At 62.7% G+C, this 54,223-nt stretch carries 63 protein-coding genes (2 of these 63 only partly in view); 39 read left to right on the forward strand and 24 right to left on the reverse strand.

From position 1 onward, the window contains the following. The 5 genes from pyrF to ACU5AY_RS15390 form a co-directional block, all read left to right on the forward strand. Positions 1-329, forward strand: partial view of an orotidine-5'-phosphate decarboxylase gene (pyrF, locus tag ACU5AY_RS15370; protein ID WP_446829030.1) — the end only. Its footprint begins 379 nt before the window's first position; 329 of the gene's 708 nt are visible here — the last part of the coding sequence; its start codon lies off the left edge, out of view; the stop codon is at positions 327-329. Positions 330-364: 35 nt separating this feature from the next. After that, on the forward strand, positions 365-652 hold the full coding sequence (locus ACU5AY_RS15375) for a DUF1330 domain-containing protein (protein ID WP_446825560.1): 288 nt from the start codon (positions 365-367) through the stop codon (positions 650-652). 144 nt (positions 653-796) lie between these two features. Beyond that, positions 797-1,777: a complex I NDUFA9 subunit family protein gene (locus tag ACU5AY_RS15380; RefSeq protein ID WP_446825561.1), complete on the forward strand. Its 981-nt coding sequence runs from the start codon at positions 797-799 to the stop codon at positions 1,775-1,777. Positions 1,778-1,781: 4 nt separating this feature from the next. After that, positions 1,782-2,543 carry a sulfite exporter TauE/SafE family protein gene (locus ACU5AY_RS15385; RefSeq protein WP_446826851.1) on the forward strand — a complete coding sequence of 254 codons (762 nt, stop codon included), beginning with the start codon at positions 1,782-1,784 and terminating at the stop codon, positions 2,541-2,543. A 245-nt stretch (positions 2,544-2,788) separates the two neighbouring features. Beyond that, entirely contained in the window at positions 2,789-2,953 is a 165-nt protein-coding gene (locus ACU5AY_RS15390; protein ID WP_446825563.1) for a hypothetical protein, read from the forward strand. Positions 2,954-3,022: 69 nt separating this feature from the next. On the opposite strand, the gene ACU5AY_RS15395 is transcribed toward ACU5AY_RS15390, so the two are convergent. Continuing rightward, the gene (locus ACU5AY_RS15395; RefSeq protein ID WP_446826852.1) at positions 3,023-3,820 is read right to left on the reverse strand and encodes an undecaprenyl-diphosphate phosphatase; all 798 of its coding nucleotides are present in this window, start codon (positions 3,818-3,820) and stop codon (positions 3,023-3,025) included. A 344-nt stretch (positions 3,821-4,164) separates the two neighbouring features. Between ACU5AY_RS15395 and ACU5AY_RS15400 the strand changes: the two genes are divergently transcribed. The 13 genes from ACU5AY_RS15400 to guaA all read left to right on the forward strand — a co-directional run bounded on the left by ACU5AY_RS15400 (position 4,165) and on the right by guaA (position 17,764). Continuing rightward, positions 4,165-4,857, forward strand: a complete 693-nt coding sequence (locus tag ACU5AY_RS15400; protein WP_446826853.1) for a glutathione S-transferase family protein — start codon at positions 4,165-4,167, stop codon at positions 4,855-4,857. A gap of 14 nt (positions 4,858-4,871) precedes the next feature. After that, on the forward strand, positions 4,872-6,014 hold the full coding sequence (gene queG / locus ACU5AY_RS15405) for a tRNA epoxyqueuosine(34) reductase QueG (protein ID WP_446829031.1): 1,143 nt from the start codon (positions 4,872-4,874) through the stop codon (positions 6,012-6,014). Next, complete coding sequence (locus ACU5AY_RS15410) at positions 6,014-6,895, forward strand: SDR family oxidoreductase (RefSeq protein ID WP_446829032.1); 882 nt, start codon at positions 6,014-6,016, stop codon at positions 6,893-6,895. Before queG ends, ACU5AY_RS15410 begins: the two co-directional genes overlap by 1 nt. Before the next feature lie 271 nt (positions 6,896-7,166). Continuing rightward, complete coding sequence (locus tag ACU5AY_RS15415; RefSeq protein ID WP_446825566.1) at positions 7,167-7,529, forward strand: septal ring lytic transglycosylase RlpA family protein; 363 nt, start codon at positions 7,167-7,169, stop codon at positions 7,527-7,529. 166 nt (positions 7,530-7,695) lie between these two features. Then, complete coding sequence (locus tag ACU5AY_RS15420) at positions 7,696-8,985, forward strand: RsmB/NOP family class I SAM-dependent RNA methyltransferase (protein ID WP_446826854.1); 1,290 nt, start codon at positions 7,696-7,698, stop codon at positions 8,983-8,985. 222 nt (positions 8,986-9,207) lie between these two features. Then, on the forward strand, positions 9,208-10,545 hold the full coding sequence (locus ACU5AY_RS15425; RefSeq protein ID WP_446829033.1) for an imelysin family protein: 1,338 nt from the start codon (positions 9,208-9,210) through the stop codon (positions 10,543-10,545). Between the two features lie 52 nt (positions 10,546-10,597). Further along, the gene (locus ACU5AY_RS15430; RefSeq protein ID WP_446826855.1) at positions 10,598-12,139 is read left to right on the forward strand and encodes a di-heme oxidoreductase family protein; all 1,542 of its coding nucleotides are present in this window, start codon (positions 10,598-10,600) and stop codon (positions 12,137-12,139) included. Then, on the forward strand, positions 12,139-13,248 hold the full coding sequence (locus tag ACU5AY_RS15435) for an imelysin family protein (RefSeq protein WP_446826856.1): 1,110 nt from the start codon (positions 12,139-12,141) through the stop codon (positions 13,246-13,248). Before ACU5AY_RS15430 ends, ACU5AY_RS15435 begins: the two co-directional genes overlap by 1 nt. Before the next feature lie 4 nt (positions 13,249-13,252). Continuing rightward, entirely contained in the window at positions 13,253-14,350 is a 1,098-nt protein-coding gene (locus ACU5AY_RS15440) for a DUF1513 domain-containing protein (RefSeq protein WP_446826857.1), read from the forward strand. Positions 14,351-14,379: 29 nt separating this feature from the next. Beyond that, positions 14,380-14,832 (forward strand): TspO/MBR family protein, encoded by a 453-nt coding sequence (locus tag ACU5AY_RS15445; protein ID WP_446826858.1) that lies wholly within the window; start codon positions 14,380-14,382, stop codon positions 14,830-14,832. Between the two features lie 73 nt (positions 14,833-14,905). Beyond that, positions 14,906-15,346 carry a PaaI family thioesterase gene (locus ACU5AY_RS15450; RefSeq protein WP_446825573.1) on the forward strand — a complete coding sequence of 147 codons (441 nt, stop codon included), beginning with the start codon at positions 14,906-14,908 and terminating at the stop codon, positions 15,344-15,346. Then, on the forward strand, positions 15,343-15,990 hold the full coding sequence (locus ACU5AY_RS15455) for a 5'-methylthioadenosine/S-adenosylhomocysteine nucleosidase (RefSeq protein ID WP_446826859.1): 648 nt from the start codon (positions 15,343-15,345) through the stop codon (positions 15,988-15,990). Before ACU5AY_RS15450 ends, ACU5AY_RS15455 begins: the two co-directional genes overlap by 4 nt. 190 nt (positions 15,991-16,180) lie before the next feature. Beyond that, positions 16,181-17,764: a glutamine-hydrolyzing GMP synthase gene (gene guaA / locus ACU5AY_RS15460; RefSeq protein WP_446826860.1), complete on the forward strand. Its 1,584-nt coding sequence runs from the start codon at positions 16,181-16,183 to the stop codon at positions 17,762-17,764. Positions 17,765-17,911: 147 nt separating this feature from the next. Here guaA and ACU5AY_RS15465 read toward each other — a convergent pair whose 3' ends face one another. Beyond that, a complete protein-coding gene (locus ACU5AY_RS15465; protein ID WP_446826861.1) occupies positions 17,912-18,832 on the reverse strand; it encodes a LysR family transcriptional regulator in 921 nt (306 codons plus the stop codon). Between the two features lie 287 nt (positions 18,833-19,119). Here ACU5AY_RS15465 and ACU5AY_RS15470 point away from each other — a divergent pair, with 287 nt between their 5' ends. The 5 genes from ACU5AY_RS15470 to ybaK all read left to right on the forward strand — a co-directional run bounded on the left by ACU5AY_RS15470 (position 19,120) and on the right by ybaK (position 23,153). Continuing rightward, entirely contained in the window at positions 19,120-20,196 is a 1,077-nt protein-coding gene (locus ACU5AY_RS15470) for an MFS transporter (RefSeq protein ID WP_446826862.1), read from the forward strand. Between the two features lie 40 nt (positions 20,197-20,236). Further along, positions 20,237-21,013: an SDR family NAD(P)-dependent oxidoreductase gene (locus tag ACU5AY_RS15475; protein ID WP_446826863.1), complete on the forward strand. Its 777-nt coding sequence runs from the start codon at positions 20,237-20,239 to the stop codon at positions 21,011-21,013. 176 nt (positions 21,014-21,189) lie between these two features. Next, positions 21,190-22,239, forward strand: a complete 1,050-nt coding sequence (locus ACU5AY_RS15480; protein WP_446826864.1) for an NAD-dependent epimerase/dehydratase family protein — start codon at positions 21,190-21,192, stop codon at positions 22,237-22,239. 80 nt (positions 22,240-22,319) lie between these two features. After that, positions 22,320-22,670 (forward strand): arsenate reductase, encoded by a 351-nt coding sequence (locus ACU5AY_RS15485; RefSeq protein WP_446826865.1) that lies wholly within the window; start codon positions 22,320-22,322, stop codon positions 22,668-22,670. A gap of 9 nt (positions 22,671-22,679) precedes the next feature. Beyond that, positions 22,680-23,153 (forward strand): Cys-tRNA(Pro) deacylase, encoded by a 474-nt coding sequence (gene ybaK, locus ACU5AY_RS15490; RefSeq protein WP_446826866.1) that lies wholly within the window; start codon positions 22,680-22,682, stop codon positions 23,151-23,153. Between the two features lie 4 nt (positions 23,154-23,157). Here the strand turns inward: ybaK and ACU5AY_RS15495 are convergent, their stop codons facing one another. Further along, entirely contained in the window at positions 23,158-23,343 is a 186-nt protein-coding gene (locus ACU5AY_RS15495; RefSeq protein WP_446826867.1) for a PLDc N-terminal domain-containing protein, read from the reverse strand. A gap of 157 nt (positions 23,344-23,500) precedes the next feature. Between ACU5AY_RS15495 and ACU5AY_RS15500 the strand changes: the two genes are divergently transcribed. Further along, positions 23,501-24,754, forward strand: a complete 1,254-nt coding sequence (locus tag ACU5AY_RS15500) for an aminopeptidase (protein ID WP_446826868.1) — start codon at positions 23,501-23,503, stop codon at positions 24,752-24,754. Further along, positions 24,745-24,897: a hypothetical protein gene (locus tag ACU5AY_RS15505; RefSeq protein WP_446826869.1), complete on the forward strand. Its 153-nt coding sequence runs from the start codon at positions 24,745-24,747 to the stop codon at positions 24,895-24,897. Before ACU5AY_RS15500 ends, ACU5AY_RS15505 begins: the two co-directional genes overlap by 10 nt. 24 nt (positions 24,898-24,921) lie before the next feature. On the opposite strand, the gene xseA is transcribed toward ACU5AY_RS15505, so the two are convergent. Continuing rightward, complete coding sequence (gene xseA, locus ACU5AY_RS15510) at positions 24,922-26,394, reverse strand: exodeoxyribonuclease VII large subunit (RefSeq protein ID WP_446826870.1); 1,473 nt, start codon at positions 26,392-26,394, stop codon at positions 24,922-24,924. Positions 26,395-26,463: 69 nt separating this feature from the next. After that, positions 26,464-28,290 carry a hypothetical protein gene (locus tag ACU5AY_RS15515; RefSeq protein WP_446826871.1) on the reverse strand — a complete coding sequence of 609 codons (1,827 nt, stop codon included), beginning with the start codon at positions 28,288-28,290 and terminating at the stop codon, positions 26,464-26,466. 153 nt (positions 28,291-28,443) lie between these two features. On the opposite strand from ACU5AY_RS15515, the gene ACU5AY_RS15520 reads away from it, so the two are divergent. Together ACU5AY_RS15520 and ACU5AY_RS15525 are read left to right on the forward strand one after the other, a co-directional pair. Then, positions 28,444-29,490, forward strand: a complete 1,047-nt coding sequence (locus tag ACU5AY_RS15520) for a glycosyltransferase (RefSeq protein WP_446826872.1) — start codon at positions 28,444-28,446, stop codon at positions 29,488-29,490. Then, positions 29,487-29,861: a GtrA family protein gene (locus tag ACU5AY_RS15525; protein ID WP_446826873.1), complete on the forward strand. Its 375-nt coding sequence runs from the start codon at positions 29,487-29,489 to the stop codon at positions 29,859-29,861. The genes ACU5AY_RS15520 and ACU5AY_RS15525 overlap by 4 nt, the downstream gene beginning before the upstream one ends. A 3-nt stretch (positions 29,862-29,864) precedes the next feature. On the opposite strand, the gene ACU5AY_RS15530 is transcribed toward ACU5AY_RS15525, so the two are convergent. Both ACU5AY_RS15530 and ACU5AY_RS15535 read right to left on the reverse strand, forming a co-directional pair. Continuing rightward, positions 29,865-30,467, reverse strand: coding sequence for a nucleotidyltransferase family protein (locus tag ACU5AY_RS15530; protein ID WP_446826874.1), 603 nt, complete (start codon positions 30,465-30,467; stop codon positions 29,865-29,867). Between the two features lie 50 nt (positions 30,468-30,517). Further along, on the reverse strand, positions 30,518-31,504 hold the full coding sequence (locus ACU5AY_RS15535) for a Gfo/Idh/MocA family protein (protein WP_446826875.1): 987 nt from the start codon (positions 31,502-31,504) through the stop codon (positions 30,518-30,520). A 130-nt stretch (positions 31,505-31,634) separates the two neighbouring features. On the opposite strand from ACU5AY_RS15535, the gene ACU5AY_RS15540 reads away from it, so the two are divergent. The 3 genes from ACU5AY_RS15540 to ACU5AY_RS15550 all read left to right on the forward strand — a co-directional run bounded on the left by ACU5AY_RS15540 (position 31,635) and on the right by ACU5AY_RS15550 (position 33,705). After that, positions 31,635-32,078, forward strand: coding sequence for an N-acetyltransferase family protein (locus ACU5AY_RS15540; RefSeq protein ID WP_446826876.1), 444 nt, complete (start codon positions 31,635-31,637; stop codon positions 32,076-32,078). A gap of 127 nt (positions 32,079-32,205) precedes the next feature. Continuing rightward, positions 32,206-32,694, forward strand: a complete 489-nt coding sequence (locus tag ACU5AY_RS15545; protein ID WP_446826877.1) for a thermonuclease family protein — start codon at positions 32,206-32,208, stop codon at positions 32,692-32,694. A 63-nt stretch (positions 32,695-32,757) separates the two neighbouring features. Next, positions 32,758-33,705: an aldo/keto reductase gene (locus ACU5AY_RS15550; protein ID WP_446826878.1), complete on the forward strand. Its 948-nt coding sequence runs from the start codon at positions 32,758-32,760 to the stop codon at positions 33,703-33,705. Here ACU5AY_RS15550 and ACU5AY_RS15555 read toward each other — a convergent pair. Next, on the reverse strand, positions 33,702-34,700 hold the full coding sequence (locus tag ACU5AY_RS15555) for a transporter (protein ID WP_446826879.1): 999 nt from the start codon (positions 34,698-34,700) through the stop codon (positions 33,702-33,704). The genes ACU5AY_RS15550 and ACU5AY_RS15555 overlap by 4 nt on opposite strands. A gap of 107 nt (positions 34,701-34,807) precedes the next feature. Further along, the gene (locus tag ACU5AY_RS15560) at positions 34,808-35,698 is read right to left on the reverse strand and encodes a LysR family transcriptional regulator (RefSeq protein ID WP_446826880.1); all 891 of its coding nucleotides are present in this window, start codon (positions 35,696-35,698) and stop codon (positions 34,808-34,810) included. A 109-nt stretch (positions 35,699-35,807) separates the two neighbouring features. Between ACU5AY_RS15560 and ACU5AY_RS15565 the strand changes: the two genes are divergently transcribed. Together ACU5AY_RS15565 and ACU5AY_RS15570 are read left to right on the forward strand one after the other, a co-directional pair. Beyond that, entirely contained in the window at positions 35,808-36,806 is a 999-nt protein-coding gene (locus ACU5AY_RS15565; protein ID WP_446826881.1) for an aldo/keto reductase, read from the forward strand. Positions 36,807-36,889: 83 nt separating this feature from the next. Next, positions 36,890-37,249 (forward strand): nuclear transport factor 2 family protein, encoded by a 360-nt coding sequence (locus ACU5AY_RS15570; RefSeq protein WP_446826882.1) that lies wholly within the window; start codon positions 36,890-36,892, stop codon positions 37,247-37,249. 52 nt (positions 37,250-37,301) lie between these two features. Here ACU5AY_RS15570 and pheT read toward each other — a convergent pair whose 3' ends face one another. From pheT to infC, 9 genes are all read right to left on the reverse strand, one after another. Next, positions 37,302-39,731, reverse strand: a complete 2,430-nt coding sequence (gene pheT, locus ACU5AY_RS15575; protein ID WP_446826883.1) for a phenylalanine--tRNA ligase subunit beta — start codon at positions 39,729-39,731, stop codon at positions 37,302-37,304. Positions 39,732-39,803: 72 nt separating this feature from the next. After that, a complete protein-coding gene (locus tag ACU5AY_RS15580; RefSeq protein ID WP_446826884.1) occupies positions 39,804-40,436 on the reverse strand; it encodes a 3'-5' exoribonuclease domain-containing protein in 633 nt (210 codons plus the stop codon). Between the two features lie 61 nt (positions 40,437-40,497). After that, a complete protein-coding gene (locus ACU5AY_RS15585; protein WP_446826885.1) occupies positions 40,498-40,773 on the reverse strand; it encodes a DUF2442 domain-containing protein in 276 nt (91 codons plus the stop codon). Continuing rightward, positions 40,748-40,990 (reverse strand): DUF4160 domain-containing protein, encoded by a 243-nt coding sequence (locus ACU5AY_RS15590; RefSeq protein WP_446826886.1) that lies wholly within the window; start codon positions 40,988-40,990, stop codon positions 40,748-40,750. The genes ACU5AY_RS15585 and ACU5AY_RS15590 overlap by 26 nt, the downstream gene beginning before the upstream one ends. Before the next feature lie 4 nt (positions 40,991-40,994). Then, a complete protein-coding gene (locus ACU5AY_RS15595) occupies positions 40,995-41,315 on the reverse strand; it encodes a DUF2442 domain-containing protein (RefSeq protein WP_446826887.1) in 321 nt (106 codons plus the stop codon). Further along, positions 41,312-42,394, reverse strand: a complete 1,083-nt coding sequence (pheS, locus tag ACU5AY_RS15600) for a phenylalanine--tRNA ligase subunit alpha (protein ID WP_446826888.1) — start codon at positions 42,392-42,394, stop codon at positions 41,312-41,314. Before pheS ends, ACU5AY_RS15595 begins: the two co-directional genes overlap by 4 nt. Before the next feature lie 140 nt (positions 42,395-42,534). After that, entirely contained in the window at positions 42,535-42,939 is a 405-nt protein-coding gene (gene rplT / locus ACU5AY_RS15605) for a 50S ribosomal protein L20 (RefSeq protein ID WP_446825601.1), read from the reverse strand. Positions 42,940-42,976: 37 nt separating this feature from the next. After that, the gene (gene rpmI / locus ACU5AY_RS15610; RefSeq protein ID WP_446825602.1) at positions 42,977-43,180 is read right to left on the reverse strand and encodes a 50S ribosomal protein L35; all 204 of its coding nucleotides are present in this window, start codon (positions 43,178-43,180) and stop codon (positions 42,977-42,979) included. Between the two features lie 217 nt (positions 43,181-43,397). Next, on the reverse strand, positions 43,398-43,934 hold the full coding sequence (gene infC, locus ACU5AY_RS15615; RefSeq protein ID WP_261932012.1) for a translation initiation factor IF-3: 537 nt from the start codon (positions 43,932-43,934) through the stop codon (positions 43,398-43,400). Positions 43,935-44,145: 211 nt separating this feature from the next. Between infC and ACU5AY_RS15620 the strand changes: the two genes are divergently transcribed. After that, positions 44,146-44,922, forward strand: a complete 777-nt coding sequence (locus ACU5AY_RS15620) for an alpha/beta hydrolase (protein ID WP_446826889.1) — start codon at positions 44,146-44,148, stop codon at positions 44,920-44,922. A 112-nt stretch (positions 44,923-45,034) separates the two neighbouring features. Continuing rightward, on the forward strand, positions 45,035-45,646 hold the full coding sequence (locus ACU5AY_RS15625) for a transglutaminase-like cysteine peptidase (RefSeq protein ID WP_446826890.1): 612 nt from the start codon (positions 45,035-45,037) through the stop codon (positions 45,644-45,646). Between the two features lie 85 nt (positions 45,647-45,731). On the opposite strand, the gene mbfA is transcribed toward ACU5AY_RS15625, so the two are convergent. Further along, positions 45,732-46,715: an iron exporter MbfA gene (gene mbfA, locus ACU5AY_RS15630; RefSeq protein WP_446825605.1), complete on the reverse strand. Its 984-nt coding sequence runs from the start codon at positions 46,713-46,715 to the stop codon at positions 45,732-45,734. Between the two features lie 201 nt (positions 46,716-46,916). On the opposite strand from mbfA, the gene ACU5AY_RS15635 reads away from it, so the two are divergent. The 4 genes from ACU5AY_RS15635 to ACU5AY_RS15650 all read left to right on the forward strand — a co-directional run bounded on the left by ACU5AY_RS15635 (position 46,917) and on the right by ACU5AY_RS15650 (position 49,982). Continuing rightward, positions 46,917-47,330 carry a DUF3830 family protein gene (locus ACU5AY_RS15635; protein WP_446826891.1) on the forward strand — a complete coding sequence of 138 codons (414 nt, stop codon included), beginning with the start codon at positions 46,917-46,919 and terminating at the stop codon, positions 47,328-47,330. A 157-nt stretch (positions 47,331-47,487) separates the two neighbouring features. After that, the gene (locus ACU5AY_RS15640; protein WP_446825607.1) at positions 47,488-48,594 is read left to right on the forward strand and encodes a TRAP transporter substrate-binding protein; all 1,107 of its coding nucleotides are present in this window, start codon (positions 47,488-47,490) and stop codon (positions 48,592-48,594) included. A 77-nt stretch (positions 48,595-48,671) separates the two neighbouring features. After that, on the forward strand, positions 48,672-49,139 hold the full coding sequence (locus ACU5AY_RS15645) for a group III truncated hemoglobin (protein ID WP_446826892.1): 468 nt from the start codon (positions 48,672-48,674) through the stop codon (positions 49,137-49,139). Between the two features lie 87 nt (positions 49,140-49,226). Next, positions 49,227-49,982: an SDR family oxidoreductase gene (locus tag ACU5AY_RS15650; RefSeq protein WP_446826893.1), complete on the forward strand. Its 756-nt coding sequence runs from the start codon at positions 49,227-49,229 to the stop codon at positions 49,980-49,982. A gap of 15 nt (positions 49,983-49,997) precedes the next feature. Here the strand turns inward: ACU5AY_RS15650 and ACU5AY_RS15655 are convergent, their stop codons facing one another. From ACU5AY_RS15655 to ACU5AY_RS15675, 5 genes are all read right to left on the reverse strand, one after another. After that, positions 49,998-51,023, reverse strand: a complete 1,026-nt coding sequence (locus ACU5AY_RS15655) for a histone deacetylase family protein (protein WP_446826894.1) — start codon at positions 51,021-51,023, stop codon at positions 49,998-50,000. 73 nt (positions 51,024-51,096) lie between these two features. Beyond that, complete coding sequence (locus ACU5AY_RS15660) at positions 51,097-51,483, reverse strand: hypothetical protein (RefSeq protein ID WP_446826895.1); 387 nt, start codon at positions 51,481-51,483, stop codon at positions 51,097-51,099. Positions 51,484-51,560: 77 nt separating this feature from the next. Beyond that, positions 51,561-52,091: an N-acetyltransferase family protein gene (locus ACU5AY_RS15665; RefSeq protein ID WP_446826896.1), complete on the reverse strand. Its 531-nt coding sequence runs from the start codon at positions 52,089-52,091 to the stop codon at positions 51,561-51,563. Continuing rightward, the gene (locus ACU5AY_RS15670; protein WP_446826897.1) at positions 52,088-52,666 is read right to left on the reverse strand and encodes a helix-turn-helix domain-containing protein; all 579 of its coding nucleotides are present in this window, start codon (positions 52,664-52,666) and stop codon (positions 52,088-52,090) included. The genes ACU5AY_RS15665 and ACU5AY_RS15670 overlap by 4 nt, the downstream gene beginning before the upstream one ends. Before the next feature lie 53 nt (positions 52,667-52,719). Continuing rightward, a complete protein-coding gene (locus tag ACU5AY_RS15675; protein ID WP_446826898.1) occupies positions 52,720-53,097 on the reverse strand; it encodes a hypothetical protein in 378 nt (125 codons plus the stop codon). 209 nt (positions 53,098-53,306) lie between these two features. Here ACU5AY_RS15675 and lepA point away from each other — a divergent pair, with 209 nt between their 5' ends. Then, positions 53,307-54,223 carry the 5' portion of a translation elongation factor 4 gene (lepA, locus tag ACU5AY_RS15680; protein ID WP_446825614.1) on the forward strand. The gene runs 910 nt beyond the window's last position, so only the first 917 of its 1,827 coding nucleotides appear in the window; the start codon lies at positions 53,307-53,309; the stop codon falls past the right edge of the window.

Below are 54,223 nucleotides of genomic sequence, written 5' to 3' on the forward strand. Positions count from 1 at the left end.
GCTATGCGACGGACGCGAAGAGCCTCGTCGCCAGACGGGCGGAACAGGCGCGCGCGGCCGGCATGGGCGGCATCGTCTGCTCGGCCGGAGAAGCGACCGCCGTCCGCGGCATCCTCGGCCCCGACATGGCCGTGGTCACGCCGGGCATTCGCCCCGCCGGCGCCGACAAGGGCGACCAGAAGCGGGTGATGACGCCGGGCGAAGCCATTCACGCCGGCTCGAGCCACCTGGTCGTCGCGCGGCCAATCGTGAAGTCGGACGACCCGAAGGCCGCGGCGCGGGCGATCCTCGACGAGATGCATGCCGCGCTCTGGCCGGCGAACAACTGACATCGACAGCAACAAAACCAGACAGGGAGAGAACGATGGCCAAGGGATACTGGATCGCTCACATGGATGTGCGGGACCCCGAAAACTACAAGCAGTATGTAGCTGCCGCGAAGCCGGCGTTCGAGCGCTTCGGCGCGAATTTCCTGGCCCGTGGCGGAGAAGTGATCGAGTGCGAAGGCAAGCCGCGCGCCCGCAACGTCATCATCGAGTTTCCGTCGCTGCAGGCGGCGCGTGACTGCTACAACTCGCCCGAATACCAGGAAGCCATCAAGATCCGCCAGAAATACGCGGATGGAGAACTGATGCTGGTCGAGGGCGTCTGAGCAGCGAGCAGGCTTCGCAATTGCAACAAAAGACTGCAAAAGCGCTTTCCATGCGGCGAGTTGGCACTTCACCTCGAATGCCAATTCGGCTAGAGACGAAATGAGCTCACTGAAAGACGCCTATTCATTGCCGAGGAGCATGCCATGACTCTTGCCAACCTTCCTCCACTCGTCACCGTGTTCGGAGGGTCCGGTTTCGTGGGACGCCATGTGGTGCGCGCGCTTGCCAAGCGCGGCTACCGGATCCGCGTCGCGGTCCGCCGCCCGGATCTCGCCTGGTTCCTGCAGCCCGCCGGCAATGTCGGGCAGATTTCCTTCGTGCAGGCGAACCTGCGCTACCGCGCCTCGATCGATGCCGCCGTCGCGGGTGCGGACCATGTCGTCAACTGCGTCGGCATCCTGTTCGAAAGCGGCCGCCAGACTTTTGATGCCGTCCAGGAATTCGGCGCCAGGGCCGTGGCGGAAGCCGCTCGCAATGCCAATGCCAGCCTGACCCACATCTCGGCGATCGGCGCCGACGCATCAGCTGAATCCACCTATGCCAGCACCAAGGGCAAGGCGGAGGCTGCCGTTCTGTCGATCAAGCCGGACGCCGTCATCCTGCGCCCGTCGATCGTGTTCGGCCCGGAAGACGACTTCTTCAACAAGTTCGCCAACATGGCCCGCTTCATGCCCTTCCTGCCGCTGATCGGCGGCGGCAAGACGAAGTTCCAGCCGGTCTATGTGGAAGACGTGGCAGAAGCCGTCGCCCGCTCCGTCGACGGCAAGGTCGCCAAGGGCAAGATCTACGAGCTCGGCGGTCCGCAGGTACTGACCTTCAAGCAGTGTCTGGAAACCACGCTGGCGGTCATCTTCCGCAAGCGTCCGCTCGTTTCCATCCCCTTCGGCATTGCATCGATGATCGGCAGCATCGCCTCGATGATCCCGTTCATCGCACCGCCACTCACCCCCGACCAGGTGACGCTCCTGAAGAGCGACAATCTCGTTTCCCCGGAAGCCGAGGCGGAAGGCCGGACGCTGAAGGGCATCGGCATCACGCCCGTGATCCTGCAGTCGGTCCTGCCGTCCTACCTCGTGCGCTACCGTCAGCACGGACAGTATACTAACAGCGGCAAGGCTGCCTGATCCCATGCTTCAAACGCTCCTGCCGCCCGACCTTCATCCGGCGGCAGCAGCCGTTCTCGTCATCGTCAGTTTCTTCACCTCCGCGCTGACCGCCACGTTCGGCATCGGCGGCGGGGTGACCATGCTTGCGGTACTGAGCTTCTACATGCCGGTGGCGGCATTGATCCCCGTCCACGGCGCCGTGCAGCTCGGCTCCAATGCCGGGCGGGCCGTCATGCAGCGCGCGGACATCGCCTGGCCGCAGATCGGCGCCTTTCTGGTCGGTGGGCTCGTCGGCGCGGGTCTGGGTAGCCGCGTCGTCGTGGCGCTCCCCGAAGCCGTGCTCGAACTGGCGCTCGGGACGTTCATCATCCTCGTCACCTGGATCAAGTTTTCAAAAATGCGGGCGATGAACCTGCCGGGTTTCGCCGCGACCGGAGCCGTCACCACCTTCGCCAGCATGTTTTTCGGGGCAACCGGGCCGTTGAACGCGGCCGCCTTCGACAAGTCCTTCGACGATCGCAAGACGCTGGTGGCGTCGCTTGCCGCCGTCATGACGATCCAGCATCTCCTGAAGATCATCGCCTTCGGTTTCGCCGGCTTCGTATTCTCGGACTGGCTGCCGCTCGTCGCGGCCATGATCGTCACCGGGCTGGCCGGCACCAGGACGGGGCTGGCAATCCTCGGCAGGCTGCCTGAAGACATCTTCCGCATCGGCCTCAAATGGCTGTTAACCCTGATCGCGCTCGACATGCTCTGGCGCGGCGTCGATGGCCTTATTTGGTAGGTGCGAAGGGGAACAAACAGGTTCCCGCCGCGTTTTCGTCATGAAGATGCCGGCTTGCAGACACAGATCCGATACGGAACAAGTTGCACAAAAGCATCAGATGAAAATTACTGCCGTTAATCGAAGGTTCAACATGTTCCTGTTATTGTCTGACGGCAGTTTGCGGAATAGAAGGCCCGCCACAGAGCGCGCCGTATTTGACAAACTTCTATCAGCGCGTATCGCAAATTTCGGGGGCAAATTTCATGGGTAAAGCGATTGCAATCTTTTTCGCCGGTGCGGCTTTGATCGTGCTGGCCGGCTTTGCGCTCGCACCTTCTACCGTCGCAGCCATCAACAGCAAGTGCTCGCCCGCTTACGGCGTTGATCCCTGCAGCAGCGAACTGACGGCGTCGATCCCGACCAAGTGATCGAAAGCAGTTTCATCGTCATAGTGTGAAAAAGGCCGTCTCGAATGCGAGGCGGCCTTTTCCTTTTTCTCAGATGACCCAGCCGGCATAGACCATGCCGAGAAGCGCGATGCCAAATACGATCCGGTAGATCGCGAAGGCCGTGAAACGGTGGGTGCGGATATAGGACAGCAGCCACTTGACGGCGATGAAGGCCGTGATGGTGGAGACGACGAAGGCGATTGCCAGGGCCATCCAGTCCTCACCCGGCGCACCGCCGTCCTTGAATGTCTTCAACAGTTCGTAGGCGCTGGCCGCATACATGGTTGGAATGCCGACCAGGAAGGCGAATTCGGTTGCCGCCGCGCGGCTGCCGGTGCCGGCGATCATGGCGATGAAGATGGTTGCGGCCGACCGCGACGTTCCCGGAAAGACGCCGGCGACGACCTGGGCCAGGCCCACCAGCAGCGCCACGGTCCAGGTGATGCGCTTGCTTTGCGGCCTGGTGGCCGCGACCCGTTCCGCCGCGATCATCCAGATGCCGCCAATGATCAGCGCCCAGGCGATCGGCGTGACATTTTCCGGCAGTTCGAAGCCCATCTTCTTGACGATGAGGCCGAGAACGGCGGTGACGAGGAAAGCGGCTGCAAGCTTGAAGACGTAGTCGCGGATCTCGGGATCGCGCCAACCGGTCAGGAAAGACAGGATGCGCCGCCAGTAGATGAAGGTGACGGCGAGAATCGCGCCTGCCTGGATCACGATGTTGAACATGTCGGAGCGATGCCCGAGCCACTGTTCGGCGATGATCAGGTGGCCGGTCGAAGAGATCGGCAGAAACTCGGTTATGCCTTCGATGACGCCAAGGATGATTGCGTCGATGTAGCCCATCTCATTCTCCGTGTTCAGATGGTTTCAGAGCCCGGGCCGGGAGGCGATCCGGGGTATTCCCGAGGCCTTGGGCGAGAGCCGCCCCTCTTCGTCGTCACTGCTATGCAACTCGAAGCGGGAGCGCGGCTTACCAAACGGCGGGAAAAGCTCCCTCCCCGTCAATCATGGCCTTTTGCAGGCGATGCCATGAAATGTCCATTTTCCGATGTTTGATCGCCCGTGCAATAAGGCTGCGCCAGACGATCAGCGGCTCTTCCCTAATTCTTTCTTAATTTGCAGACGCTAAAAGACATTTTGCGCCTGTTTTACCAAACGCTCACTCCAACCGGCCAGAAAACTCAAGCATGCCAGTTCTCTACCACCATCCGATGTCCTCGGCGTCCCGCTTCGTTCGACTGATCCTTGCCGAGTACGGCTTTCAGGTGGAGCTTATGGAGGAAAGGCCCTGGGAAAAGCGCAAGGAATTCCTCTCGCTCAATCCGGCCGGCACCCTGCCCGTCTATGTCGACAACAGCATGCGCACCCTTTCGGGTGCCGGCGTCATCTCCGAATTCATGGACGAGACGCACGGCGCACTGAAGCGCGACCGCCGATTGCTGGCCGAAGATCCGTTCCAGCGCGCGGAAATCCGCAGGCTGATGGAGTGGTTCCTGCACAAACTGGAAACGGACGTGACCCGGCCGCTGGTGCGCGAGCGCGTCTACAAGCTGCAGATGCGCCCCGACGAGGGTGGCGGCGCGCCGGATTCCAAGGTGCTGCGCACCTCGCGGGCCAATATCCGCCAGCACATGAAATATCTCACCTGGCTTGCCGGTTCCCGGCCATGGCTTGCCGGCAGCCGCATCAGCTATGCGGACCTTGCGGCAGCGTCCGCGGTTTCCATTCTCGACTATATGGGCGAGATCGACTGGGCCGATGCGCCGGTCGCCAAGGAATGGTACCAGCGGCTGAAGTCGCGGCCATCCTTCCGGCCGCTTCTGACCGAGCGTGTACGCGGGCTGACACCTGTGTCACACTACGCCGATCTGGATTTCTAACCGAGGATCAGCCCATCAACCGGCAGGATGACAAGAGCCGGAAGCGTCGCGAAACGCTGACCGCCTTCGTGCGCGCGGAGGCGAAGGCGCAGGGCTTCGACCTGTGCCGGATCACGTCCGCCGCATTGCCGGACAAGGCGGCTGCGGACCTCGGCGCCTTCGTCGCCAACGGGCACCACGGCACCATGGAATGGATGGCCGAGACGCTGGACCGGCGCGGCGATCCGCGCACGCTCTGGCCCGAGGCGCAATCCGTCGTGGTCTTCGCCATGAATTACGGTCCAGACGAGGACCCACGCCTGCTGCAGGCCGCGCCGGAGACAGCGGCCATTTCCGTCTACGCCCGCAACCGCGACTATCACGACGTCATCAAGGGACGGCTGAAGGAGATCGCCACGCGCTTTGCGGCGCGCGCCGGCGAGGACGTGAAGGTCTTCGTCGATACCGCACCGGTGATGGAGAAGCCGCTCGCCGCCAAGGCCGGCATCGGCTGGCAGGGCAAGCACACCAATCTGGTGAGCCGTGAATTCGGTTCCTGGCTGTTCCTCGGCTCGATGTTCACGACGGCGGAGCTCGACTGCGACCCGCCGGAGGTCGATCATTGCGGCTCCTGCCGCGCCTGTCTCGACGCCTGCCCGACAGAAGCCTTTCCCGCGCCCTACCGGATCGATGCGCGCCGCTGCATTTCCTATCTCACCATAGAACACAGGGGCCCGATCGAGCGGAGCCTTCGCGAACGGATGGGCAATCGCATCTATGGCTGCGACGATTGCCTGGCCGCCTGTCCGTGGAACAAGTTCGCGCAGGCCGCGAGCGAAATGAAGCTCAAGGCCCGCGATGATTTATCCGCCCCGGACATCGCCCTGTTCCTGTCCTTCGACGACGCTCGCTTCCGTAGTTTCTTTTCAGGTTCTCCGGTCAAGCGCATTGGCCGCGACCGCTTCGTGCGCAACGTGCTGATCGCAGCCGGTAATTCCGGGGCTTCAGCACTTGTCGCACCCTGCAGGGCATTGCTCGATGACAGCGCACCGGACGTGCGGGCCATGGCGGTCTGGGCACTATCGCGGCTTTTGCCGCCGGATGAATTTCAGGCGTTGCGCTCCATCTCGACAAGCGAGACGGATCCGGACGTCCTCAGCGAATGGGAAGCCGCATGATGCATGTGATGATTTTCGGCGCCGGCTATTCCGGCAAGGCGATTGCCAACGCGATGCCGGAGGCGGCGCGTCTCTCCGGGACGACGCGCTCGGTGGAGAAGATGGCGGCGCTGACGGAACACCGCATCGAGCCGTTTCTCTTCGACGGCAACGCGATGAGCGACGCCCTGCTGTCGGAACTCAAAAGCGTGACGCATCTGGTTCAGTCGATCGCGCCGGACGCCCATGGCGATCCGCTCTTGAAGCTGATCTCCGACTGCGTGGGCAAGAGTGGACTGAAGACCCTGATGCCCAAGCTGGTGTGGACGGCCTATCTTTCCACCGTCGGGGTCTACGGCGATCACGACGGTGCCTGGGTGGACGAGACGAGCGAATGCCGCCCGGTGTCGGCCCGCTCGCGTCAACGCGTCATGGCGGAAGAGCAGTGGATGGCGGCCTGCACGGCGGCCGGGCTGCCGCTGGCGATCCTCCGGCTGTCCGGCATTTACGGGCCGGGCCGCAACACCTTCCGCAACATCGAAAAAGGCACGGCGAGACGGCTGGTCAAGAAGGACCAGGTGTTCAACCGGATCCGCTTGGAGGACATCGGGGCGGCCACCCGTTTTCTCGTCGACCGGATGGCCGACGGCATCTTCAACGTTACAGACGACGAGCCGGCGCCGCCGCAGGACGTGGTCATGGAGGCCTGCCGCATCGCCGGCGTCGAGCCGCCGCCGGAGCAGGATTTCGAGACCGCAGAGCTGACGCCGATGGCCCGCTCCTTCTACGGCGAAAACAAGCGCGTCTCCAATCGCAAGATCCGCGGCATGGGATTTTCGTTCCAGTTTCCCGACTACCGGACGTCGCTCGCCGACCTGTGGCGGGCCGAAAATCGGCGCTGACGAGCAGGGTTCCGGAATTTTTTTCTGACAGATTGTCGCACTTGCGACGGTAATTTCTTACCCGTCGAAATTCATCAAGCAACGTCTGATTTCATTAACGTTTTTAGGGAATATTTTACTCATGGCGCCACGATACTGCATATACCGACAATCGATCCCGTCAGTATATCCAGTATAACAATTCAGAGCGGCGGCACATTTTGGCCATTTTCTGCCTTTTGAGGTAGCCGCGAACGTACGGAACACGCCCCGTGTGAAAGGATTACCTGTTTTGATGAAACTGTCCCGCTCTATTGCCGCAGGCGCGGCGATGGCCGCTCTGGCCGTTGCGCTCTCCCCGGCAACATCGGCTGCAAGTCAATGTGGAAAAGCATCCTGGTATGCTCTGCATTCGAAAACCGCCTCCGGCGAACGCATGAATCCCTCAGCCTTCACCGCCGCTCATCGCAAGCTGAAGTTCGGGACCAAGCTCAAGGTCACCAACGCCAAGAACGGCAAGAGCGTGATCGTCCGCGTCAACGATCGCGGCCCGTTCATTCGCGGACGGGTGATCGACCTTTCCAAGGGCGCCGCCGTGAATATCGGCATGGTCAGCTCCGGCGTTGCCAAGATCTGTTACGACATCATCGAATAATGCGCCTGCAGGCGGCGAAGACTTGCTCTCGCCGTCATTCATGGCTACGAGGCTCAACCTGACGTCCGGGATCGCTCCAATGAGGAACGATCCCGGACGTCAGGTTTTTTGTTTGCCTTTTCCGCAATGTTGAAAACACTTGTCGGAAGCATCTTGGAGACATGCCATGCGCCTGGGCGGTAGGCTTGCCGGAGCCATCGAAATCCTCGAGGACATCGAGACGCGCAGGCGTCCCGTCGCCGATGCGCTGAAGGATTGGGGGCTCGCCCACCGGTTCGCCGGTTCGGGCGACCGCTCCGCGATCGGCAACATCGTCTACGACGCGCTGCGGATGAAGCTTTCGCATGCATGGCTGATGGACGACGACAGCGCGACGGCGCTCGGCTACGGCGTTCTCATCCGGCAATGGGGCATGAGCCCGGAAAGCCTGGCGGCGGAATTCGACGGCGACCGCTTTGCGCCGCCGCCATTCAGCGAGGCCATGGCATCAGCCCTTTCGAGCCGCAACCTCGGCGATGCGCCGGAGCACGTTCAGGGCGACATTCCCGAATGGGTGCTACCCGCCTTCCAGGCAAGCTTTGGCGACGACTGGCTCGTCGAGGCACAGGCGCTCAACAGCCGCCCGTCGCTGGATCTTCGCGTCAATAGCCTGAAGGCCGACCGCGCCAAGGTGCTGAAGGCGCTCGATCGCGCCGGCGCCGAGGCCTGCCGTATTGCCAGGCTGGGGCTGCGCATTCCGCCGGGCGAGGGCCAGTCGCGGCTGCCGAACGTCACTGCGGAACTTTCCTTCCAGAAGGGCTGGTTCGAGGTGCAGGACGAAGGGTCGCAGATCGTCGCAGATCTCGCCGGCGCGCATGAAGGCGAACAGGTGCTCGACTATTGCGCCGGCGGTGGCGGCAAGACGCTGGCAATGGCTGCATCCATGGGCAACAAGGGTCAGGTGCATGCCTTCGACGCGGACCGCAAACGGCTGGCGCCGATCATCGAGCGGCTGAAGCGGGCCGGCACGCGCAATGTGCAGGTTCACGACAACGAAAAGGCACTGGCGCAACTCGGCGACCGCTTTGACCGGGTCCTGGTCGACGCCCCCTGCACTGGCACCGGTACATGGCGCCGCCGCCCCGACACCAAGTGGCGGCTGTCAGACAAGAACCTTGAGGAACGGACCGGCCAGCAGGCTGCCGTGCTCGAAGCCGCGGCGAAATTCGTCCGGCCGGGCGGCAAGCTCGTCTACATCACCTGCTCGATCCTGCCGGAGGAGAACGAGAAGCAGATTGCCCGCTTCCTCGACAGCCATCCGCAATTTGCAGCCGTGCCCGCCATGCCGCTCTGGTCAGGCCTGTTTGGCGACGATACCCCCAAGCCGCATTCCGCCGAAGGAAACAGCCTGACGCTGACGCCGGCGTCGACCGATACCGACGGCTTCTTCTTCGCCATGCTGGAGCGGCGCGGCTGAGACATGCGCCGCATCGCCGACGGGCGTGGTTCCGCCCGCCCGCATGGCATCCGGCGAAGGCGCTTCGGGGGCCCGGAAATTTTCCGCTAAAATAACTAGATTATTTGACACCAGTTTATTTTTGCGCGAAGAACAGGCTCCGCATCAGGGGACTATGGCTTGCAAGAGCTGAAAGGAGAGATCATGACACGGACAAGATCCATCGCCGCAACGCTGGCACTTATGACCGCCTCGGTGGCTTTCGTGCTGCCGGCAGTAGCTCAGGAGCAGAAGCCTGCCGCAGCTGCGACCGCCGAAGACACCGCAGCGAAGGCCGCGGCCGAGACGGAAGCTCAGAAGGCGAAGGACGAGGCTCTTGCGAAGCAGGAAGCCGATGTCGTCAACCATTACATCGAGCTGGCACGAGCAAAGTACGGCGACTCCCTGGAAACCGCCAAGGCGCTTGATGCTGCCATCGACGCTTTCCTGACGCAGCCGAGCAAGGAGACCCAGGACGCAGCCAAGGCCGCCTGGATCGCCGCCCGCGTGCCCTACCAGCAGACGGAAGTCTACCGCTTCGGCCATGCCGCCATCGACGACTGGGAAGGCGACGTCAATGCCTGGCCGCTCGACGAAGGCCTGATCGACTATGTCGACGCCTCATACGGCACCGAAAGCGACGAGAACCCGCTCTACACGGCCAACGTCATCGCCAACAAGACGATCAAGATCAACGGCGCCGATGTCGACGTTTCGGTGATCACCCCGGACCTCCTGAAGAACACGTTGAAGGAAGCCGGCGGCGTCGAGGCCAACGTCTCGACCGGCTACCACGCCATCGAATTCCTGCTGTGGGGCCAGGACCTGCACGGCACCGGACCCGGCGCCGGCGAGCGTTCCTACACCGACTACATCATCGGCGACGGCTGCACGCACGGCAATTGCGACCGCCGCGCCGCCTATCTGAAGGCCGCCTCGACGCTGCTCGTCAGCGACCTCGAGGAAGCGGTCGCCATGTGGGCACCGGACGGCGCTGCCGCCAGCCCTGATCTCGCCGATCCGAAGGTGGGCATCACAGCCCTTCTGACCGGCATGGGTTCGCTCTCCTACGGCGAGCTTGCCGGCGAGCGCATGAAGCTCGGCCTGCTGCTGCACGATCCGGAAGAAGAGCATGATTGCTTCTCCGACAACACCTACAACTCGCACCTCAACGACGCGATCGGCATCGCGTCTGCCTATACCGGCGAATACACCCGCCCGGACGGCACCAAGATGACCGGCCCGTCGCTCTCGGCCCTGGTCGCCTCGATCGATCCGGCGCTGGACGAGGAAATGCGCACGAAGCTGAACACCACGCTCGACGCCATGCACAAGATGGCGGAGCGCGGCGAGAAGGTCGAGAAGTACGACCAGATGATCGGCGAGGGCAACACCGAGGGCAACGCTGTCGTACAGGCGGCCATCGACGGCCTGACGGATCAGACGAAGACCATCCAGCGCGTCATCGCGGCCCTCAACCTCGGCAATATCGAGCTTGAGGGTTCGGACAGCCTCGATTCTCCGAACGCCGTCTTCCAGTAATCAGCCAAGGACAGCCGGCTCCGCAACAGCGGGGCCGGCTTCGACTTTTGACATGATCTTCCGTCCGGGCTGTTTCATCGCTTTGTGCCTGTTTGCCGGCACTGCGGCCCCGTCTGTCCTTTTCGCCACATCGGCAGAGGAACTCCCCTTCCCTTCCAAACGGACCGATCTCAGCGCCGCCGACCTGGCGCGGGTCGCCGACGTCACCCGACCGGCAACCGATTTTTCCCGCGCGGAAGCCTTCGAGGCCATGCAGGGCGGTGCCCTGACGTCGCGCGAAGCCGCCGGCCGCACCGCCTTTTCGCAGCCCTCCGCCAATCTAGTTGGCGACCAGCCGCTGGACTTCCAGCTCGGCAACGCCCTGTTCCGCAAGTTCTGGGTGGCCTCGCCGTCCTCGACGCAGGCCTCCGATGGGCTTGGGCCTCTCTACAACGCCCGCTCCTGCCAGAGCTGTCACCTGAATGACGGACGCGGCCAGCCGCCGCGCGCCGATGGCGACGCGACCTCGATGTTCCTGCGGCTGGCGCGGCCGGCCGAAACGGAGGCGGAGAAAGCGGCGCTCGCCGATCACCTTTCCCTCAATTTCCCTGACCCCGTCTACGGCAGGCAATTGCAGGACGTCGCCGTGCCCGGCATCGCGGCGGAAGGCAAGGTCGCGGTCAATTACACGGAAGAGACCGTCACGCTTGCCGGCGGCGAAACCGTCAACCTGCGCAAGCCGCATTACGAGGCGACCGACCTTTCCTATGGACAGCTTTCGAAGGCGACCACCATTTCGGCGCGGATAACGCAGCCGATGCTCGGCCTCGGATTGATCGAGGCGATTGCTGACGCCGATATCCTTGCCCATGCCGATCCCGACGATGCGGATGGCGACGGCATTTCCGGAAAGGCCTCGATCGTCCGCGACCATCTGAGCGGCAAGATCGCCGTTGGCCGGTTCGGCTGGAAGGCGCAGAACGCGACGGTGCGCGACCAGGCGGCCGACGCGCTGTCCGGCGACATCGGCATTTCCTCGCCCGACCGGCCGGACCCATATGGCGACTGCACCGATGCCGAGACCGCCTGCCGGAACGCGGCCAATGGCGTGCAACTGCGGCTTGGCAAGACGGAGGCACCGCCGCCGGTGCTCGATCTCATCACCTTCTATTCGGAAAACCTGGCGGTGCCGGCGCGGCGCGATGCGGATACACCCACGGTGCTGCGCGGCAAGCAGGCCTTCTACCAGGCCGGCTGCGCTGCATGTCACATCCCGAAGTTCGTGACCCGGCGCGATGCCGGCGGAACGGCGCAGTCCTTTCAGCTGATCTGGCCCTATTCCGATTTCCTGCTGCATGACATGGGTGACGGTCTCGCCGACGGCCAGCAAGTGGGCCTGGCAGGCGGAAGGGAGTGGCGCACGCAGCCGCTTTGGGGTATCGGACTGACAGAGACCGTCAGCGGACATACGTTCTTCCTGCATGACGGTCGCGCCCGCAATCTGACGGAGGCGATTCTCTGGCACGGGGGCGAGGCGCAGGCGGCCAGGGATGCGTTTGCCGCGCTGGCGCCCGACGAGAGAAAATCGCTACTGACATTCCTGGAGTCGCTTTGATGCAAAGAGCCCTTATCGCCACCGCCCTGACAATCCTGATCGCCGGCGGCTCGATTGCCAATGCGCAGGAATCCGACGCCCCGCCGCCGTCCATCAACGAGCAGGCGATCCCGACCGTGCTGGAGAAGGCCGTCGACGGCTTCATCCGCCCGGGCTACCACAAGCTGCACGAGAGCGCCGCCAAGATGGTGACGGCGATGGACGCGCTCTGCGCCAGCCCCGACAGCGGCACCTATCAGAGCGCCCTTTCCGCCTATGCCGGCACGGTGGACGCCTGGTCGCGCATCGAGATCGTGCGCGTGGGACCGGCGCTCGACAATCACCGCTTCGAACGCATCCTGTTCTTCCCGGACCGCAAGAGCATCGGCCTGAAGCAGGTACAGGAGGCGATCGCCACCAAGGACGCCACCGCGACGGACCCGAAGACGCTGGCGGACAAGAGCGTGGCGATGCAGGGGCTCGGCGCGCTGGAATTCGTGCTGTACGGCACGGGTTCCGACGAACTGCTGAAGGCGCCGGGCAGCTATCGCTGCCGGTTCGGCGATGCGATCGCAAAGAACATCGAGGAGATTTCCGGCGAACTGACCGCAGCCTGGGACGATCCGCAGGGCGTCGCGGCCTCCTGGAAGCAGCCGGGCCCGAACAATCCGGTTTTCCGTGACGGCAACGAGGCGATCACCGCACTTCTCGGTATTCTCGTCCATGCGGGCGAGACCGTGCGCGACGAACGCATCGAGTATTTCTACGGCGGCGCCAACAAGCAGGATTTCCCGCATCGCGCCATTTACTGGCGGTCACAGCTCACCTGGGCCTCGATCGAGGCGAATGTCGAGGCGATCGACGAGCTCTTCAAGTCGTCCGGCATGGTCGATCTGCTCGATCCGAGCATGCGCTCGATTGCAGGCTCGATCGATTTCGTCACCAATTCCGTGCTCAAGGCGGCAAAGGCGATGGATCCGGATATCGACCGGCTGCTCGGCGACGAAAAGAAGCGCAGCAAGATCGAGTTCGTGGTCATCAACATGAAGGACCTCGTCTTCCGCCTCAACAATGATTTCGGTGGCGCGATCGGCCTTGGTGCCGGCTTCTCCTTCTCGGACGGAGACTGATGCCTTGGCCGGACGGTTGCTGATCGACCGCAGGGACTTCGTGATAGCGGCGGGCCTTGCCTTCCTCGGCGGGCTGGCGCCCAGGGCCGCGTTTGCGCTGTCGGACGCCGACGCCGTCTACGCGTCGGGTTTCAGGGCGGCGGACGGCTCCTTCGGCATCGCGACGATCTCCGAGCGCGGCGAGATCATCGACCGCTCGAAACTACCGGATCGCGGGCACGGCCTCGCCTACAGCCCCTCCGCAAACCGCATCGCCGTCTTCGCCCGCCGGCCGGGCACCTATGTCATGGTGATCGACCGGGCGATGCGGCAGAAGCCTGCCGTCATCACCTCCGTCGCCGACCGGCATTTCTACGGCCATGGCGCCTTCTCGCCGGACGGGCGGTTTCTCTACGCCTCGGAAAACGACTTTGCCAATGCGCGCGGCATGATCGGCGTCTATGACGGAAATGACGGCTATCGCCGCATTGCCGAGTACCAGACCTACGGTGTCGGCCCGCACGATCTGACGGTCACGCCTGACGGCCGCACGCTGATCGTCGCCAATGGCGGCATCGAGACGCATCCGGATTTCGGCCGCACGAAGCTCAACCTCGACCACATGCAGCCGTCGATCACCCTCGTGGATGCCTCCGACGGACGCCTGATCGAGAAGCATGGACTGCCGAAGCAGCTCTTCCAGCTTTCCACCCGGCACCTGGCGATCGCCGGCGACGGTCGCATCTGGTTTGCCTGCCAGTACGAGGGGCCGCGCAACGACCTGCCGCCGCTCGCCGGATTTCTCAACAAGGGCGAGCCGCTGACCTTCGTCGACCTGCCCGACGAGACGACCGTGGCGCTTGCCAATTATGTCGGCGCAATCGCCGTCAATGATCGTGACGGACTGGTCGGCCTGACGTCTCCCAAGGGCGGAAGGCTGGTCAGCATCGACCAGAGGACCGGTCAGGTCGTGGCCGAGACGGATATCCCGGACGCCGCCGGTGTCGCCGGCGGGAGCCACGGCTTTGCGGTCTCAAGCTATTCCGGGCGATTGGCCGAGACGGCAAGCCGGGTCAACTGGGACCAGCATCTGGTGCGGGTCAAGGCCGCAGGGGCTGGCTAAAGCGCGACAAGTCCCCTATCTCTACACACATGAAAACCATCTGGATCTACGCTTTCTTCATCGCGATGACGGTCGCCGGCGGTCTGGTGATCGGCATCAGCAATCCTCCGGGCGAATGGTACGCGGCGCTTGAGAAGCCGTTCTTCAATCCGCCCGCCTATGTGTTCGGCCCCGTCTGGACCATTCTCTATGTCCTGATAGGCGTGGTCGGTGCCCGCGCCTATCTGCAGCGCGGCGCGGGCGACACGCTGAACCTGTGGTTCGTGCAGCTCGGCTTCAACTTTCTCTGGTCGCCCGCCTTCTTCCGGCTGCAGAGCCCGTCCGTTGCGCTTGGCGTCATCATTCTGCTGCTTGTCAGCATTCTGGCGCTGATGATGGCAACACGAACGCGCGACCGCCTTTCGGTGTGGCTGCTCGCCCCCTACGCACTCTGGGTGGCCTTCGCGACGCTCTTGAATGCGACGATCGTCTTTTTGAACTGACGATCCAACTCCGCCTTGCCCAACGTCGGCCCGCATGCCAATTTCGCAACTGCGAAGAGAGTGGGGAGAGGCAATGGCGAACAGCAATTTCGAAGAGCGGATCCGGCAGAGTTTTTCACGCCAGGCGGCGATGACGCTGATCGGCGCGGAGTTGACGCGCGTCAGCCAGGGTACCGTGGAGATCGAGCTGCCCTTCGACATGAAGCTCACGCAGCAGCACGGCATCCTGCATGCCGGCGTCATCTCCGCCGCGCTCGACACCGCCTGCACCTATGCTGCCTATACGCTGATCGAACCGGATACCTCCATCCTGACGATCGAGTTCAAGGTCAACCTGATGGCGCCGGGGCGCGGCGAGCGCTTCCTGTTTCGCGGCGAGATCACCAAGCCGGGAACGAACATCATCGTGGCGGACGGACGGGCCTATGAGATCAGCGACGGTCCGGCACGACTGATCGCCTCGATGACCGGAACGATGATGGCATTTCGCGGCCGCGAAGGGTTTGCCGGATGACATTCGAACTGCATGTATCATCCGGAAAGTCCGTGCTCTTCGTCATGGCAGTCGCCGCCGAATACGGCCCCCACCTGCGGGCCCGCTTCAAGCCGTTGATGACCGGTGTCGGTCCGGTGGAGGCCGCGGTGCAGCTGACACGGACGCTGGCGAGGCTGGAAGCCGAAAGCCGCCTGCCGGATCTCATCGTGTCGCTCGGCTCCGCGGGATCGGCCGTGCTCGAGCAGACCGAGGTCTACCAGGCCTCGTCCGTCAGCTACCGCGACATGGATGCCTCGCCGCTCGGCTTCGAGAAGGGTCTGACGCCGTTTCTCGACCTGCCCCATACCGTTCCGCTGACGCCCGCCATTCCCGGCCTGAGGGCCGCCAGCCTTTCCACCGGCGCCAACATCGTTTCCGGCGCCGCCTATGACCTGATCCCGGCCGAGATGGTGGACATGGAGACATTCGCTGTGCTGCGCGCCGCCATGGCCTTCGATCTGCCGCTTGTGGCCTTGAGAGGCATTTCAGACGGCAAGAAGGAACTCAGCCACGTCGACGACTGGACGGAATATCTCCATGTCGTCGACGAGAAGCTGGCTGCAGCCGTCGATCAGCTTCTTGCTGCGATCACGAACGGTCTGCTGGATAGATTGCCGGCCTGACGGCGACCATCGGCTGCGACCTGCAATTGTAGGGTTCGAGAAGGCCCGGAAGCAGGACAATTGAGGCAATAAAACCCGGAAATCCGGTATTCACGGATTGAAAAAGGCCAGCGATTTCTCTACTCGCATATTCGCAATCCCGACGGAAAACCGGGTTCCACTTTTCCTGGATTTGCTTTAAAGGCTCGCCATGACCCAGACAGCGCACCCCCATCCCGAAACCATCCTGATCATCGACTTCGGCAGCCAGGTTACCCAGCTGATCGCCAGACGCGTCCGCGAGACCGGCGTCTATTGCGAGATCTGGCCTTACCAGAGCGCCGACGAGGGCTTTGCCAAGCTTAAACCGAAGGGTGTGATCTTCTCCGGCGGCCCTGACTCGGTGACCCGCGAGGGCAGCCCCCGCGCGCCACAGGCGGTGTTCGACAGCGGCGTGCCGATCCTCGCCATCTGCTACGGCCAGCAGACGCTGGCGACCCAGCTCGGCGGCAAGGTCGAAGGCGGCCATGCGGCGGAGTTCGGACGGGCGGACGTGAAGATCCTGAAGTCCTCGCCGCTGTTCGACGGTTTCTGGGAAGTCGGCGGCAGCTACCCGGTCTGGATGAGCCACGGCGACCGCGTCACTGAGGCCCCGGAAGGCTTCGAGATCATCGGCACCTCACCGAACGCGCCGTTCGCGATCTGCGTCAACGAGGACAAGCGCTACTACACCACCATGTTCCATCCGGAAGTGGTGCACACGCCGGATGGCGGCAAGCTGCTCGCCAATTTCGTGCACAAGATCGTCGGCCTGCATTCCGACTGGACGATGGCGGCCTACCGCCAGGAAATGATCCAGAAGATCCGCGACCAGGTCGGCTCCGAGCGCGTGCTCTGCGCCCTGTCGGGCGGCGTCGACAGTTCCGTTGCCGCCGTGCTGATCCACGAGGCGATCGGCGACCAGCTGACCTGCGTCTATGTCGACCACGGCCTGATGCGGCTTGGCGAAACCGAGCAGGTCGTCTCGATGTTCCGCGACCATTTCAACATCCCGCTCGTGCATGTCGATGCATCGGACCTCTTCATCGGCCAGCTGGAAGGCGAAGTCGATCCGGAGAAGAAGCGCAAGATCATCGGCCGCCTGTTCATCGAGGTGTTCGAGGAGCAGGCCAAGAAGATCGCCGAGGACGGCAAGGGTTCGCCGAGTTTCCTCGCCCAGGGCACGCTCTATCCGGACGTCATCGAAAGCGTCTCGTTCTCCGGCGGCCCGTCGGTGACGATCAAGAGCCACCACAATGTCGGTGGCCTGCCGGAACGCATGAACATGAAGCTGGTCGAGCCCCTGCGCGAACTGTTCAAGGACGAGGTGCGTGCGCTCGGCCGCGAGCTCGGCATTCCGGAAAGCTTCATCGGCCGCCACCCCTTCCCCGGCCCGGGCCTCGGCATCCGCCTGCCCGGCGGCGTAACCCGCGAAAAGCTCGACATCCTTCGCAAGGCGGATGCGATCTATATCGACGAAATCAAGAAGGCAGGCCTCTACGACGAAATCTGGCAGGCCTTCTCGGTTCTCCTGCCGGTGCAGACCGTCGGCGTCATGGGCGACGGCCGCACCTATGACCGGGTGCTAGCGCTGCGCGCCGTGACCTCCGTCGACGGCATGACGGCAGACTTCTTCCCCTTCGACATGAACTTCCTCGGCCGCGTCTCGACCCGCATTATCAACGAGGTCAAGGGCATCAACCGCGTCGTCTACGACGTCACGTCGAAGCCGCCCGGCACGATCGAGTGGGAGTGACGGGGATGCTGCTGGATAGTTGGGGCTAGTCTAGCGTAGGTTGTCCTTCGGTCGTTCTCGAATAGCAACGACAGGCAGTGTTTCGTCCACAGCAGTATTCTCCTTGGCCAATTCGCGTAGTCGCCCATTGTCGGGATGCGAGAGCGATTAATAGCCGTCTGGCGTTTCTGTCCTTGTGAGTTCGGCGCAGAAATTCAGAAAGGCGCGGACCTTCGCCGCCGGGTGGCGGCGGGACGGGTGAATGGCGTAAAGCGGAAAGGTCTCGTCCGGCCAGTCGGGAAAGAGATCAATCAGTGCGCCGCTGGCGATCCAGTGCGCGGTGCCGAGGGACATGACCTGCGCCACGCCGGCTCCTGCCAGGCAGGCCTGCAGCATGGTGTTCACATCGGTCAGCAGGAGCGGACCGGTCGTCGGGACAGGCAGGACCTCCCTGCCGCGCTGCAATTCCCATTCGAAAGGACGGCCCGTCAACGGATTGCGGAACTGGATGCAGGCATGCTCTGACAGATCCTCCGGTCTTTTGGGCCTGCCGCGAGCTTCGAGATAGGAGGGTGCGGCCACAGTCAAGATGCGCGTCTCCATCAAAAGCCGTGAGATCAGCGAGGACGACGGCTGTGGCCCGAAACGCACGGCAACGTCCATGCCTTCCGAAACCAGATCGCCCACATCGTCGCGGGTGTGGATTTCGATCTGCAGTTCGGGGAAACGCTTCGTGAAGCTGCCGAGATGCGGCGCCAACACCAGTCCGGAAAAGAACGGATCAACATTGACCCGCAAACGGCCGCGCACTGCGCTCGCGGCCCCTGATGCAGCGCCCGCCGCCTCCTCTATACCTTCCAGATGCGAGACGACGGCCTCATAAAAGCGCGCGCCCTCATCCGTCAGGTGCAGCGATCGGGTCGTCCTGTTGAACAGTCGGATGCCCAGCCGGTTCTCCAGCCGCGAAATCGATCGGCTGATCCCGGAAGGGGTGAGGCCCAGCATCTCGGCTGCCCCCGCAAACGTGCCTCTTTCGACAACGGCGGCCAGCACGCCAACGCCGGACAGGATACGGCCGTCAAAATTCATGCCCGATACTCCGCATGTTTCGTCTTTGTCGATCATCGATAGGTGACTTTCAGTCATGAATGATACGACAAATCGACGTTACACGCATCAGCCTTTCACCGGCATGGTAGGCCGAACCTGAAAAACGGAGATTTGGCATGACTGACCACGCTATTCCTCAACATCGTGGAGAGCCCGCTCCAAAGGCGGCCTTTATCGGTGAAATCAAACGGCGCTCACCTCTGGCCGAAGCGCTTGCCGTTGTCGCGCTTTCACTTGGAACATTCGCTTTCGTTAGCACGGAACTGATGCCCATCGGGATCCTTCCGCAGATGGCGGAAGGCGTCGGCGTATCACTCGGGCAGGCCGGGTTCTTGGTGACTGGTTTCGCGTTGCTCGTGGCAATCGCCGCCACGCCGTTGACGGCAGCTACACGCCACTGGAACCGCAAATGGCTGATGCTCAGCCTTCTGCTCGCCTGCACGCTCGGCAATGTGCTGACCTATTTTTCGGAAAACTATGCGGTGCTTCTGGCAAGCCGGCTGATCGTTGCCGCCGCCATCGGCATTTTCTGGTCGACGGCGGCCAGCATGGCAGTTCGGATCGTTCCCGAAAAACACGCTGTCCGCGCCACCTCGGCAGTCTATGGCGGGCTTGCGCTCGCCTCTGTGCTTGGCATTCCCGCCGGCACGTTTCTCGGAAATTATGCCGGCTGGCGCATCGTCTTCATCGCGCTTGCGGTCCTTTCCCTCGCCGTTTTCATCAAGATGTGGCTGACCCTGCCCAATATTGCCGCAAGCCATAACGGCAGGTACAGCACGGTTGCCGAGGCGTGGCGCGAGCGGCCCCTGCGCGCGGCAGTCTACGTGACCACACTCATCATGATGGCGAATTTCCTCGCCTTCACCTATATCGCCCCCTTCCTCGAACAGATCACGGGTTTCGAGACGTCATGGATCGGCGGCCTACTGCTGGCCTATGGCGCTGCAGGTCTTGTCGGGAATTTCGGCATCGGGCCAATCATGGCGCGCGGCTATCGGCCCACGCTTTTTGTTACGATGATCGTCCTGATCGCCAGTATCGCAGTGCTCAGCTTTGCCGGCACGAATCGCGGACTTGTCATTGCGCTGCTTCTGATCTGGGGCGCGGCCTATACCGCCTTGCCGGTCCTCATGCAGACCTGGGTGTTCAAGGCGGCGGCCCATCTGAACGGTGCCGAGGCGCCGTCCTCACTCTATGTGTCGGCCTATAATGGCGCGATTGCCGCCGGCGCGCTGGTCGGCGGGCTAATCGTCGATCATGCCGGCCCCTGGTCGATCATGCCGATCTCGGCGCTCATCGGCATTCCCGCATTGCTGATTGCCCTGAAACACGCACCGAAATGACAAGGCAGCCGACATGAGTGTCAACACAGGGAGAAGATCATTGTCGCGAATCTTCATCACCGGCTCCTCGACGGGCCTTGGGCTGATGACAGCCGCCTTGCTGGCGGAGAAAGGGCATGAGGTCGTCCTGCATGCCAGAAACGACGAACGGGCCAAGGCCGCCATGGCGGCCCTGCCTGCAGCCCATGCGGCGGTCGTTGGCGATGTCTCGACCATTCGCGCCACCATGCGGCTTGCCGAAAAAGCCAACCGGCATGGTCCCTATGACGCGGTCATCCACAATGTCGCCGTCGGCTACCGCGAGCCGCAGCGTATCGAAACCGGCGATGGCCTGCCGCATGTCTTTGCCGTCAACACGCTGGCGCCGTTCATCCTGACGGCGCTGATCGAAAGGCCGAAACGGCTCGTCTATCTGAGTTCCGGTCTTCATCGCAATGCATCGGCCGATCTTGACGACATCACGTGGGAGAAGCGCCGTTGGGATGGAACTATGGCCTATTCGGAAAGCAAACTGCACGATGTGCTTCTGGCCTTTGCCTTCGCCAGATATTGGCCGGACGTCCTGTCGAACGCGCTCGAACCCGGCTGGGTGCCAACGCGCATGGGCGGGCCGGCGGCAACCGACGATCTCGACCAGGCGCATCGGACGCAGACCTGGCTTGCGGTCAGCAATGATCCGGCCGCGGTGGTGACGGCGGGGTATTTCTATCACATGCGGCCCCGCGAGGTTCATGCCGTCGCCCGCAATCATCAGCAACAGGATCGTCTGATCGAGATCTGCGAACGTCTGTCGGGGTTAAAACTCGACATCCGATGATGCCAAGCGCTCACCATCCAGCATCGAGGCTGCGTGAAACCTTCGCGCAGCTTCATCCTTGGGAGAGGGATAAGAGCACATTGCGAGCTTTAGGCTCGGACAAGGTTGAAGCGACAGTCTGCCGCGCAGGGAAACCGGCATGCCATGACGCGTGCCCGCGTGAGGACATCGTCTCCATGAACATTCTTGTCGTCGGCAACCAGGGTTATGTCGGGCCAGTGCTGATCAGGCATCTGCGCGAGCGCTTTCCGGAATCGGCGATCTGCGGTTACGACACCGGCTATTTCGCGCATTGCCTGACGGGCGCCACATCAAGCCCGGAAGTGCTGCTCGACGCGCAGTATTACGGCGACGTGCGCAGCTTCCCGACACATTTCTACGAGGATTTCGATGCGATCGTGCTGCTGGCGGCGATCTCCAACGATCCGATGGGCAACCAGTTCGAGGATGTGACGCGCGACATCAACAATCTCTCCTGCTGCGAGATCGCCCGCGGCGCGGTCGAGGCCGGTGTCGAGCGTATCGTGTTCGCGTCGAGCTGCAGCATGTATGGCGCGGCGAGCGGCGTGGCGAAGACCGAGACGGACGAGCTTAACCCGCTGACGGCCTATGCGCGCTCGAAGGTCGACACCGAGACCTTCCTCGAACAGCTGGACCAGGACGTGGCGACGATCACATCGCTGCGCTTTGCCACGGCCTGTGGCATGTCCGACCGGCTGCGGCTCGACCTCGTGCTCAACGATTTCGTCGCCTCGGCTCTCGTGACCGGTAAGGTCACCGTGCTCTCCGACGGCTCGCCCTGGCGGCCGCTGATCAGTGTGAAGGACATGGCGCGGGCCATCGAATGGGCGCTCATCCGCGATCCCGAAGAAGGCGGGCGCTATCTCGCCGTCAATGCCGGGTCCAATCGCTGGAACTATCAGGTGAAGGACCTGGCCGAAGCCGTGGTCGCCGCCATTCCGGGCTCGGTGCTCGACATCAATTCCGATGCGCCGCCGGACAAGCGGTCCTACAAGGTGGATTTCTCGCTCTACGAACGCCTCGCCCCGGATCACCAGCCGCTCGCCACGCTGGAGGGCACGATTGCCGAACTGGTCGACGGGGTCAAACGCATCCCCTGGCTGAGCGCTGATTTCCGCACGTCCAACTTCATGCGCCTCAACGTCATCAAGGGACACCTTGAGCGCGGGACGCTCGACAGCAGCCTGCTGTGGACCGGCCGGTAGACGGTTTTGCCGCGGAGTGACCTTTTCCAGCGCGTTCGCTGCGGCTAAGCAGGAGCCGCAACAAGAAGCGAGGGCATGGCATGGCGGTCACCATCTACGGCATCAAGAACTGCGACACAATGAAGAAGGCATTCACCTGGCTCGGCGAGCACGATGAAGCCTATGACTTCCACGACTACGAGAAGCAGGGCGTGACGGAGGAGAAGCTCCGGGAATGGTGCGCCAAGGCGGGCTGGAACAAGGTGATCAACCGGGCCGGCACGACCTTCAAGAAGCTGTCCGACGAGGACAAGCAGGATCTCGACGAGGCAAAGGCGATCGCCCTGATGGTCAACCAGCCTTCGATGATCAAGCGGCCGGTGATCGAGAAGGACGGCCGGATCGAGATTGGTTTCAAGCCGGACGCCTACGCGGCGTTTTTCGCATCCTGAGGCAAAGACATGTCGAAGACGACGCGCGCGACGCAATTTCTGGAGAAGGCCAAGGTTGCCTTCACCGTCCACACCTATGACTACGATCCGAATGTGGCCCGGATCGGCGAAGCGGCTGCCGAAGCGATGGGCGAACATCCCTCGAAGGTGTTGAAGACGTTGATGGCGGAAGCCGATGGCAAGCCGGTCTGCATGGTCGTTCCCTCGGACAGCGAAGTCAGCATGAAAAAGCTGGCGGCGGCCTTCGGGGCGAAGTCGGCGGCGATGATGAAGCCCGCGGAGGCCGAACGCCTGACGGGCTATCATGTCGGCGGGATCAGCCCGTTCGGACAGAAAAAGCGCGTGCCGACCGCGATCGAGGAGACCGCATTGGAACACGCGCTTGTCTACATGAACGGCGGGCAGCGCGGATTGCAGGTGCGCCTGTCCCCCAAGGATGCACAAGCGGCCCTCGGAGCGAAGGCCGCCGCATTGATTGCCTGATGCGTCAGATGCGGGCGCGACGGCCGCCCGGACCGGCGAGCAGCCAGACGATGAAACCGAGCAGCGGGAAGATCACGATTCCGAGAATCCAGAGCAGCTTTTCGACGCCGGAAGCGCCGCTGCCGAGGACCTTGATGACTGCGTAGATGTCGGCGATGAGGATCAGCAGCCCGATAATACCATATTCCATGATCGTTCCTTTCGAATGAGCGTCACATTGCAAACGCGCGGCGGACGGAAAAGTTTCGGGGACGCGGCGTCAAACTGGTCTCGACGTCTTCATTTGGATGCAGAAGCACCCTAAATTCCGAACCATTCGTTCAAAGACCACCAGGAAGGCCCTTCCCATGACCGCAATGCCCGACGCCCGCACCGCCATCGATCCCGCAAAACTCGACAAGCTGGCCGAGGTGGCCATCAAGGTCGGCCTGCGGCTGCAGCGCGGGCAGGATCTCGTGGTCACGGCGCCGGTCAACGCGCTGCCGCTCGCGCGGCTGATCACCAAGCATGCCTACAAGGCTGGCGCCGGGCTGGTGTCGACCTTCTTCGCCGACGAGGAGATGACGCTCGCCCGCTATGCGCATGCCCCGGACGAGAGCTTCGACAAGGCCGCCGACTGGCTCTACGAGGGCATGGCCAAGGCCTATGCCGGCAACACGGCGCGGCTCGCCATTTCCGGCGACAATCCGATGATGCTGTCTGAACAGGACCCGGCCAAGGTGGCGCGCGCCAACCGGGCGATGTCAATCGCCTACAAGCCGGCGCTGGAGCATATCTCGAACTTCGACATCAACTGGAACATCGTTTCCTATCCGAACCCCTCGTGGGCCAAGCAGATGTTTCCCGAGCTTTCCGAGGAAGAGGCCGTCAAGAAGCTCGCCGACGCCATCTTCGCCGCTTCGCGGGTCGATGTCGCCGATCCGATCGCCGCCTGGACCACGCATAACGGCGAACTTGCCAAGCGTTCGGCCTGGCTGAACGGCCATCGCTTCTCGGCCCTGCACTACAGCGGCCCCGGCACCGACCTGACACTTGGCCTTGCCGACGGCCATGAATGGTTCGGCGGCGAGTCGACCGCCAAGAACGGCATCACCTGCAATCCGAACATCCCGACGGAGGAAGTGTTCACGACGCCGCATGCCATGCGCGTCGAAGGCACCGTTTCCTCCACCAAGCCGCTGTCGCACCAGGGAACGCTGATCGACAACATCCAGGTCCGGTTCGAAAAGGGCCGCATCGTCGAGGCGAAGGCTTCGAAGGGCGAAGCGGTGCTGCAGAAGGTACTCGACACCGATGAAGGCGCGCGCCGGCTCGGCGAAGTCGCCCTCGTGCCGCATTCCTCGCCGATCTCGCAAAGCGGCCTCCTGTTCTACAACACGCTGTTCGACGAGAATGCCGCAAGCCATATCGCGCTTGGCCAGTGCTACTCGAAATGCTTCATCGACGGCGCCAAGCTCTCGAAGGAGCAGATCGCCGCGCAGGGCGGCAACTCCTCCCTTATCCACATCGACTGGATGATCGGCTCCGACAAGGTGGATGTCGACGGCATCAAGCCGGACGGCTCCAAGGTGCCCGTGATGCGCGGCGGCGAATGGGCCTGACGGACAAGGGCTTTTCGCTGATCGACGAGGCCGTCGGCGCGCATGTGAAGAACCAGCCCCGGCTCGCGGCCCTCTTGAACGCGGAGGATATTGCCGCACTGGACGATGTCCTGCGGCCGTATCTGGCAGGCTTCGAGGGCTGACCGGCAGGACGGCCCGATGATCCCCTAGAACAGGCTGCCCTGTTTCGGCGGATCGGTCTTGGCCGGCTTTGCCGCAGCTTTCCTCGGCGCGGCCTTGGGCTTCGATGGCGAAGCGTCCGGGCCGCCGCCCTGCCCGGCGATCGCGTCTACGCGGCCATCGGCGAATTCGACTTGGAACGCCTGCCCCTCGGAGAGCATGGCCGCCCGCGGCAAAGGCCGGTCCTCGGCATCGCGGATGACGGCGTAGCCCCGCGCCAGCACGTTCTTGTAGGACAGGGAATTCAGGATGCGGCCATGCGCGGCGAGCGCATCCTTGCGCCGTGCAATACGAACGTCGATCGCGCCGTCAGCACGGGCGGAAAGCGCCTGCACCCGGTCGCGCGACCGTTCCATATGACCGAGCAGCCGCACCGGCAGCGTGGCGAGGCCGGAAGCGGCCCGCTCGTAAGTCCGGCGCTTGTTGATCGTGCTCATCTCCAGCCCCCGGCCCAAGCGCGCGGCAGCCTCGTCGAAGCGCCGGCGCGGGAGCGCCAGCAGCTGGTCCAGCGACGGCAGAGCGCGCACCAGCGCCCGCAGCGCCTGGCCGCGATTGTCCATCTGGCGGGAGACTGCTCCTTGCAGGCGGGCCGTCAGGCTGGCGACTTCCGCCTCGAGATCCGCCTTGACCGGAACGGCAATTTCGGCGGCACCGGTCGGGGTCGGGGCGCGGATGTCGGCAGCATGATCGATCAGCGTCCAGTCGGTCTCATGGCCGACGGCGGATATCAGCGGGATGGTGCTTTCGGCTGCGGCACGTACGACGATCTCGTCGTTGAAGCTCCAAAGGTCCTCGAGGCTGCCGCCGCCCCGGGCGACGATCAGCACATCCGGCCTTGCGATCGGCCCGCCAGGCTTCAACGCGTTGAAGCCGCGAATGCCGTTGGCCACTTCCTCGCCGGATCCCTCGCCCTGGACCTTGACCGGCCAGACGACGACGTGAACCGGAAAGCGGTCCGAGATGCGGTGCAGGATATCGCGGATGACCGCGCCGGTCGGCGAGGTGACGACGCCGATCACCCGCGGAAGGTAGGGAAGCGGCTTCTTGCGCTCCTGGTCGAACAGTCCTTCGGCGGCAAGCTTGCGGCGGCGCTCATCCAGAAGCGCCATCAGCGCGCCGGCACCGGCCGGTTCCAGGGTCTCGATAATGATCTGGTATTTCGACGAACCGGGGAAGGTGGAGACCTTGCCGGTGGCAATCACCTCCATGCCTTCCTCCGGCTTGAAGCGAAGCCGTGTGAAATTGCCGCGCCAGATGACCGCGTCGATGCGGGCCTTGTCGTCCTTCAGGGTGAAATAGGCATGACCGGAGGAGTGCGGCCCGCGATAGCCGGAAATCTCGCCGCGCACACGCACCTGATCGAAGGCCGTCTCGATCGTGCGCTTGATCGAGCCCGACAGTTCGGAAACGGAATATTCGGCCAGGTTGGAGGGCGAATCGGTATCGAAGATATTGCTCATGGCGCCATCATGCCGAAGGCATGCGGTCGTGAACAGACCCGACAGGGCGGCGACTGGCAGCCGAAAGCGCTAAGAGCCCGGCACCACTTCAAATATGCGGATACCCGATTTCGGATCCACCGGAAGCGCCTTGAGATAGCCCGGTACCTCGCCCTTCTGCAACTCGGCATAGAGCCCGCCGGGCTCAAGCGTCATCAGATGCTCCGTCTGCGGGTCGGTGTCGCAGAAGGCGATGTAACTGACATCGGCGTCCCGCAGCAGGGCCTCGGCCTCCTTCGGCTGCGCCATGCCAATGTGCAGTTCGGCCAGCATGCCACCGACATTGCGATGATACGGAGCGGAGAGAACGCGGTGATCGGTAAAGCGCAGGATCGGCGCGCCGACATTCGACGCACTCGCCACCGTGCCAGCGGGAAGCATCGCCAGTTGCTGCATATCGTCACCCGTGCGGCAGGTGAGGCCGGCACCATCCTTGCCCTCGGTCTTGGTGTCAACGCCCCGAACCTTGCTGTAGACCGGTTCGATGAGACCCCAGGTCGACACGGCGGAGAGCAGGACCGTCGCGACGAAGACCATGCCGAGGCCGAGATTCTGCGGCTCCCGCCTGGATTTCGCATGCAGTTCGCCGGCGAGCACCGCCAACGGCAGCAAGGCGAGGAAATTGGCAAAGAACATCGAGCGCAGCTGAATGCAGCCGATGACCAGATTGACCGATATAAGTGCCAGCATCACCAGGTGCATCGCGACCCGATCGCGAAGATAGAGACGCGTAAGGCAGACCGCGACGGCAAAGACCGGAACGGCAAAATAGAGCCCGATGCTCTCTGGCTTGAAACGTGACTGGGAGACGATGGACTGCGCCTCGGTCACGGAGTTCAGCCAGAGCTTGACGAGCATCGGATCGAGGTCGGCAAGCGGATTGTGCAGGCATTGCGGCGCGATCAACAAGGCTGACGCCGCGACGGCCGCCCCGATGCCGGCGAGAGCTGCGAGGCGGACGGCAAAGCGCGCTTCGCTGGCCAGACGGGCGGCGAGAAACAGGGAGGCACCACCGATCGACGCCAGGGCAAAAAAGCCGAGCGAGAGATTATCGCAGGTCACAACGGAATAGCGCGCCGGCGGGACAGTCAGGAAAAATGCGGCGGTGACCGTGACCAACAGGGATAGCCCGAAGGCTTCGGCAGCTCTCGCCATGTTGCGCTGGCCGTCCCAGAGCCATTGCAACGCAACCATGGCGCAGACGGCCGCGATGAACGGCGTTGTTTCCGCGCCGATGGCGATCGCGATCCCGGCGCACACGCCCGCCACGGCGTAGCTCATTGCCCGTTTTCCGGGATCGAGAAGCATGGCGGCGATCAGCCCGACCAGCACCAGCTGGGCATTGTGATGATCGATGGCGCCCGGCCGGAAGCGGCCAAACAGCGGAGTTTGGAAAATGTTGAGGAGAAGGGCCGCATGCAGGGCACGCATGCCACCGGCACGCAGAGCGGCGAGCCCCAGAACGAACTGCAGCGCAACTGCCAGCAACAGCGGCCAGGCGGCGACGCCGGCGATCTCCGCCTTCTCCGAAGACAGGAAAAGCGAGAAAAAGGAAATGAGCGCGGCAATCGGCAGATCGATGAAGCGCGACCAGTGCATGAGCGTGCCGCCGTCGAGGCCGAGCCTGTACTGCATCATATCGAACCAGCCCTGGCCGTTCAAAAGGTCGCGCACCTCTACCAGGCGCAGGGCATCGTCGTTGTCAGGGCCGAGATAATCGGTCGCCCTGAACCAGGTCAACGCTATGAGGACAGCAACAAGCGCCAGGGCATAAACCAGGCAGACCGGTCCGTAGCTGTTGCGGAAGAAGGCTTTCGACCGTGAGGCAGATCGGTGATGTTCGGCAGTTTCAGACATCCCGACCAAATCCGTCATCTTTCCGGACCTTCCGCTTGTTCTTGAGACGTCCGAAACCTAGCCTTAACCTTCTCAAGAAATAGTAAAACGGATGATCATACCTGCGGATGCGCTTCACGCGCGTTGAGCGCCAACCCCGATCGAGCGGACATCATGGGTCAACCCGACAGCATCGCTTACAGCATCGCAGTCCTCTTGCCGTGCTACAATGAGGGAACGACGATCGCCAACGTCGTCAGCGGCTTCAAGACCTCCCTGCCGGGCGCGGACATCTATGTCTATGACAACAACTCCACAGACGACACGGCGCGCAAGGCAAAGCAGGCTGGCGCCGAAGTCGTGCGTGAGCGCCGCCAGGGCAAGGGCCACGTCGTTCGGCGCATGTTTTCCGATATCGATGCCGACATCTTCATCATGGCGGACGGCGACGGAACATACGCTCCGGAGGACGCCGAGGAACTGGTCCGCACGCTGATCACCGAGCGCGTCGACATGGTCGTCGGCACGCGCCGCGGCGTGCATGACGATGCCGGGCGGCAAGGGCATGCCTTCGGCAACCGCATTTTCAACGTCCTTTACCGCACGATCTTCGGCACGGATTTCACCGACATCTTTTCCGGATACCGCGCCTTCTCCCGACGTTTCGCCAAGAGCTTCCCCGCAGTGTCGGACGGCTTCGAGATCGAGACCGAGATGTCGGTTCATGCCTCGCGCCTGAAGATGCCGGTTTGCGAACTGGAGCTCGATTATGGACGCCGGCCCGAGGGCTCGCATTCGAAGCTCTCCACCTTCAAGGACGGCGGCAAGATCCTCTGGATGTTCGCCATGCTGATGAAGGAAACCCGGCCCTTCGTCTTCTTCAGCATCATCAGCGCCTTCTTCATGGCGGCGAGCCTCATCTTCATGACGCCGGTGCTCCTGGAGTATTTCGAGACCGGCCTCGTCGACCGCCTGCCGACCTGGGTCCTGTCGATGGCCCTGATGATGATCTCCTTCATGGTCTTTACCGCCGGGCTCATTCTCGATTCGGTGGCGCGGTCCCGAGCGGAGCAATTGCGCATTCACTATATGAGGCTGCCTGCCCTGTCGGCGCATGCCAGCCGGAAGTCCGGCCAGAGCATGATCTCGGTGCCAGGCGAGCCGGGCGAGACGACGGCGCCGGCGCCCTCCACGAGTCGGCGCAAGGCAAACGCGGCATGAAACGCCTGATCTGGTTCGCTGTCGCAGGCGGCAGCGGCTTTGTCACGGACGCCGGCGTGCTTGCGCTGCTGTTGCACGTGAGCCCGCTCGATCCGTTCTCAGCCCGACTGATCGCCATCGCCGTCGCCATGTGCGTCACCTGGCTCCTGAACCGTACGTTCACATTCGGAAAGTCAGGACGCCATGTATTGTCTGAAGGCGCGCGCTACGGCGGCGTCGGCGTGACATCCGCCATCCTCAACTATGCGATCTACTCAGCGGTCCTGCTCGCCTTCCCGGCAGTCCCGCCACTCGCCGCGCTCGTCATCGCATCGGCTGCCGCGATGGCGTTCAGCTACTTCGGCTATTCGCGCTTCGTCTTTCGGCGGTAACCCTCACCACGGTTCGACAGTCAGTTCCGGCCAGAGCGACAGGGCTCTCTCCGCCTTGCGTTCATGGGTCTCGCGGTTCTCGTAGTAACGGTTGGGCCGGATGCGGAAGGAGAACAGATCGTCGAGACCGTAAGGCGCCATGATCTGAAGATCGCCGGTTTCGTCCAGGCGGGCGCCGACGCAGTAGGCGACCGACGAGAAGCGGGACACGGCATCGTGGCAGTCCGCAATCGGTTCGATGTCAAACCCGAAATGCCGGCCGAACCACAGATGGACCCGCGCCTGGTTGCGGACCTCCGCAGGTACCGCCATGCCGGAGAACACCTCTGCCGCGCACCGGATGACACGATCCTCCGCCTCGTAGGTGAGGTCGTGATCGTCGAAATAGAAGATATCGACATCCTTGATGCCGCGAAGCGATGGACGGTCTGTCAGGCGGTTCCACGCCATATTGTAGAGCGCACCGGCAACGATCCAGCTGTCGTTGAGGCGCATGCCGTCCAGCCGGTGCAAGGCTTCAACGAGCCAATCCTCCGACAGGATGATGTCCTTCAGCGCGTCAATCTGTTCTTCCGGCGAGGCCCCGGCGAAACGAAGATGGTTCATGCCGTCGAGAACAGCATGATTCCCATCGCCGAGGCAAAGCCGGATGGCGCTCAGACGGCTTCCCAGCCGTCCTTCTCGCTGGCGCGGTAGATGGCGTCGATGAAGAGCTGGCTCTTCTTCGAGCTTTCAAGCGTGACGACCTCGGCGTCCTCGCCTGCAGCCGCGCGGGCGAAGGCTTCCGCTTCCAGGCGGTACTGGCGGGCGTCCTGATAGCGGAACAGGCGCGATTCGCCATGGCTCTGGTTGGTCACCTCGATCTCTTCGGCGCCGTAACGGTCGGCGTTGAAGGGAGACTTGACCTCGATGAAGCCTTCCGTGCCGTGGAAGGCCATGACCTGGCGGGCGGCAAGCTGGGTGGAAATGTAGAAGCTCAGTTCGAACGAGCCGAAATCGGCCCGGACGGAAGAGTAGATGTCGGTGCCGAATTCAGGATCGCGCTCGGTCGTCGCCTGCACGCGCAGCGGCTCCATGCCGGTCGAGAAGCGCGTGGTGATCGTCGGATAGACGCCGATGTCGGGCAGACCACCGCCACCGAGCGCCGGAATGTTGCGCATGTTGCCGGGGTCGCGGTTGAAATAGGTGAAGGCGCCCTGGACATGGCGCAGCTTGCCGATCGCGCCTTCCGACAGCAGCGAGCGGACCTTCCGCCAGACCGGCGAATAGGTGACCATGTAGGCCTCCGAGATCAGCACCTTGTTGCGGTCGCGCGCGGCGATGACGTCGTCGATCTCGTCGGCCTTCAGCGCAATCGGCTTTTCGCAAAGGACGTGCTTGCCCGCGTCGGCGGCCTTGATCGACCATTCGATGTGCTGCGAGGTCGGCAGCGGAATATAGACGGCGTCGATGACGTCGGACGCCAGCATTTCCTCATAGGAGCCGAAGGCATGCGGGACGGAGAAGCGGTCGGCCATCGCGCGGGCCTTCGACAGATCGCGGCTGGCAATGGCCGTCACCACACAGTTTTCGGCGTCCTGAATGGCCGGAACGACCAGTTCACGACCGATCTTGGCCGTCGAGAGAATTCCGAAACGCAGCATGCCGTCCTCCTATGTCCCTGATTTGCGGCCAACTTAGTTTCGGCCTCCCGCAAAGGCAATGGCGCTGACCGTGAATTGACATGCTTGGCCTCCGCGCCTACCGATTGCGAACAAACGGAGTGTGACACGAATGAGCATAACGATCCGGGACGTGGACGCTGCGGACAAAGAGGCATGGCGTGCGCTGTGGGACGCCTATCTGGCCTTCTACAGGACGGATCTGAGCGAAGAGGTCACCGCCTCGACATGGTCGCGCATTCTCGATCCCGATTCACGGCTTTCCATCAGAGTCGCCGAGGTGGACGGCGGGCTGGCCGGCTTCGCCATCCATCATTTCCACGATTCGACCTGGAGCATTGCACCCGATTGCTATCTGGAAGATCTCTTCGTCGAGGAAAGCTTTCGCGGCCAGAGAATCGGGCGAGCGCTGATCAAGGATTTGATCGCCCTCTGCCGGGAACGCGGCTGGTCGCGGCTCTACTGGCACACCGAGACCGACAATGCCGCCGCCCGGCGGCTCTATGACACCTTCGCGGGCGCCGACGATTACGTGCGCTATCGTATCAAGGTGTGACTTCGTCTAATCGATGGTAACCGTCGCGTAAGGTCTCGCCGCCTAGCCTGCCCGCATGGGCAAGCTGATTCCACTGCGACTTCGATCACATCACCGAGCGCGGCCTTCTTCGAGATGGTCCGGCCGTTTGGCGAAGCTTGTGTCGACGCTCATCGGCGTCGGCATCGGCGCGGTCAGTTCGCTGGTCTTCCTGCATCCGGATACGGCATCGGCCATTGCCAGCCGGTTCCTGCCCGAGGCCCGACAGAGCGCGCCCGTGCCGGCCAAGAGGCCCTATCGCCTCTGCGGGCATGGAAAGCATACGGACTGCGTCATCGACGGCGACACATTCTATTTCGGCGGCGAGAAGATCCGCATCGCCGATATCGACGCCCCGGAAACCCATCCGTCGCGTTGCCAACGGGAACAGGAGCTCGGCGATCGCGCCACCGAACGGCTGTCGCAACTGCTGGCCGCCAACGATTTCGAACTCCGCCCACTCGGAAGCCGCGATCGGGACCGTTACGGCCGCAAGCTGCGCGTGGTGATGATCGACGGGAAGTCGGCGGGCGAACTCATGGTCGAGGAAGGACTGGCGCGCAAATGGACCGGCAAGCGCCGGCCCTGGTGCGGTTGATCGGCGGTGGCCGCGCCCTACACTCTTCTCCACCCGCACCCTATTCGAGACAGGATCCCACCCATGCAATATCGCGACCTCGGCCGGACCGGCATCCGGATTTCACCTATCGTCTGCGGCGGCAACGTGTTCGGCTGGACGGCCGACGAGCAGACCTCGTTTTCCCTGCTGGACGCTTGGCTGGATGCCGGACTCAACGCCATCGACACCGCAGACGTCTATTCCGCATGGGTGGAAGGGCATAGCGGCGGCGAGTCCGAGGAAATCATCGGACGGTGGATGAAGGCGCACAAGGTGGCGCGGGATAAGGCCGTCATCATCACCAAGGTCGGCCATCCCATGTGGGGCGACCAGAAGCGGCTCAAGGAAAAATGGATCCTGCAGGCGGCTGACGATTCACTGCGGCGTCTGCAAACCGACTACATCGACGTCTATCTGGCGCATTTTCCGGACCCGGATACGCCTTACGAGGAAACGCTTGGCGCCATGGCGAAGCTCAAGGAACAGGGCAAGGTCCGCTCGATCGGCGCCTCCAACCTCGACGCCGCTCAGCTCTCGCAGTCGCTTGCTGCCGCGAGCAAGGCCGGTCTGCCGCGCTATGACGTATTGCAGCCGGAGTACAATCTGCACAATCGCAGCCTGTTCGAAGGACCCCTTGCGGACCTTTGCGTAAAGGAAGAGATCGGCGTCATCAGCTTCTATGCGCTGGCGGCCGGTTTCCTCACCGGCAAATACCGTTCGAAGGCGGATACGGAAGGCAAGAGCCGTGGCGGCAGCGCCGCCCGCTATCTCGACGAGCGCGGCCTCGCCATCCTCGGCGCACTCGACCGGGTGGCCGAAGAGACCGGAGCCAAGCCGGCGGAAATCGCGATCGCTTGGCTTTTGCGTAAGCGTGGCCTTACTGCGCCGATTGCCAGCGCCACCAGCAAGGCGCAGCTCGACAGCCTTGTGAAGGCGGCGTCCCTGCAGCTGACGGACGAGCAGATGCGCGCGCTGGACGAAGCCGGCTAGAGAATTCCGGCCCGGCGCAGCAGCCACCAGGCGGCGACGGTGGAGGCGATGATCAGGCCGAAGGCCCACATCGTGCCGCTCGACCCGTCGTGGGAAAACGGCAGGCCCGGCGTATTCATGCCGAAGAAGCCGGTGACGAGCGTCGGCGGCAAAAGGAAAGCCGTCATCACCGACAGGATGTAGAGGTGGCGGTTGGTCTCGGCGGAGAGGCGGGAATCCGCCTCTTCGTGCAGCAGGCGGGCGCGGTCCTGCAAGGCGGAGACCTCATGGTCGGCGGCTTCCAGCCGGCTGATCAGGCGGGCCGCAGCCTCGTCAAAGCCTTCCGGCATTTCCTCCTCGTCCCAGGCCGCGGCATGGCGCATGGCGGTCAGCATCGTGCGCAGATAGCGATGGAGACGGACGATCGAGCGACGCAGCGGCTGCAGCGGCACCTGCCCTTCCCGCGGCTTGTGGCCGTAGACGGCGTCCTCGATCTCGTTCAGCTCCTCGGTGAATTCCAGCACCAGCTGGAACATGGTGCGCTGGACCTCGGCGACGAGCTGCTCGAAGACGTCGATCGGAAGGGCGAATTTGGACGGGCTTTTCTCGATGGCCGCGCGCACTCGGTCGAGGCTGCGCAGCGGGTGAACGCGCGTTGTGACGATCAGCCGACCGCAAATGGCGAAATGCAGCCGGCCGAGATCGCGGGTGTGCCGATCGAACTCGCGTTGGTAGTCGATCAGCGTTCCGTAGAGCGAGCCTTCGTCGACGTTGACCGCCGGATGGCTGTCGCGTGCGGTCAGCGCGACCAGCGCCGGTTCGGTCAGATCCGAGAGAGTAGCGAGATAGTCCGTGACGCGCACATCCGCAAGGTTGAGATGCAACCAGACGAAGCCCTCCGACGCTGCCAGCGCCGCCGGCAGTGTTTCCTCCTTCAGCATGGCCGGCTTCTCCGCGCCGGGAAGCATGCCGCAGGCCCAGATCAGACCGGGAATTTCGGTTTCGACGATCTGCATCAAATACTCACAATGCTGGCATTTCGGTTCGCCCTAGACATTCCGCAACCGGGCCGAATGTGCAAGGCCCGTCGGGCAGAAAAGACCTGCCGCAATCGGCCGCAGCGTCAGCCGGAGTGGCGGAAGAAGTCGATGAAGGCGCGCAGCGCGGGCCGCATCTGCCGGCGGGTGGGATAATAGATGTGGAAGCCGTCGAAGGGCGGGCTCCAATCCTCCAGCACCGCGATCAGCCGGCCTTCGGCGAGATCCTCCTCGATGCGGCGGTCGAACACATAGGCGAGACCGGCGCCGTCGAGCGCGGCGGAACGCATCAGCCGTTGGTCGGACAGGATGACCGGACCGCGCACGTCCACTTCAAGCGCCTTGCCGTCCTTTTCGAATTCCCATCGGTAGATGCAGCCGCTGGAGAACCGCCTGCGGATGCAGCGATGGTCGATCAGGTCGCCGGGGTGCACCGGCTTCGGATGTTTCGCGAAATAGTCAGGTGACCCCACTACAATGCCGCGCCACGGACCGCTTGCCTTGACGGCGATCATGTCGGCCTCGAGATGCTCGCCGAGCCGAAGACCGGCGTCGAAACCGTTCTCGACGATATCCTCGAACCGGTCATTGGTGCGGATGTCCAGCTCGATATCCGGATAGCGCGCGACGAATTCGCCGAGCTTCGGCACGACCAGATCCTCCGCCGCGAGAAGCGGCATGGTGATGCGCAGCGGTCCCGCCGGCCGGTTGCCGCTGTCGGTGACGGCGGAAAGGCCCGCGTCGATTTCCGCGAAGGCAGGCACGACGGTCGCCAGCAGACGCTCCCCCTCCTCCGTCGGCCGGACGCTGCGGGTGGTGCGGGCCAGCAGCCGTATGCCGAGGCTCTCCTCGAGACTGCCGATGGCATGGCTGACCGCCGACGGCGCGATCTCGAGCTCGCGGGCGGCAGCGCGAAAGCTGCCGGCCCTAGCGACGGCGGCGAAGACGGCGAGCTGGGAGAGATGTGTCCGGTTCATTGTTCCATTATTTAGATCAACCTATTGCCAATTGCACGGATTATCAGCGCTGCATCATCGGCCTATAGTTCGCCCCATCCCAAGAACGCCCGAGACACAGGAGATTGTCATGAAAACCCGAACGCTTGGACAAGGCCTTTCCGTTTCCACCGTCGGCCTCGGCTGCATGGGCATGAGCCATGCCTATGGCGGCTATGACGAGGCCGAATCCGTCAAGACGCTGCACCGCGCCGTCGACATCGGTGTGACCTTCTTCGACACGGCAGAGGCCTATGGACCTTTCACCAATGAAGTCCTGGTCGGCAAGGCGCTGAAGCCTATGCGCGACAAGGTGGTGATCGCCACAAAGTTCGGCTTCAAGATCGATCCCGAACGCGCGGGCGCACAGGCGCTTGCTGGCACCGATGGTCGGCCGGAACATGCCCGGGAGGTGGCCGAAGCCTCGCTGAAGCGGCTCGACATGGACGTCATCGATCTCTTCTACCTGCACCGCATGGACCCGACCGTGCCGATCGAGGACACCGTTGGCGCGATGGCCGAGCTGGTGAAGGAAGGCAAGGTGCGCCACATCGGCCTGTCGGAGGTTTCCGCCGAGACGCTCGCCAAGGCGCATTCCGTCCATCCGATCACCGCCCTGCAGAGCGAATACTCGCTCTGGACCCGCGATGTGGAAAGCAACGGCGTACTGGATGCCTGCCGCAAGCTTGGCATCGGCTTCGTGCCCTTCAGCCCGCTCGGCCGCGGATTCCTGACCGGCAAGATGCGCTCGACCGAAGGGCTTGCGGCCAATGACTTCCGCCTGACCCTGCCGCGCTTCCAGAAGGAGAACATGGACGCCAATGCCCGGCTGGTCACCATCGTCGAGGAGATCGCTGCCGAGAAGCAGGCAACCGCCGCACAGGTGGCGCTTGCCTGGGTTCTGGCCCAGGGCGACATGATCGTTCCCATCCCCGGCGCCCGGCGGATCACGCATCTGGAACAGAACGCGGCTGCCGCCGACGTCAAGCTGGCTCAAGGCGACCTCGACCGGCTGGCCGACGCCTTTGCCCCCGACAATGTCGCCGGCAACCGCTATCCGGAGGCGATGTCGGCGATGGTCAATCGCTGAACGGCACGCCCGTACTCCGCTGAATGCCTTTCCGGTCCGAATGTGCTAGAATTCCGTTGCACATTCGGACCGGGAGGACCGCCATGAGTGACAGACAGGCCGTTGAAACCGTCGTTCATCTCTATGTGGAAGGCATGGCCTTCGGTAATGCGGGCGCGCTGAAGAAGGCGTTCCATCCGCAGGCCTCGATCATCGGAAATTATCAGGGCGTCGTGGAATGGCTGACGCGCGACGCCTTCATCGAGGCGGTGCTGGCGGAACAGCCCGCCGATCCGGCCAGCCAGCCCTTCATGGACATCCAGTCGATCGACGTGACCGGCGATACCGCAAGCGCCAGGGTGAGCGACGATTTCGCCGGCTTGCGCTTCACTGATCTCCTGTCCCTGCTGAAGATCGAAGGGCATTGGCAGATCGTCAGCAAGGTCTACTACATCCATCCATGAAAAACGGCCGGCGAAACGCCGGCCGTCTTCAGTTCGATCGATTGGTTCGCGATCAGGCGCGCAGCACGCCGCCGGTGGTCTTTTCGACATTGGCGACGATCTTGGCCGACAGCGCCTCGAAATCCTCATCCGTCAGCGTGCGCTCGGCCGGCTGGATCGCCACTTCGATCGCAATCGACTTCTTGCCTTCGCCGAGAGACGCGCCCTCGAAGATATCGAAGACGTTGACGCTGGTGATCAGCTTGCGGTCGGCACCGGTGGCGGCGCGCAGGATGGCGCCGGCTTCGACCGACTTGTCGACCACGAAGGCGAAGTCGCGCTTGACCGCCTGGAAGGGCGAAAGGTCGAGCGCCGGCTTGGTGCGGGTCGCCTTCTTCTTCGGTTCCGGCATCGCGTCGATATAGACTTCGAAGCCGCAAAGCGCGCCGGTGGCGTCCATCGCCTCGAGCGTCAGCGGGTGGAACTCGCCGAAATAGCCGAGCACGACCTTCGGGCCCATCTTGATGGTGCCGGAGCGGCCGGGGTGGAACCATTCCGGTCCGCCCTGCTCGATCTGGATGTTACCCATCGGCAGGCCGCAGGCTTCGAGCACGGCGAGCGCATCGGCCTTGGCGTCGAAGACGTCGACCGGCTTGCCGCCGCCCTTGGCCGCGTTCGACCACATGCGGCCGGACCCGGCAAGCGAAGCGGTGCCACGGCGGATGCCGCCGGCAACACGGCGCTGGCCATCGGGCGTGTCGGTCTCGTAGGTGCCGGACACTTCGAAGATCGCGACGTCGCCATAGCCCTTGTCGGCATTGCGCTGGGCAGCGGCAATGAGACCCGGCAGCAGCGACGGACGCATGTCCGACATGTCGGCGGCAATCGGGTTGGCAAGCTTCAGCTTCGCCGAACCACCACCGAAGAGCTTTGCCTGTTCTTCGGAGATGAACGACCAGGTAACGGCTTCCAGCATGCCGCGCGAAGCAAGCGCCCGCTTGGCCGTGCGGGTGCGGATCTGCAGCGTCGTCAGGATCTTGCTATTAACAGCACCGAAGCTTTCGAGCGGCGCGCCGGAGACCCGGTCGACACCGTGAATGCGCAGAACCTCTTCCACGAGATCAGCCTTGCCCTCGACGTCAGGACGCCAGGACGGAACCGTCACGTCGGCGCGGTCACCCTTCGACGTGACGCCGAAGCCGAGCGAGGTCAGGATCTTGGCGCTTTCCTCGGCATGCACATCGAGACCGGTCAGGCGCTTCACTTCCGCAAACGGGAAGTCGATGACCTTGCCCTTGTAGCCGTCATAGCCGACGATATCGAGTTTCGCCGGCGTGCCGCCGCACAGCTCGAGCACCAGTTCGGTGGCGCGCTCGATGCCCGGAACCATGTATTCCGGATCGACGCCGCGCTCGAAGCGGTAGCGGGCATCGGTGATGATGCCATGGGCGCGGCCGGACTTGGCGATGTTCATCGGGTCCCAGAGCGCCGATTCGATCAGCACGTCGACGGTATTCTCGTCGCAGCCGGAATGCTCGCCGCCCATGATGCCGCCGATCGACTCGATGCCGTTGTCATCGGCGATGACGACGTTGGCCGGGTTGAGCTCGTATTCACGCTCGTCGAGCGCCAGCACCTTCTCGCCGTCCTTCGCACGGCGGACCGTGAGGTTGCCGGCGACCTTGGCGGCGTCGAAGACGTGCAGCGGGCGGCCCTGGTCGAAGGTCATGTAATTGGTGACGTCGACCAGCGCGTTGATCGGACGAAGACCGATCGCCTTCAGCCGCTTCTGCATCCAGACAGGGCTCGGGCCGTTCTTGACGCCGCGCACCAGGCGCAACGCGAAGCCCGGGCAGAGATGCTTGTCTTCGGCGGAAAAATCGAGCTTCACCTTGACCGGCGTCTCGCCTTCGACGGCAAACGACGGCGCGGCGCGCGTCTTCAGCTTGCCGAGGCCGGAGGCGGCGAGATCACGGGCGATGCCGAAGACGCCGGTGCAGTCCGGCCGGTTCGGCGTCAGGTTGATCTCGATGACCGGATCGTCAAGGCCGGCATAGGCGGCGTAGGAGGTGCCGACCGGCGCATTGTCCGGCAGGTCGATGATGCCGTCGTGATTGTCGGAGATCATCAGCTCCTTTTCGGAGCACATCATGCCGTGGCTTTCGACACCGCGGATCTTGCCGACCGACAGGGTGACATCGATGCCCGGCACATAGTCGCCCGGCCGCGCCAGCGCGCCGACGAGGCCGGCGCGTGCATTCGGCGCCCCGCAGACGATCTGCACCGGCTTGCCGTCGCCGGCATCGACCGAGAGCACCTTCAGGCGGTCCGCTTCCGGATGCTTTTCCGCCGAGAGCACCTTGGCGATGACAAATGGCTTGAAGGCCGCCCGGTCGTCGACATCCTCGACCTCCAGCCCGATCATCGTCAGGCGGGCGCAGATCTCATCGAGCGTTGCTTCGGTTTCAAGGTGTTCCTTGAGCCAGGAGAGTGTGAATTTCATTGGTCGATCTTCCGTGTCATCGCGTTTGAAAGGCCGCTCGGCCCTCCTCATTCATGTCAGTCTTTTGCCGGATCATGTCACCGGTTCGGCATCAAGGTAATCATCCAGCAGGCGCGGACGTTGGGAGGCAAGTCGCAGCAGTCGCTGCAGGACGCTCGCGTATCCGCGCGCATCGTCAATCGCTCGATGGGTGTGCTTGTGATCTCCAAGCCAATCCTCGGGTGTCGCATGATTGCCGGCGAGCATGTTCACACGTCCGAAAACACCCGCCATGAATGTGCCAATGTCGAGTGGACTTTCGTTGAACAGGCAGCGTCCCCAGTGAGCGACATCAAGCACGAAACAACCAGCGAAATCGCGTAAGTAGCGATCGATCCAGATTCCGTCGAACATCAAGGGACGAGCGGCAAAGGCGCGCTTGCCTTCAAAGCTCTCGATCCAATCCGCATACTTCGTCATCACCTTTTCCGGTGCTTCCGCATTTGATGTTGCGGCTTCCCAAGCCTCCGGCTGAGTCGCCCACCAATCCATCGTTCGGGGGTCGGTGGTCCGATCTGCACGCGACGTCATCGCCGCCTCAAATTCTCCGCAAATAGTGCCGTCTTGACGGACAACGACCGTCGCAAAACTCAGCATAGAGTGCTTTGCGCAATCCGGACCATCCGTCTCGATATCGGTTACAAAATAGTGCACGAGTTCGCTCATGCTAACTTCACCGGCCGCATTTCTTCGGTTTCAAATTCCAAAGAAGCCATATATCCGATCATCACGCCACTTCCCTTGGCTCGACGGCATTCGGATATTTCCAGCCGCTTAGCATTCCGCGTACCGACAAATCCTCATCGACGTCCGGCCAATGAACCCCGTCCAACATCAACTCGACATTGTTGCGCTCGGATGGCGAGGCCGAGAGAAGCCGAGGATACCACCAAAGCGGGGTCACCACTTCCCTTCCATCGGCAAGCTTTACATGCAGATGCTTCGGATCGCACCAAGCCTCGACCGGACGCTCATTGTCAGGATATGGATTTGAAGAATTCATCCCATGCCTCCAGAAACAACTGCCTATTTTCGCTTGCCACTTCAAGAATACGCTTCAGATCATTGGCTTTGAAGCCCTGACACTCTGCCACCTCAATCGGGTTCAACCAGATCTTGCCCTTGCCGCCATGGCCGGTCACATGAATATGTGCCGGTTCCCCCATATCGGATCCGTAGAAATGAAAACGGAACCCATATTTCCGGAGGACTGTCGGCATCGGATCAGCCCATTCTTTCCGATACGGATCTCAACAATGCATCTGCTTCGAGTTCGACCTGCGGCGCGACGGCGGCCTTGACGGCGGCTTCTCCGGCGAGCAGGTCGGCGACCGCGATTTCCGCGCCGAGCTCCGGCCAGAAGACGCTGGCCGACATGAATTCCATGGCGTTGCGCTCGGTCGGCGTTGCCGCTTCCAGAGCCGGCGCCCAGCCGACTGGCACGGAAATCACCCGGCCGTCGGCCAGTTCCACGTGCAGGTAGCTGTCGTCGCACATGGCGTCGACGGGCTGCCGGCGGTGATCGTCGGGGGCCACCGACGTCACGACGACAGACCTGCAAACAGCGTCGGCATGTCCAGAGGACGGAAGCCGTAATGGGTCATCCAGCGCGCGTCCGCATTGAAGAAGTCGCGCAGGTCCGGCATGCCGTATTTCAGCATGGCGATGCGGTCGAGGCCCATGCCCCAGGCAAAGCCCTGATACTCGTCGGGATCGATCCCGCCGAACTTCAGGACGTTCGGATGCACCATGCCGCAGCCGAGGATCTCCATCCAGTCGGTGCCTTCGCCGAACTTCACGATCGGGCCGGAGCGGTCGCACTGGATGTCGACCTCGAAGGACGGCTCGGTGAAGGGGAAGAAGGACGGGCGGAAACGCATCGTCACGCTGTCGACCTCGAAGAAGGCCTTGCAGAATTCTTCCAGCACCCAGCGCAGGTTGGCGACGTTTGCCTTCTTGTCGATGACCAGGCCCTCGACCTGGTGGAACATCGGCGAGTGCGTGGCGTCGCTGTCCTGGCGATAGGTCTTGCCGGGAATGATGATGCGGATCGGCGGCTCCTGGGCCTCCATGGTGCGGATCTGCACCGGCGAGGTGTGGGTGCGCAGCACCTTGCGCTCGCCCTTTTCATCGGCGCCGAAGAAGAAGGTGTCGTGCATCTCGCGGGCCGGATGGCCTTCCGGGAAGTTCAGCGCGGTGAAATTGTAGTAGTCCGTCTCGACGTCGGGGCCTTCCGCGATCGAGAAGCCCATGTCGCCGAAGATCGCCGTGATCTCGTCGACGATCTGGCTGATCGGATGGATGCGGCCGCGCTCGGCCGGGGAGGAACGCACCGGCAGAGAGACGTCCACCGTCTCGGCCTTCAGGCGTTCGGCGATGGCGACGGCCTTCAGATCGGACTTGCGGGCGGCGATCGCCTCGGCGACCTCGTCGCGCATCGCATTGATCTCGGCGCCACGGGTCTTGCGTTCTTCCGGCGACATCTTGCCGAGCGTCTTCAGAAGCTCGGAGATGGACCCCTTCTTGCCGAGAGCCGAAACGCGGACGGCTTCGATCGAGCCTTCGTCAAGGGCCGCGGCAATGTCGCTCATCAGCGATGTCTTCAAAATTTCCAGGTCGGACATGTTTCTCAAAACTTTCCTAATCGTCTGCCGGCGCATTGCTTAATCCGCCCGCAGGACCCTGACAACAGAAAAACCCGCGCTGGCCCTGCCAGCGCGGGTTTCCCAATTCTGATAAAGTGCAAGCTTGGGAAGCGCTGGTCTTAGCCGACTGCGCGTTCAAACTCGTTGGTGGTGCCTTCCGACTTCAGGTACTCGAGCGCCTTCTTGGAGGCAGCAACGAGCGCACCGAATGCTTCCGGCTCATGGATCGCCATGTCGGAGAGGACCTTGCGGTCAACTTCGATGCCAGCCTTGTTGAGGCCGTCGATGAAGCGGCCGTAGGTCAGGCCGAATTCGCGGACGGCGGCGTTGATACGCTGGATCCACAGAGCGCGGAAATTGCGCTTGTTGACCTTGCGGTCGCGGTAAGCGTACTGCTTGGCGCGATCAACCGCAGCCTTGGCGGTGCGGATGGTGTTCTTGCGGCGGCCGTAAAAGCCCTTGGCTGCCTTGAGGGTCTTCTTGTGCTTGGCGTGAGCGGTTACGCCGCGTTTTACACGTGCCATGTCATGATCTCCTTAAAATCCAAAAATGCCGAAAGTCTCAGAGACCGTTGGGCAGGTAGTTCTTCACGACCTTCTTGCCGTCTGCTTCGGCGAGAACCATCGTGCCGCGTGCGTCGCGGATGAACTTGTTGGACCGCTTGATCATGCCGTGGCGCTTGCCGGCGGCAGCCGCGACGACCTTGCCGGTCGCGGTGATCTTGAACCGCTTCTTGGCGGACGATTTCGTCTTCATCTTGGGCATTTTGCTACTCCGTTCTTCATATTGGTCGCGGACCCGTTGAAGATGCAGGTCCGACAGCATTAAGAACGGCCTCGGCATGCCCTGCCGGACCGTTCGGAACGCGCGCTTATAACCGCAAGGCTTTGAAAGTGCAAGCCGGGTCCGGCGCTTTGTTTCCCGGAATGCAAAAAGCCGCCCCATGACGAGCGGCTTCGAGCAAAATCGGTCTTAATTCAGCTCAGCGCGGAGCGAGAACCATCATCATCTGACGGCCTTCGAGCTTCGGCTCGGCCTCAACCTTGGCGATTTCCGCCGTGTCGTCCTTGACCTGCATCAGGAGCTTCATGCCGAGTTCCTGGTGCGCCATTTCACGACCACGGAAACGCAGCGTGACCTTGACCTTGTCGCCTTCTTCGAAGAAGCGGTTCATCGCCTTCATCTTCACCTCGTAGTCATGGGTGTCGATGTTCGGGCGCATCTTGATCTCCTTGATCTCGATGACCTTCTGCTTCTTGCGCTGCTCGGCGGCCTTCTTCTGGTTCTGATACTTCAGCTTGCCCAGATCGAGGATCTTGCAGACCGGAGGTTCGGAATTCGGAGAGATTTCGACGAGGTCGAGACCCGCCTGTTCGGCAAGCGCCAGTGCTTCATCGGTGGAAACGACGCCGAGATTCTGGCCTTCATCGTTGATGAGCTGGATTTTGGGAACGCGGATGTCCCCGTTGGCGCGAGGGCCCTCGCTGGTCGGTGCGCCGGCTTTGAAAGGTCTGCGAATGGTCGTGTTCTCCTCAAACTATTGCAGATGACGGTCGAATAAATGCGGATAGCTCCGCTTTTCGCGGCAATGTCGTGATTACCCCGGTGAAGTCAATAGCACGCCTTCAAGAAAAAATCACCACCTGTCCGCAGGAGACAGAATCTGGTTTAACACGGGGAAAATTCAACCCTCATGCCCTCAAAAGCAAAGCGGAGCGGATACAATCGACATGGAATTCCTGACCCTTGCCACCTCATCGCCCGAACGCAGGATCGCTGTTGCGGCACGCCCGGCCACCGACGCAACGGATGCGCCGACGCTCGTCTGGCTTGGCGGCTACCGCTCCGACATGGACGGAACCAAGGCGATAGAGCTGGACCATTTCGCCGAGGAGAACGGGATCGGCTGCGTCCGGTTCGACTATTCGGGTCACGGCAGGTCGAGCGGCGACTATCGCGACGGCACCATCTCGCTCTGGCTGGAAGAGGCGCTGGCCGTCATCGACCACTATATAAAGGAGAGAATGATCCTTGTCGGCTCCTCGCTCGGCGGCTGGGTTGCCCTTCGCGTCGTCGAGGAGATGAAGAAGCGCGGGGACGCCGGGCGGCTTGCCGGTATCGTGCTGATCGCGCCGGCGCCGGACTTCACCTATGAGCTCATCGAGCCCGCTCTGACGGAGGCGGAGAAGACGTCGCTTGCCGAGCGCGGTTATTTCGAGGAGCCGTCCGAATACAGCGCCGATCCGAACGTCTTCACCCGTGCGCTGATCGAGGACGGGCGGCAGAACCGCGTGCTCGACGGCATCATCGAGACGGGATGCCCCGTCCACATCCTGCAGGGCATGCAGGACCCGGACGTGCCCTACGCCCACGCGCTGAAGCTTCTCAATCATCTGCCGGCCGACGACGTGGTCATGACGCTCATCCGCGACGGCGACCACCGGCTGTCGCGCCCGCAGGACATCGAGCGCATGCTTGCGGCCGTCGAAGGCATGGTTGCAGAATAACTTCAATTTTAACCATAAGCCCAATCGGCCATGGTTAACGAAGTCATAATGATTGACTCGACCCGCCTCGACGTTCTTAACTCTTTGTTAAGAATTAGGGGACGGGTTGATCATGACCGGATCAGGCAAAACCATGCTTTTCGTGGCCATCATGGCCATACTGGCATCCGCCAACATCGCTATGCCGGCACAGAACAAGCTGCGCGCGATGATCACCGGCAACATCACCTCCCAGCCGATCGGCCATTACGAATTCTGCAAGATCAACAAGGCCGAGTGCAGCATCCGCAGCAAGGTCGAGCCGGCGCCGAAGATCACCGCCTATGGCTGGGACGTGATCCGCAAGATCAACACCACCGTCAACACGACGATCGTGCCGATGACCGACGAGGAGCTCTACGGCCGCGAGGAAGTCTGGGCCTACCCGACGACCGCCGGTGACTGCGAGGACTTTGTCCTCCTGAAGCAGAAGCTCTTGATGGAAAAGGGTTTTGGCGCGCAGGACCTGCTGATCACCGTCGTGCGCAAGCCGGACGGCGAGGGCCACGCGGTACTGACGCTCCGGACGTCCGAAGGAGACTATATCCTCGACAATCTCGACAACCAGGTGAAGCTCTGGTCGGACACCCCCTACACCTATCTGAAGCGCCAGGCGGCCTTCAATTCGGGCCGGTGGGTGACGATCGAGAACTCCGACGAAGTGCTGGTCGGCGCGCTCAAGTAAACCTTTCGATCTGACTTACGAAAAAGCGCCCGGTGCTCGCCGGGAGCTTTTTCGCGTTCGCTCTGTCGGATTTGAGGCCCTGCGCTTATCCCGAGTTGCCGATCAGGACGCCGGCGGCAAGCACGAGCGAGCCACCGAGCACGACCTGGAAGGCGGCGCGCAGGAACGGCGTTTCCATGTACTTGTTCTGGATGAAGGCGATCGCCCAGAGTTCGACGAACACGACCACCGCGGCAATCGCCGTCGCGGTCCAGAAATGCGGGATGAGGTACGGCAGGGCGTGACCGAGGCCGCCGATCGCCGTCATGATGCCCGACGCCAGGCCGCGCTTGATCGGCGATCCGCGGCCGGAGATGACGCCGTCATCGTGTGCGGCTTCAGTAAAGCCCATGGAGATGCCGGCGCCAACTGATGCCGACAGGCCGACAAGGAAGGTCTGCCACGTGTCGCCGGTGGCGAAGGCCGCCGCGAAGATCGGCGCCAGCGTGGAGACGGAGCCGTCCATCAGGCCAGCAAGACCGGGCTGGACATAAGTCAGGACGAACTGCTTGTGTTCGGCCTGGTCCTCCTCCTCGCGCGCGCCGTCGCCAAGGTGGCGTTCGGTCAGCATGTGGGCGGTTTCCTCGTGCCCCTGCTCGGCGAGCGCCAGTTCATCCAAGAGCTTGCGGGTCGAGGCGTCCGAGGTGCGCTTGGCCGCCTCGGTGTAAAAGCGGTAGGCCTGCGCTTCCATGGCCTCGGCCTGGTCGCGCATCTTTTCCAGCGACATGGTCTGCATCAGCCAGTCCGGCTTGCGCTCGGGAAAGCCGCGGACGTGCTCGCGGCGGATCAGCGGGATCTCCTCGCCAAAGCGGCGGCGAAACATGTCGATCAGCATGTTCTTGTGGGTGACTTCCACCAGGGCCATGTCCTCAAACACCTTGGCGGACTGCGGCGCCCGGTCCTTCAACATCGCGGCATAGGCACGGTAGATGCGCGCGTCATCCTCCTCCGAGGAGATGGCCAGACCCAGGACCTCCTCCTCGCTCAGGGATTCGAAGGATTTCTTGGAAGGGGAAAAAAGACGCAGCATGGAAAACCTCAATTTAGAATTATTCTAAATTTAGTCCCGTGCCCCACAAGCGTCAACACCCGGGGCGCGGACAATGAGGCTTTTGCGACGTTTAACCGCTGCCTGCTGGGGATGTCTGCCGGACGATTGAAAGTTTCGCATCTGCGTGAGAAGAGTTCTCACAAAAGCGTAGACATCCAAGCCTTCAGGAAGGAATCCGCCATGCCAGATCTCATCATTCACGCAGGGCCCTTCCAGTTCCCGGCCCGCTTCGAGGACAAGCGCGCGCCGGCAACCGTCGCGGCCTTTCGCAAGGCAATGCCCTTCGAAAGCCAGATCGTGCATGTGCGCTGGAGCGGCGAAGGGGTCTGGATCCCGCTCGGTGATCGAGATTTCGGCGTCGGCTACGAGGATGCGACAAGCTACCCCTCGCCCGGTCAGGTGATCCTCTATCCGGGCGGCGTCAGCGAGACGGAAATCCTGATCGCCTACGGCAATGTCTGCTTCGCCTCGAAGGCCGGCCAGCTTGCCGGCAACCACTTCATCACGATCACCGACGGTCTCGATCGGCTTTACGAGCTTGGCAGGACGACGCTGTGGAAGGGCGCGCAGCCGATCCGCTTCGAGCTTGCCTGAACGCGCGTCGCGTCGTGCAATAGTCGATCAATATAATAAGCAAATCGTACTAGTTTTGCCGATTCCGGTCTTGCAACGTGTCCGGGAGCGGACTTACAGCTTGCGCGCGCACGGGGGAGGACGTGACGCCAAGACAGTATATTTTTGAGGAAATACCATGGATCGTCGCACATTTTTCAAGAAGACCGGCACCGCCGGTCTCGGCGCAGCAGCGGCCACCGCGCTTGCCGCACCCGCAATCGCCGCCGAAAGCCCCAAGATCAGCTGGAAGATGGTCTCTTCCTTCCCGAAGAACCTCGACATTCTCTTCGATGCCGGCACGGAAATCGCCGAGAGCGTGAACGAAGCTTCGGACGGCAATTTCCAGATCGCCACCTATGCCGCGGGCGAGATCGTTCCCGCGCTGCAGGTAGCCGATGCCGTTGGTGACGGCACCGTCGAGATGGGCCATTCCTGCTGCTACTACTATATCGGCAAGAACCCGGCCTTCGCACTCGGCACCGCCGTTCCCTTCGGCATGAACGCCCGCATGACCAACGCCTGGTTCAGCGAAGCCGGCGGCAACGACATGATCAACGAGCTGCTGTCGTCCTACAACCTCTACGCTCTGCCGGCCGGCAATACCGGCGCCCAGATGGGCGGCTGGTTCCGCAAGGAGATCAACTCGCTGGAAGATATGAAGGGGCTGAAGATGCGCATCGCCGGCCTGACCGGCCAGGTGATGGAAAAGATCGGCGTGACGCCGCAGCAGATCGCCGGCGGCGATGTCTACTCCGCGCTCGAGAAGGGCTCGATCGACGCGACCGAATTCGTCGGTCCGTATGACGACCTGAAGCTCGGCTTCTACAAGGTCGCCAAGTACTACTACTATCCCGCATGGTGGGAAGGTGGCCCGGCCGTGCATGCGTTCTTCAACCTGGAGAAGTTCAAGGCGCTGCCGAAGAGCTACCAGCGCATGCTGACCGACGCCTGCGCGCGTGCCAACCAGTCGATGCTGGCGAAGTACGATGCGCGCAATGCCACGGCACTCAAGCAGCTCGTCGCCCAGGGCGCGCAACTGAAGCCGTTCAGCCGCGAGATCATGGACGCCGCCTACAAGGCGTCGCAGGAGCTTTTTGCGGAACTTTCGCAGAAGTCGCCGGAGTTCAAGAAGATCTACGACAGCCAGCAGGCGTTCAAGCGCGACGGCTATCTGTGGGAACAGGTGGCGGAGTATTCCTTCGATACCTACATGATGACCCAGCAGCGCGCCGGCAATCTCTGATTTGCCTCGGCCTCCGGTTCCGGCTATCTCAGGCCGGAACCGCCCGACCGGCGGCGTGAACCGACGGAGATTGCCGGATGAACCCGGAGCTTGCAGCGAGAGCCGCCCACCTCAAGGATATCGAGGACCGTGCCCGCGCCAACATGGCGGCGATGGGTGTCGACGACGCCTTCATCGACCGCCTTGTCGAGACATTCTATTCCCGCATCCAGGCGCATCCCACGCTCGGACCGGTCTTTGCCGCGCGCCTTGACGGGCGCTGGCCGGATCACCTGGCAAAGATGAAACGCTTCTGGTCGGCGGTCGCCTTCAAGAACGGTGCCTATGGCGGCAAGCCTGTCCAGGCGCACCTGACCGTCGAGAACATGAAAGAGCCGCTGTTCAAGGAATGGCTGCAGCTTTTCGCGGCAACGCTTGACGACCTCGGCGTGTCATCGGATGCCAAAGCCTGGTTCATGACAACCGCCGAGCGGATCGCCAAGAGCCTGGTGCTGGCGCTGTTCTACAATCCGGCGCTGGACGATCCGGCCAAGCGCGCCAACTGACCGCGCCTCGGCCTGCCGCGCTGGAATCGGGTGGTTGCGGGACACCGGGCCGTCTACTTGGGAACTCCCTACAAGAGGAGAACCCAAATGGAACTGCAGGGTAAAGCAATCATCATAACCGGCGCCAGCAGCGGCATCGGCGAAGCGTCAGCGCGGCTTTTTGCCAGGGAAGGCGCCAACCTCATCCTCGGCGCCCGCCGCGCCGATCGTCTTGAGGACATCGCAGGCGAGATCAGCAGAAGTGCAGCGGGACGCGCCGTCTTCCTTGCCGGCGATGTCGGCGACGAAACCTATGCAGAAGCGCTTGTCGATCTTGCCGAAACGGAATTCGGAGGGCTCGACGCCGCATTCAACAATGCCGGAATGGCGGGCAAATACGCTCCGATACCCGACATGACCACCGACAACTGGCATGCGGTCATCGCCACCAACCTGACCAGCGCCTTTTTCGCGGCCCGCAAGCAGATCCCGGCAATTCTGCGCCGCGGTGGCGGATCGGTCGTGTTCACCTCGTCCTTCGTCGGACACACGGTCGGTTTGCCACGCATGGGCGCCTATGCCGCGTCAAAGGCGGGCCTGATCGGGCTGACGCAGGTCCTCGCCGCCGAATACGGGGCACAGGGGATCCGGGTCAATGCGCTGCTGCCGGGCGGCACGATGACGGAAATGGCCGGCGACGACCCCGCCTTTCATGAGTTTGTCCGCGGGCTTCATGCGTTGAAGCGCATGGCAAATCCGGAAGAGATTGCGGAGGCAGCACTTTTCCTCATCGGCCAGCGGTCCTCCTTCGTGACCGGCACCGCCTTTCTTGCCGACGGCGGAAATTCGATCAGCAAGCTCTGACGACCGGCGGCTTGCCTACGCCTCAAGCCCTTTCAGGACATTGGCGACGTTGAGGCCGATTTCAGGGACGCCGTAGCCGCCCTCCATCAGCACAAGCACCGGCAGGCCGCTGCCGGCGATCATCTCGCCCATGCGGATATAGTCCGGTGTCTTCAGCTTGAAGAAGGAGATCGGGTCCTTTTCGAAGGTGTCGACGCCGAGCGAGACGACAATCGCCTCGGCGCCGAACGCCTTGACGCGCGCCAGTGCGTCGGCAAGCGCTGCGGACCATGCCTCCCAGGCGGTTCCCGGCGGCATCGGATAGTTGGCGTTCAGCCCCTCGCCGGCACCGGCGCCGGTCTCGTCGGCATAGCCCCAGAAATGCGGGAAGGCATCGGCCGGATCGCCATGCAGCGAGGCGAAGAAGATGTCGCCGCGCTCGTAGAGAATGTCCTGCGTGCCGTTGCCATGGTGGAAATCGACGTCGAGGACGGCCACCTTTCGGGCGCCTTGGTCCAAAAACCGTTGCGCCGCGACCGCCGCATTGTTGATGAAGCAGTAGCCGCCGTAAAGGTCGATGCCGGCATGGTGACCGGGCGGACGGCAGAGCGAAAAGCAGGAGCGGTTGCCCTCGTTCAGCCAGTCGACGCCGGAAAGCGCGCAGTTCATCGAGGCAAGTGCAGCCTCGTAGGTGCCCTTGGTGATCGAGGTCTCGATGGCATTGGCATAATAGCCGAGCGCGCCGTCGATGTCCTTCGGCACGATCTGGCGGGCCCGGCGGACGGGCAGCACCGTCGGGATCGCCTCGCCCTCGTAGCCGGCGGCGACCCAGCGCTCCCAGGCGGTCTTCAGGAATTCCAGATAGCCGGCGTCGTGGACCTTCGATGCGGTCTCGAGCCCGTGGCTTGCAGGGGCGACGACATCGGTGAAGCCCTCTTCCCTGACCGCCGCCAGGATCCATTCGGCGCGAAACGGCCCCTCGAACGGCTTGACCAGTTGCCCGCCGTGAAGCTCCGTCTTCGCGTCGCGCAGTTTGTGGTCTTCCGAATAAAATACGCGCATGCTGCGTTCCCTTTGCCAATACACCGGGAACGCTAGCGCGGCGGCTAAAGCGCCGCAAGCCGGATCGTCCGGGCTATTCGGTGAGGTTGATCTCTTCGGTCTCGCCGCCCGTGCAGGTGTAGCAGCAGTCGTCGCAATCGTCCTTGTCGTCCGGACCGACGCCCCAGTAAGTCTGCTGGTCGCCCGCGACCCAGGCGCCGTAGCAAATGTTCTCGCCTTCCGTGCAGGAGAGCGGGATTTCCTTGGTCTCGCCATCGTCGAGATAGTAGACCTCGCCGCCGCCCGGCCAGACATGCTCCCTGTCCTGGCTATAGAGTTCGACCTCCACCGCGTTCGGGTGGTCGTTGCGCATGACGAAGGTGACGTCGGCGGCAAATGCCGGCGCGACGATGAGGACGAGAGCCGCGGCCGTGACGGCGCGGCGGCAGCGGAGAGCTGCCGAGCGAAGAGGCGATTTCATGTGTATTTCCCCGAAAGCCTTGAGCGGCCGGAGCGATATAGTCACATTTCCGATGGGTCTGGAAGTGGTCCGCGAGGTCAAGCGGCGACGCGCTTGTAGAAAATCGTCGTCGAGCAATAGCTGCCGTCCGGATAGAGCGCGTAGTCCGGGATGACGCCGCTGCGTTGCCAACCGAAGCGAGCATAAATCTCCTCCGCCGGTGACCCCGTCGCCGTGTCGAGTACCAGAAGCCAGCGTCCGTGTTTCGCCGATTCGCGTTCCGCGGCTTCCATCAGCAGGCGGGAGATGCCCCTGCCCCTGGCCGCGCTGTGAACGAGCAGCTTCATCAGGTCGCCGCGGTGGGGCTGGTTGGGCTTCATGGCAAAGCCGACCTGCACCGTGCCGAGGATCCTGCCGTCGACCTCGGCCGCAAACAGCAGGATCTCGCCGCGACCGACCGCCCCGGCGATACCTTTCCAGTAGGTATCCGCTTCGTCCTTGGAGAGCGGCGACATGAAGCCGAGCGAGGCGCCACCCTCGACGCCATCGACCAGGATATCCGAAAGCGCAGGAATTGCCTCCAGCGCCTGTTGCTGGTCCAGAAGCCGCATACTGGCCGTCGTCGTCATTTCAGTCCCCTGTCTATGACGACCGCATAGCGCGCCGTCGTCTTGCCCGGATTAAAGAAGGCATGGCCCTGGCCGATGTTCATGTGAAGGCAGTCGCCGGGGGCAAGGCGATGAACCGCCTCTCCGACGGAGAGCTCCATCACCCCTTCGAACAACCAGACATGCTGGCTCTGGCTCTGCGCCGCCGCCTGCGGCGGATAGAAGACGCGCGCGCCCGGCGGAAACTCGACCTCAACGATGTCGACGCGCGCACCCATGCCCGGTGGCGAAACGGAGCGGCGCAGGTATCCCGTCTCTGGATCGGTCCAGACCTTCTGGCTTGCGCGGCGCGACAGGGGATCGGCTGTCTCTTCCGCGCCTTCGAAGAAGGAGGACAGCGAAAGCCCCATGGCGGTGCAGAGCCTGGCGAGCAGCACGGCCGTCGGGCTCGCCTCCGCCCTTTCGATGCGCGAGATCATCGCCCGGCTGACGCCGGATTCGGCCGCCAGGGTGTCTAGCGTCATGTTGGCGCCAAGGCGCAACGCCTTGAGCCGCTCGCCAATCGCCAGATCGAATCCGTCCGCATCGCTTTCCATTATAAGAGATTATTTCTCTCTCATAATGGAGTCAATGCCGATTGCAGAGAACGTTACTGCACGAGATTGAAGGTTTCGGTCCGGCCGTCGGAGCAGGTAAAGCAGCAGTAGGGGCAGCCGTGCTCGTTGCCCTGGCCCACGCCCCAGAAGGTTTCCGTGTCGCCCGTCGCCCAGGCGCCGTAGCAGATGCGCTCGCCCTCCTGACAGGTGAAGGTCACCGTCTTCGTCTCGCCCTTCAGGAAATCATAAGCCGAATCCGCCCCCGGCCAGACCGTGTCGGTATCCTCGCCGTAGAAGGCGACGTCCGCGGCGTCGGAGTGGTTGTTGGTGACAGCAAAGCTCATGTCGGCTGCATTGGAGATGCCGGCAGCTGCGAGGAGCAGGGCTCCAGCTGTGAGGATGCGACGCGCAATATGGATCGGATTGGTCATGTCGATTGCCCCATAACCGCCTCTCAAGGAGGACGCGCCTGAAACTACCACGCGGCATGATCGGTCAGCCATCGGCATCGATATGCATATCGTTAACGGCCACCGGTCTCCCGGACACCCTTTGCAATGGGCCGAAATCACCCGAATTTCTGCGCATCCCGCGAAATTGCCGCTTTTCCGGGGTCGAAGCCGCTGCTATATGCGCGACCATGAGCACAGATCCGAACCGCATACCGCTTAACCATATTCGCAACTTCTCCATCGTCGCCCATATCGACCATGGGAAATCGACGCTGGCCGACCGTCTGATCCAGACATGCGGCGGCCTTGCCGAACGCGAAATGTCGGAGCAGGTGCTCGACAACATGGAGATCGAGCGCGAGCGCGGCATCACCATCAAGGCACAGACGGTGCGGCTGCACTACATCGCCAAGGATGGCGAGACCTATGTGCTGAACCTGATCGACACGCCCGGCCATGTCGACTTCGCCTATGAAGTCTCCCGCTCGCTTTCGGCCTGCGAAGGCTCGCTGCTCGTCGTTGACGCCTCACAGGGCGTTGAAGCCCAGACGCTCGCCAATGTCTATCAGGCGATCGACAACAACCACGAGCTGGTGACGGTCCTCAACAAGATCGACCTGCCGGCCGCAGAACCCGACCGGATCAAGGAACAGATCGAGGAAGTGATCGGCATCGATGCTTCCGAGGCGGTACTGATCTCGGCCAAGACCGGCCTCGGTATTCCAGATGTGCTGGAAGCCATCGTCAACAAGTTGCCGGCGCCCAAGAGCGAGGGCGGTGCCAGTGCACCGCTGAAGGCGCTGCTCGTCGACAGCTGGTATGACACCTATCTCGGCGTCATGGTTCTCGTGCGCGTGCTCGACGGCGAGCTGAAGCGCGGCCAGACGATCCGTATGATGGGGACGGACGCCAAGTACCAGGTCGAGCGCGTCGGCGTGCTGACGCCGAAGATGCTGACCGTGGAAAGCCTCGGCCCCGGCGAGATCGGCGTCTTTACCGGCTCGATCAAGGAAGTGGCCGACACCCGCGTCGGCGATACCATCACCGAGGACAAGCGCCCGACCGCCAAGATGCTGCCGGGCTTCAAGCCGGCACAGCCGGTGGT

It is taken from the genome of Rhizobium sp. PAMB 3174, assembly GCF_052908375.1.

Coding starts and splice junctions, on each gene's coding strand:
- ACU5AY_RS15375 (WP_446825560.1), top strand. CDS start 365: ATGGCCAAGGGATACTGGATCGCTCACATGGATGTGCGGGACCCCGAA.
- ACU5AY_RS15380 (WP_446825561.1), top strand. CDS start 797: ATGACTCTTGCCAACCTTCCTCCACTCGTCACCGTGTTCGGAGGGTCC.
- ACU5AY_RS15385 (WP_446826851.1), top strand. CDS start 1,782: ATGCTTCAAACGCTCCTGCCGCCCGACCTTCATCCGGCGGCAGCAGCC.
- ACU5AY_RS15390 (WP_446825563.1), top strand. CDS start 2,789: ATGGGTAAAGCGATTGCAATCTTTTTCGCCGGTGCGGCTTTGATCGTG.
- ACU5AY_RS15395 (WP_446826852.1), bottom strand. CDS start 3,820: ATGGGCTACATCGACGCAATCATCCTTGGCGTCATCGAAGGCATAACC.
- ACU5AY_RS15400 (WP_446826853.1), top strand. CDS start 4,165: ATGCCAGTTCTCTACCACCATCCGATGTCCTCGGCGTCCCGCTTCGTT.
- ACU5AY_RS15410 (WP_446829032.1), top strand. CDS start 6,014: ATGCATGTGATGATTTTCGGCGCCGGCTATTCCGGCAAGGCGATTGCC.
- ACU5AY_RS15420 (WP_446826854.1), top strand. CDS start 7,696: ATGCGCCTGGGCGGTAGGCTTGCCGGAGCCATCGAAATCCTCGAGGAC.
- ACU5AY_RS15425 (WP_446829033.1), top strand. CDS start 9,208: ATGACCGCCTCGGTGGCTTTCGTGCTGCCGGCAGTAGCTCAGGAGCAG.
- ACU5AY_RS15430 (WP_446826855.1), top strand. CDS start 10,598: ATGATCTTCCGTCCGGGCTGTTTCATCGCTTTGTGCCTGTTTGCCGGC.
- ACU5AY_RS15435 (WP_446826856.1), top strand. CDS start 12,139: ATGCAAAGAGCCCTTATCGCCACCGCCCTGACAATCCTGATCGCCGGC.
- ACU5AY_RS15445 (WP_446826858.1), top strand. CDS start 14,380: ATGAAAACCATCTGGATCTACGCTTTCTTCATCGCGATGACGGTCGCC.
- ACU5AY_RS15450 (WP_446825573.1), top strand. CDS start 14,906: ATGGCGAACAGCAATTTCGAAGAGCGGATCCGGCAGAGTTTTTCACGC.
- ACU5AY_RS15455 (WP_446826859.1), top strand. CDS start 15,343: ATGACATTCGAACTGCATGTATCATCCGGAAAGTCCGTGCTCTTCGTC.
- guaA (WP_446826860.1), top strand. CDS start 16,181: ATGACCCAGACAGCGCACCCCCATCCCGAAACCATCCTGATCATCGAC.
- ACU5AY_RS15465 (WP_446826861.1), bottom strand. CDS start 18,832: ATGAATTTTGACGGCCGTATCCTGTCCGGCGTTGGCGTGCTGGCCGCC.
- ACU5AY_RS15470 (WP_446826862.1), top strand. CDS start 19,120: ATGCCCATCGGGATCCTTCCGCAGATGGCGGAAGGCGTCGGCGTATCA.
- ACU5AY_RS15480 (WP_446826864.1), top strand. CDS start 21,190: ATGAACATTCTTGTCGTCGGCAACCAGGGTTATGTCGGGCCAGTGCTG.
- ACU5AY_RS15485 (WP_446826865.1), top strand. CDS start 22,320: ATGGCGGTCACCATCTACGGCATCAAGAACTGCGACACAATGAAGAAG.
- ybaK (WP_446826866.1), top strand. CDS start 22,680: ATGTCGAAGACGACGCGCGCGACGCAATTTCTGGAGAAGGCCAAGGTT.
- ACU5AY_RS15495 (WP_446826867.1), bottom strand. CDS start 23,343: ATGGAATATGGTATTATCGGGCTGCTGATCCTCATCGCCGACATCTAC.
- ACU5AY_RS15500 (WP_446826868.1), top strand. CDS start 23,501: ATGACCGCAATGCCCGACGCCCGCACCGCCATCGATCCCGCAAAACTC.
- ACU5AY_RS15505 (WP_446826869.1), top strand. CDS start 24,745: ATGGGCCTGACGGACAAGGGCTTTTCGCTGATCGACGAGGCCGTCGGC.
- xseA (WP_446826870.1), bottom strand. CDS start 26,394: ATGAGCAATATCTTCGATACCGATTCGCCCTCCAACCTGGCCGAATAT.
- ACU5AY_RS15515 (WP_446826871.1), bottom strand. CDS start 28,290: ATGTCTGAAACTGCCGAACATCACCGATCTGCCTCACGGTCGAAAGCC.
- ACU5AY_RS15520 (WP_446826872.1), top strand. CDS start 28,444: ATGGGTCAACCCGACAGCATCGCTTACAGCATCGCAGTCCTCTTGCCG.
- ACU5AY_RS15525 (WP_446826873.1), top strand. CDS start 29,487: ATGAAACGCCTGATCTGGTTCGCTGTCGCAGGCGGCAGCGGCTTTGTC.
- ACU5AY_RS15530 (WP_446826874.1), bottom strand. CDS start 30,467: ATGAACCATCTTCGTTTCGCCGGGGCCTCGCCGGAAGAACAGATTGAC.
- ACU5AY_RS15535 (WP_446826875.1), bottom strand. CDS start 31,504: ATGCTGCGTTTCGGAATTCTCTCGACGGCCAAGATCGGTCGTGAACTG.
- ACU5AY_RS15540 (WP_446826876.1), top strand. CDS start 31,635: ATGAGCATAACGATCCGGGACGTGGACGCTGCGGACAAAGAGGCATGG.
- ACU5AY_RS15550 (WP_446826878.1), top strand. CDS start 32,758: ATGCAATATCGCGACCTCGGCCGGACCGGCATCCGGATTTCACCTATC.
- ACU5AY_RS15555 (WP_446826879.1), bottom strand. CDS start 34,700: ATGCAGATCGTCGAAACCGAAATTCCCGGTCTGATCTGGGCCTGCGGC.
- ACU5AY_RS15560 (WP_446826880.1), bottom strand. CDS start 35,698: ATGAACCGGACACATCTCTCCCAGCTCGCCGTCTTCGCCGCCGTCGCT.
- ACU5AY_RS15565 (WP_446826881.1), top strand. CDS start 35,808: ATGAAAACCCGAACGCTTGGACAAGGCCTTTCCGTTTCCACCGTCGGC.
- ACU5AY_RS15570 (WP_446826882.1), top strand. CDS start 36,890: ATGAGTGACAGACAGGCCGTTGAAACCGTCGTTCATCTCTATGTGGAA.
- pheT (WP_446826883.1), bottom strand. CDS start 39,731: ATGAAATTCACACTCTCCTGGCTCAAGGAACACCTTGAAACCGAAGCA.
- ACU5AY_RS15580 (WP_446826884.1), bottom strand. CDS start 40,436: ATGAGCGAACTCGTGCACTATTTTGTAACCGATATCGAGACGGATGGT.
- ACU5AY_RS15585 (WP_446826885.1), bottom strand. CDS start 40,773: ATGAATTCTTCAAATCCATATCCTGACAATGAGCGTCCGGTCGAGGCT.
- ACU5AY_RS15590 (WP_446826886.1), bottom strand. CDS start 40,990: ATGCCGACAGTCCTCCGGAAATATGGGTTCCGTTTTCATTTCTACGGA.
- pheS (WP_446826888.1), bottom strand. CDS start 42,394: ATGTCCGACCTGGAAATTTTGAAGACATCGCTGATGAGCGACATTGCC.
- rplT (WP_446825601.1), bottom strand. CDS start 42,939: ATGGCACGTGTAAAACGCGGCGTAACCGCTCACGCCAAGCACAAGAAG.
- rpmI (WP_446825602.1), bottom strand. CDS start 43,180: ATGCCCAAGATGAAGACGAAATCGTCCGCCAAGAAGCGGTTCAAGATC.
- ACU5AY_RS15620 (WP_446826889.1), top strand. CDS start 44,146: ATGGAATTCCTGACCCTTGCCACCTCATCGCCCGAACGCAGGATCGCT.
- ACU5AY_RS15625 (WP_446826890.1), top strand. CDS start 45,035: ATGACCGGATCAGGCAAAACCATGCTTTTCGTGGCCATCATGGCCATA.
- mbfA (WP_446825605.1), bottom strand. CDS start 46,715: ATGCTGCGTCTTTTTTCCCCTTCCAAGAAATCCTTCGAATCCCTGAGC.
- ACU5AY_RS15635 (WP_446826891.1), top strand. CDS start 46,917: ATGCCAGATCTCATCATTCACGCAGGGCCCTTCCAGTTCCCGGCCCGC.
- ACU5AY_RS15640 (WP_446825607.1), top strand. CDS start 47,488: ATGGATCGTCGCACATTTTTCAAGAAGACCGGCACCGCCGGTCTCGGC.
- ACU5AY_RS15645 (WP_446826892.1), top strand. CDS start 48,672: ATGAACCCGGAGCTTGCAGCGAGAGCCGCCCACCTCAAGGATATCGAG.
- ACU5AY_RS15650 (WP_446826893.1), top strand. CDS start 49,227: ATGGAACTGCAGGGTAAAGCAATCATCATAACCGGCGCCAGCAGCGGC.
- ACU5AY_RS15655 (WP_446826894.1), bottom strand. CDS start 51,023: ATGCGCGTATTTTATTCGGAAGACCACAAACTGCGCGACGCGAAGACG.
- ACU5AY_RS15660 (WP_446826895.1), bottom strand. CDS start 51,483: ATGAAATCGCCTCTTCGCTCGGCAGCTCTCCGCTGCCGCCGCGCCGTC.
- ACU5AY_RS15665 (WP_446826896.1), bottom strand. CDS start 52,091: ATGACGACGACGGCCAGTATGCGGCTTCTGGACCAGCAACAGGCGCTG.
- ACU5AY_RS15670 (WP_446826897.1), bottom strand. CDS start 52,666: ATGGAAAGCGATGCGGACGGATTCGATCTGGCGATTGGCGAGCGGCTC.
- ACU5AY_RS15675 (WP_446826898.1), bottom strand. CDS start 53,097: ATGACCAATCCGATCCATATTGCGCGTCGCATCCTCACAGCTGGAGCC.